Consider the following 57,671-nt stretch of genomic DNA (forward strand, 5'->3'; position numbering starts at 1 on the left):
CGGCCTCAACTGCAACGGCAACCCGCTCAACCCGCTGCCCGGGGTCGGCCCGAAACACGCCGACGACCTGCGCCGCACCATCCGGCTCGCGGGTCTGCTCGGGGTGAAGCATGTGGTGACCATGTCCGGCACACCGGGCTCCGACCCCGACGCCAAGTACCCGTCCTGGGTCGTGAACCCGTGGGACGGCGTCTACATGGACGTCCTGGATTACCAGTGGGGCGTGGCCGTCGAGTTCTGGAAGGAAGTCGACGCGCTGGCCCGGGAGAACGACGTCCGCGTCGCCGTCGAGATGCACCCGCACAACGTGGTGTTCTCCCCGGTCACCCTGAAGCGGCTGGTCGACGAGACCGGCGCCACCCACGTCGGCGCGGAGATGGACCCCTCGCACCTGATGTGGCAGGGCATGGACATCGTGGCCTCGATCAAGTGGCTCGGTCCGCTGGTGTTCCACGCCGCGGCGAAGGACGCGACGCTGTGCCCCGGCGCCGACATCCGTGGCGTTCTGGACTCGTCGTTCACCCGTGTGCCCGCCGACGCCCCGGGCAAGGTGCCCACCGGCTACGGCTTCTGGTGCAACGCCTGGCCGGAGAACCCGGCGTGGAAGTTCGTCGCCGTCGGCCTCGGACACGACACCGCCTACTGGACCGAGTTCCTGCGCGCCCTCGCGGAGGTCGACCCGGACATGGCGGTGAACATCGAGCACGAGGACGCCGCCTACTCCCGGACCGAGGGGCTCGCCCTGGCCGCCAAGAACCTGCGCGGCGCCGCGGCCGACCTCTGATCCGTCCCACGCGTGGCCCCGTATCCGCGGCAGCGGGTACGGGGCCTTTCGTCTGTCGCGCGTCAGGGGTGGCTGGTCAGGTAGCCGCCCATGGAGGTGAAGTACTCGGTGGCGGCCATCTCGTGGCCGTCCTCGGTCCGTACGCGCGTGACGGCCAGGCCGTGATTGCGGCCGGTGCGGGCGTCGGCTCCGGCGACGATCACCACGCCGTCGCCCTCGCGGTAGAAGATGCGGCCGGGAGTGCCTCCGTACCGGCCCTGGGACACGACCGCGGCCAGGATTTCCAGTCGCCTGCCCCGGTGGAAGGCATAGGTGCTGGGGTACGGCTCGGACTGGGCGCGGACCAGGCGTTCGAGGTCCTGCGCCGGCCAGGTCCAGTCGATGCGGGTGTCCTCGACGGACCGCTTGTGGAAGAAGCTCGCCTGAGACCGGTCCTGTTTGGTGAATTCGGTCCGCCCGGAGGCGATGAGGTCGAGCGCGCCGATCGTGACCGGGGCGATGAGCTCGACGGTCTTGTGGAAGAGATCGGTGGCGGTGTCCGTCGGTCCGACCGGAACCGCCTCCTGCCGGACGATGTCGCCGGCGTCCAGCTCCTCGTTCATCATGTGCGCGGTGACGCCCACTTCGGGTTCGCCGTTGATCAGGGCCCAGATCAGCGGGGAGAACCCGGCGTACTTCGGCAGCAGCGAGTCATGGACGTTCAGCGTGCCGCGGCGCGGCAGGCCGAAGATGCGCGGAGAGATCCACGTCCGCCAGTTGTTCGCCACGATGATGTCCGGGTCGGCCTCCTTGAGGCGTTCGAACAACTCGTCGTCGTCGGGGCGGTTGCGGATCAGGACCGGGACGCCGTGCTCGTCGGCGAGGTCGGCGACGGAGTCGCTCCAGATCTTCTCGTACGCGTGCTCGCTCTTGGGGTGCGTCACCACCAATAAGACGTCGTGTTCGGAGTCCAGGAGGGCTTGCAGGGTGCGGTGCCCCCAGGTCTGGTAGCCGAACATGACGACCCGCATGGGGTTCCTCCTCGAAGCAGGGGATGACCTGGGCAAGTAAAGCAAGGCTTACCTTATCTTGCAACGGACCTATGTGATCGCCCAGTTGACGAGTGCGGACACCCAATTCCCCGCGGTGACCTATCGACAGCCCCACCGGTTTAGCTTAGGCTCACCTAAATTGTTGGCGTGTCGCTCCGTCGGCGTGCCCACCCTTCGCACCTTCCGCACGCCTGACAGGCGATTGCCCCGCACGATGGGAGTGACATGTCACGGGTTCTTGCTGGTGACGCATTGCCGGTCCGCGACTTACCGGTCCACGACCTCATTGGCATCGGCTTCGGACCGTCCAATGTGGCCATGGCGATCGCACTCGGCGAGTACAACGCACGTGTCGACGGACACGAGGCGATCAGCGCCCACTTCTTCGAGCAGCAGCCGCGCTTCGGCTGGCACCGCGGCATGCTGATCGACGACGCGACCATGCAGGTGTCCTTCCTCAAGGACCTGGTGACGCTGCGAAACCCGGCCAGTGAGTTCAGCTTCCTCTGCTACCTGCAGAGCAAGGGGCGGCTGATCGACTTCATCAACCACAAGAACCTCTTCCCGCTGCGGGTGGAGTTCCACGACTACTTCGAGTGGGCCGCGGCCAAGGTCGAGGACATGGTCTCCTACGGTCACGAGGTCGTCGCCGTCGCGCCCGTCGTCGGTGACGGAGGCGTGGAGTACGTCGACGTCACGGTCCGGTCGGGGGAGGGGCTGGAAGTCCACCGGGCCCGCAACCTCGTCATCGGCACCGGACTGCGTCCCCTCATGCCGGAGGGCGTGGAACGCGGCGACCGCGTCTGGCACACCTCCGAACTGCTGGCGAAAGCCGACGGATTGGAGGGCACCTCGCCCTCCCGGTTCATCGTCGTGGGCGCCGGGCAGAGCGCCGCCGAGAACGTCGCCTACCTGCACCGCCGCTTCCCCGGAGCCGAGGTGTGCGCGGTCTTCTCCCGCTACGGCTACAGCCCCGCCGACGACAGCGGTTTCGCCAACCGGATCTTCGACCCCGAGGCGGTCGACGACTACTTCGCCGCGCCCGAGGACATCAAGCGGCAGCTGATGGGCTACCACGGCAACACCAACTACTCCGTGGTGGACATCGACCTGATCGACGACCTGTACCGGCAGATGTACCGGGAGAAGGTCCTCGGCGCCGAGCGGCTGCGTTTCCTCAACGTGTCCCGGCTCACCGACGTCAAGGAGACCCCCGCCCAGGTCCGTGCCACCGTGACGTCCCTCGTCACCGGCGAGGAGACGCTGCTGGACGCCGACGTCGTGGTGTTCGCCACCGGCTACAGCCCCGTCGACCCGATCGACCTCCTGGGCACAGTCGCCGACAGCTGCCTCCGCGACGACGACGGCCGGGTCCGCGTCGAGCGTGACTACCGCATCGCGACCGACCCCGGCCTGCGCTGCGGCATCTATCTGCAGGGCGGCACGGAACACACCCACGGCATCACCTCGTCCCTGCTGTCCAACACCGCGATCAGGGTCGGCGAGATCCTGGACTCGCTCCTCGACCGGGGTGTCACGTCCGCTTCCGGTGAGGCCCGGCGGGTGGCCGACGGAGTCGGCAGCACCGCGCGATAGGGATGACGTACGCAGACATGGGCACGACCGCAATCGAACGCCCCGTGTCCGGGGGCGTGACAGAGGTCCGTCGGCGGCGGGGTGTGGGTCTTGGCGCGCTCGTGGTGGTCCTCGTGGTCGCGGGGGCGGTGTCGCTGGCCGTCGGTGCGCGCGCGCTGAGTCCCGCCGAGGTGTGGCACGGGTTGTTCGCCGGGCCGGACGCCGACCAGCGGCTCACCGAGATCCGGCTCATCGTGCGGACGGTGCGGGTGCCCCGGACGGTGCTCGCGATCGTGGCGGGCATCGCCCTGGGGGTCGGCGGGGCGCTGATCCAGGGGTACACGCGCAATCCGATCGCCGACACAGGCCTTCTGGGGGTGAACTCCGGCGCCTCGTTCGCCGTGGTGTCGGTGATCACCCTGTTCGGGTTCGCCGACCCGTTCCAGTACGTCTGGTTCGCCTTCCTGGGGGCGGCGGTCGCCGGGGTCGTCGTGTTCGGACTGGCGAGCATCGGCCGGGGCGCGGGCAATCCACTGACGCTCGCCCTGGCCGGGCAGGGGATCACGGTGTTCCTGGCGGCGATGACCACGGCGGTCGCGCTGGCGGACCAGAAGTCGCTGAACGCGCTGCGGTTCTGGAACGCGGGCTCCGTGGCCGGTGTCGGATTCGACGTCATCCGACCGGTGGCCGCGTTCGTCGCGGCCGGGCTGGTGCTGGCGCTGACCACGCTGCCCGCCCTCAACCTGCTCAACCTGGGGGACGACGTGGCGCGGGGGCTGGGCGTGAACATCGCGCTGAACCGGGCCATCGGCATCGTCGCCATCACGCTGCTGGCGGGCGCGGCGACGGCGGCGTGCGGCCCGATCGCGTTCCTCGGGCTCATGGTGGCCCATGTGGCCCGGTATCTGACCGGGCCGGACTACCGCTGGCTGGTGCCGTACGCGGGTCTGCTCGGCGCCGTCGTCCTCCTGGTCTGCGACATCGTGGGGCGGTTGGTGGTGCGGCCGGGGGAGTTGGACGCGGGTGTGGTCGTGGCGCTGCTGGGCGCCCCGTTCTTCGCTGCGCTGGTGTGGCGCGGAAAGTTCAAGGGCGCATGAGCGGAACAGACGTGAAGCGATCGGTGGTGGCGCCGGGTATGCGGCTCGGCCAGGTGTCGTTCGTGTGGCGGCCGTGGCTCGTGTGCGTCACGCTGCTGCTGGCGGCGGCGACGTTCCTGATGTTCTGCCTGTCCATCGGCGTCGGGGAGTTCCCCATCGGCCTGTCCCGGGTCATCGCCACGGTCCTCGGCGGGGGTGAGCGGGTCGACCAGTTCGTCATCATGGACCTGCGGATGTCGCGCGCCCTGGCCGGGCTCGTGGTGGGGATCGCGCTGGGGGTGTCCGGGGCGCTGACGCAGTCCATCGCGCGCAATCCGCTGGCCAGCCCGGACATCCTGGGAATCACCGGGGGCGCCGGCGCGGTCTCGGTGTTCCTGGTGACGGTGTCGGGCGGGGCGGCCGCGGCGGTCGTCAACGCCGTGGGCCTGTCCGTGGCGGCGCTCGCGGGCGGTCTCGGCACGGGGCTGCTGGTGTACTTCCTGGCGTGGCGGCGCGGGATCGACGGCTTCCGGCTCATCCTCATCGGCATCTCGGTGAGCGCCGTGATGGAGGCGATCACGACATGGCTGCTGGTCACGGCCGACATCAAGGACGTGGCCCGGGCTCAGGCGTGGCTGGTCGGCTCGCTGGACAACCGCTCGTGGGGCGAGGTCCGGACGGGCATGTGGTGCACGCTCGTCCTTCTGGCCGTCGTGTCCTGTGCCGCGTTCCAGTTCAAGCCGATGCACCTGGGGGACGAGGTCGCCGCGGGCCTGGGCGTCCGGTACTCGATGGTGCGGGCCGTCCTGCTGCTGTGCGCGGTGCTGCTGGCCGGTGTGGCGGTGAGCGTGGCGGGCCCGGTCCTGTTCGTCGCGTTGGTGGCGCCGCAGGTGGCGATGCGGCTGGCGAGGTGTCCGACGCCGCCGATGGCGGCCTCCGGCCTGGTGGGCGCGCTGCTGCTGATCGGTGCCGACCTGGTCGCGCGCACGGCACTGCCGATCGCGCTTCCGGTCGGCGTGGTCACCGCCGCGATCGGTGGCCCCTTCCTCGTCCATCTGCTGGTGCGGGCGAACCTCAGGTAGCTGACAAGGAGTCGGGCAGACATGAACACAGGGGAGCTTGTGAGCGCCGAGTGCGTCACGGCGACCGACACCGGGATCGAGTCCGGGGCCCAGGGCCTCTCACGGCTCGCGGCCAGGGGCGTCACGGTCGGGTACGGCGGACGGAACGTCATCGACGGCCTGGACGTGGCGATCCCGCCGGGCGTGATCACCACGATCATCGGTCCCAACGGCTGCGGTAAATCCACGCTGCTGCGCACCCTGACGCGGCTGCTCAAGCCGGCCGAGGGGATCGTCGTGCTGGACGGCGAGGACATCGCGGCGCTCAGGACCAGGGACGTGGCGAAGAAGCTGGGCCTGCTGCCGCAGGCGCCGGTCGCGCCGGAGGGGCTGACGGTGTCCGACCTGGTCGCCAGGGGGCGCCATCCGCACCAGAGCTGGCTGCGGCAGTGGTCGTCGGACGACGCCGGTGTCGTGGCGCGCGCGCTGGCCATGACCGGGGTGTCGGACCTGGCCGACCGCCCGGTCGACTCGCTGTCCGGCGGGCAGCGTCAGCGCGTCTGGATCTCGATGGCCCTGGCCCAGGGCACCGACCTGCTGCTCCTCGACGAGCCGACCACCTATCTGGACCTGGCGCACGCGATCGACGTGCTGGACCTGGTGGACGACCTGCACGAGTCGGGCCGCACCGTGGTCATGGTGCTGCACGACCTCAATCTGGCCACGCGGTACAGCGACAACCTCATCGTGATGCGGGCGGGTTCGATCCTGGCGCAGGGGCATCCGCGCGACGTCATCACCGCCGAGCTGCTGGACGAGGCTTTCGGGCTGCGTGCCGCCGTGATTGACGACCCGGTGGGGGACCGGCCGCTCATCGTGCCGATCGGCCGCACTCACGTCCGGCCGGACCAGCCCCGGCCAGGTCACGGCCAAGAAATATCCAAGTAAGGCTAGGCTAGCCTCACTTGTGCGGGATAAAGTTTGCCTGCCCTGGGACAGGGGCGTAGCGGACAGTGCGACAGCAAAGGGATTCCGGATGCTCCTCCACAGAACGACGCGTACGACGCCTTGGCGGCGGTTAGCGGCGGCACTCTCCGCCGCGGCCCTCGGCGTCGGGCTCCTCGCGGGATGCGGTTCCGACTCGGGGGACAACGCGAACGACGATGCCCCGGCTGCCGCCTCCGGAGCGTTCCCGGTCACCGTGGAGCACGCGTTCGGATCCACGAAGATCACTGAGGCGCCCCGGCGGGTGGTCTCCCTCGGTTATACGGACGACCAGGCCATGCTGGCGGTCGGCGTCAAGCCGGTCGGCATGGTCGACCAGTACCCGAACCCGGCGGGCAAGAGGCCCGACATCAACACCCAGTGGCCCTGGGTGAAGGGCGAGTGGGGCGACACCCGGCCCGAGGTCGTCATGAAGAACGGCGACACCGGCCCCGACTACGAGAAGATCGCCGCCCTGCGGCCGGACCTGATCGTGGCCGTCTACTCCGAGATCGACAAGGCCGCCTACGACAAGCTCTCCAAGATCGCCCCGACGGTGGGCCGCACCAAGGGCGAGAAGGAGCCGTTCAGCGCCCCCTGGCAGGACAGCGCGGTGCAGATCGCCAAGGCGCTGGGCAAGGAGGACGAGGGCACCGAGCTGGTGCAGGGCATTCAGGACAAGCTCGCCGCGGCCAAGAAGGCACATCCGAAGTTCGCGAACCGGACTGCTGTCGCGCTGTCCTGGTACAAGAACTCGGTGGCGCCGTTCACCTCCACCGACGTGCGCGGACGGCTGGTGACGGGCATCGGTTTCGGCTACCAGGCCAAGGTCGACAAGGTCGCGGACGGAAAGTTCTTCACCGTCCTCTCCCCGGAGCGCGTCGACCTGGTCGACGCCGACCGCATCTTCGTCATCAACGACGAGGCGGACCAGCGGGCGCTGAAGAAGTTCAAGCTGTTCACCAACCTGGACGCCGTGAAGAAGGGCAACGTGTCGTACCTGCTGGACAGTGAGGGCCCGGCCGTTGGCGCGGCCATGTCCCAGAGCACCCTGCTGTCCCTGCCGTACGCGATCGACCAGCTCGTCAAGTCGGCCGGTCAGGTGTGAGCGTCACCGACGCGCGTGCCACCCCCGCCACCCCGCGCACGGTCACGCTGCGTACGGCCACCGGACGCGTGGCCACCCGATGGGTCGCGGCGCACTGCCGCGAGGTGCCCTGGCTGACGGCCGCCACCGTGCTCACCACGGTGGCCGGGGCGGCGCTCCAAGTGCTCCCGGTGCTCCTGCTCGGCCGGGTGGTCGACGGGGTGGCCGAGGGCGAACCACGCTCGGCCCTGGTCACGATCGGGGTGCTGATGGGGGCCGCCGCACTGCTCGGCGCGGCGGCCACCGCGGCGTCGACCTATCTGATCGGGCGGCTGGGCGCGGATCTGCTCGCGCGGCTGCGGGAAGGCGCCGTCCGCGCGGTGCTGGGGATGCCGAGCGCCCGGGTCGAGCAGGTCGGCCGGGGGGACGTGCTCTCCAGGGTCGGTGACGATGTGGCCGTCCTGTCCAAGGGAATCCGCACCGCCGTCCCGACGGTGTTCTCGGCGGGCGTGCTGGTCGCCATCGCCACGATCGGCATGTTCGGACTGGACTGGCGGCTCGGCCTGGCGGGCGCCGGCGCGCTGCCCGCGTACGCGCTGGCCCTGCGCTGGTACCTGCCCCGCTCCGCCCCGCTGTACCGGAAGCAGCGGGCGGCGCAGGCCGACCGTGCGCAGGCGCTGATCAGCGGCCTGAACGGGATCGACACGGTCCGGGCGTACCGCCTGGAGGGCGCCTTCCGGGAGAAGGTCACCCGTGAGTCCTGGCGGGTGCGCGATCTCGGTATCGAGGTGTTCCGGTTCTTCGGCCGATTCGTCGGCAGGGAGAACCGCGCCGAGTTCATCGGGCTGACCCTGATCCTCGTGGTGGGGTACGCCCTGCTGGAGGCCGACGCCGCCAGCCTGGGCGAGGTGTCGTCGGCCCCGCTGATGTTCCACCGGCTGTTCACCCCGCTGGGCTCCATCATGTTCACCTTCGACGAGGCGCAGAAGTCGGGCGCGAGCCTGACCCGGCTGGTCGGGGTGCTGGGGGAGGCCGCGGAGGACCGGTTGGTGGGTGACGCGGCCGTCACGCCGGCGGACGCCGTGCCGCATTCGGTGCGGGTGGAGGGGCTGACGTATCGCTATCCCGACGCCGAGGATCCGGTCCTGCGGGACGTCAGCCTGACGATCCCGGCCGGTGGTTCGCTCGCGCTGGTGGGGGCGACCGGGGCGGGCAAGACGACCCTGGCCGCGCTGATCGCGGGCATCGGGACCCCGCAGGCCGGGTCGGTGCACATCGGGCCGACCGACCTCGCCGGTCTGGACGAGGCCGGGGCGCGGGCCCTGGTGAGCATCCTGACGCAGGACACGCATGTGTTCTCCGGCCCGCTCGCCGACGACCTGCGGCTGGCCGCGCCGGAGGCGACCGACGCCGAGCTGATGGACGCGTTGCGCACGGTCGGCGCCGAGGGGTGGGTCGACGCGCTGCCCGACGGACTGAACACCATGGTCGGCGAAGGCGGCGAGCGGCTGGACGTCACCAAGGTCGCCCAGATCGCCCTGGCCCGGCTGGTGCTGGGCCGGTCGCCGGTGGTGGTACTCGACGAGTCGACCGCGGAGGCGGGCAGCGAGGGCGCCGCCGAACTGGAGCGGGCGGTGCTGGCCGCGTGTGCGGGCCGGACCACGCTGCTAGTGGCGCACCGGCTGACCCAGGCGATGGCGGCGGACCGGATCGCCGTGCTGGACGCGGGACACGTGGTGGAGCAGGGAACCCACGAGGAACTGGTGGCCCTGGACGGGCGGTACGCGCGACTGTGGCGGGCCTGGCGAGAAGGCAGCGAGAGCACCCTCTGACGCGGGTGAGGTTTTCATGACGTGGTTTTCGTGACGTGCTTTTCGTGACGTGGAAGGAATGCTGAGTCTTCGATGGCCGAGTCTTCGATGAGGGAACCGAGTGCTCGTCGCGTAGTGCTTTCTCCCACGCGTCTCTCCGACGTACGCCGGCGCACCGGTGACTTCTCCGACAGGACCATCGCCGAAGCGTGCGCCATCGGGCTGTCGTACTGGGCGACGGGCCGGAGCCCCGACGGCATCGACCTCAGCCCCGCCATCCTCTTCGCCGATGTCCTCGGCTGGGTCGACAACGGCGGTGCCACGCCCGGTGGTTGGGAGGTCGGCGCGGACGGCCGGAGCATCACCCTCCCCGAAGGCGTCGTACCGGCCGACGTACAGCTCGCGCTGGACGACCTGGCCGACTTCCCGGACCGTCCCCTCGGCACGATCGGCCCGTCCAGTGTGGCGGCGAGGCTCGACACGCTGGCCGAGTGGAACGCCACCCACGCCGACCGGGTCCGCCCGGCCATCGTGGAGATGTTCCGCGAGCAGGCGCGGACCCGGCCGGACGCCGTCGCCATCGTTGACGAGCACCGCTCGCTGACCTATCGTCAGACAGCTGAGCTGTCCGCCCAGTTGGCCCACCATCTGCTCGACCGTGGACTGCAACCTGAGCAGGTCGTCGGCATCTCCCTCGGCCGCTCCGCCGACATGGTGATCGGGCTGCTCGGGGTGCTCCAGGCGGGGTGTGCGTTCGTACCGCTCGATCCGCAGTGGCCCGCCGCGCGCCGCGCCGTCGTCATCGACGACGCCCAGGTCGTGGCGCAAATCAACGACTCGGGCGAGCGCGACCCGGGCGAACCGGAAGCCGTGGCCGTCGACCTCGGCGACTGGCGCTTCGGCTCGTACCCCGCGGAGGGCACCGGGGTCACCGTCCCCGGCGACGCCCTGGCATACGTGATCTTCACATCCGGTTCCACCGGGCGGCCCAAGGGCGCGATGATCCGGCACGAGGCGATCAGCGAGCGTCTGCTGTGGCAGGGCAACGAGATCCTGGGCTTCGGCCATCACGACGCGTCCCTGTTCAAGGCGCCGCTGTCCTTCGACATCTCCATCAACGAGATCTTCCTGCCGCTGGTGCACGGCGGCAGGCTGGTGGTTTTGCGGCCCGGTGGCGAACGCGATCCGCACCATCTTCTGAGCGTGATCGCCGAACAGCGCGTCACCTTCACCTACCTGGTGTCGTCCATGCTGGACGTGCTGCTGGAGATCGCGGGCGACTCCGGACGGCTGGACAGCCTGCGGCACGTGTGGTGCGGCGGCGAGGTGCTGACCCCGGAGCTGTACGAGCGGTTCCGCACCCGCCTCGACATCCCGCTGTACCACGGCTACGGCCCGGCCGAGACGACGATCGGCGTCTCCCACGTCATCTACCGGGGCGCGGCGGAACGCCTGTCGACATCGATCGGCAAGGCCAACCCCAACACCCAGTTGTACGTACTGGACGACGAAATGCGCCCGGTCCCGGTCGGGGTCGGCGGCGAACTGTACGTGGGAGGGTTCCTCCTCGGGCGGGGCTACATCGGCGCCCCCGGCCTCACGGCGTCCCGGTTCGTGGCGAACCCCTTCGCGGGGGATGGGTCCCGGCTGTACCGGACCGGTGACCTCGCGCGGTTCGCCCCGGACGGGTCGCTGGACTTCCTCGGCCGGGCCGACAACCAGATCAAGATCCGCGGCATGCGGCTGGAGATCGAGGATGTCGAGGTCGGTCTCGCGGAGCACCCCGGGGTACGGCACACCTGCGTCGTCGCCAAGAAGAACGCGGCGGGCGGCACCTACCTGGTGGGGTACGTGATCCCGGCCGCCGGGAGCGAGGAGCTGCGCGCGGACGAGGTCAGGGCGTGGGCGGCCGAGCACATGGTGGAGTACATGGTGCCCGCCCACATCGTGGTGATGACGGAGTTCCCGCTGACCGCGAACGGCAAGCTCGACCGCCGCGCGCTGCCGGAACCCGTGGTCGGGAAGGGCTCGCTCGTTCCGCCCGCCACCGAGAACGAGCGTGTGGTGTGCGCGGCGGTCGCGAGGGTGCTGCGGCTGGACGAGGTCGGTGTCGACCAGGACTTCTTCCAGCTCGGCGGGGACAGCCTGCTGGCGATCTCGCTTCTGAGCGCGGTGCGCGACGCGGGCCTGCACCTCACGGCACGGCACATCTTCTCCCACAGCACCGTCGGGGCGCTGGCGGCGGTGGCGCTCGTCGCGGACACCTCCGCCGTGGACCACGGCGACGTCGCGACCGGGTCCGTCGTGGGATCACCCATCGTGCAGTGGCTCGGCGAGACCACGGACGCGATTCGTGGCTTCGTGCAGTCGGTCGTGCTGAACACGCCGGCGGACCTGACCGCCGACGCCCTCGACGCGCTCCTCGCCGCCGTCGTCCGGCGGCACGACATGCTGCGCGCCAGGCTGGTGCGCGGCGACCGCTGGGGTTTCGACATCCCGGAGGCGGATCAGGCCGTCGTGTCGTGGCAGGAGAGCGACCGGCCGCTCGACGAGTGCGTCGCGCTCGCCACCGGCGGACTGGACCCGGCGGGCGGTGCGATGCTGCGTGCCGTCTGGCGGCGCGAGGCACGGCAACTGGTCGTGGTCGTCCATCACATGGTGATCGACGGCGTGTCCTGGCGTGTCCTGATGGACGACCTGGCCACGGCGTGGCGGCAGTTCGCCTCGGGCGAGCCGATCGCGCTGCCCCCGGTGGGCACGTCGTTCCGGCGCTGGACGCAGTTGCTGGAGCAGGCCGATTTCGACGCGGACCGCGCGTACTACCGGCGGCCCCTGCCGGGCACGGACGGGCCCGTGGGCAGGCGCGCGCTGTCCGAGACCGACACCGTCGCCCGCGAGCGGGTGCGGACCGTCTCGGCCGGTCCCGGCGTCACGGCCGCGCTGCTGGGCGAGATTCCCGCGAAGTTCCACGCGGGCGTGGGTGATGTGCTGCTGACCGCGCTCGCCGTCACCCTCGCCCGATGGCGCCGCGACCTCGGACAGGATCAGACGTTCGCGCACATCGAACTGGAGGGCCATGGCCGCGAAGGACGGTTCGTGGCGGACACCGCCGGTTTTGAACCGGAGCTGTCGCGGACCGTGGGCTGGTTCACCACGCTGTTCCCGGCGACCGTGGACCCCGGCGCGGCAGCCGATTTCACCGCGCCCGCGTACCTGGCCGCCGCGCTCAAGGCGGTCAAGGAAGACCTCGCCCGAGTGCCGGGCAACGGCGTTTCCTACGGTGCCCTGCGCTACCTGCACGACACCGCCTTCGACGCCCCCGCACCACAGGTGTTGTTCAACTACCTGGGCCGCTTTGACGCGGGCACGTCCGAGGACTGGCAACTCGCGTGCGGTACAGGGCAGTTGGGCGAGAAGCGGGACCCGAGGATGCGGCTGCCGCGCGCCCTGGAGTTCAATGCCATCACCGAACCCGCCCAGGATGGCGCGTACGAACTGATCACCACCATCTCCTGGCCCGACGGCATGTTCACCGACGAGGACATCGCGACGATCGGCGCGTACTACCAGGAGACCTTGGCCGGGCTGGCCGCGCTCGAGCGGGGCGGCCACTCGCCCAGTGACTTCGGCCCGGTGCCGCTGACGCAGGCCGATGTCGATGCCCTGGACGGCCCGGCGCTGCGTGACATCCTGCCGTTGACCCCGTTGCAGGAGGGCCTGTACTTCCACTCGGTCTTCGACGACGACTCGCCGGGCGCCTACGTCGAGCAGCAGCTGCTGACCCTGGACGGCGAGGTGGACGCCGGCCGGCTCGCGGCAGCGGCAACGCGGTTGCTCACGGTCTACCCGAACCTGGCCGCGCGGTTCACGGCCCTCGCCGACGGTCGCGTGGTCTCCGTGCTGGAGAGCGGTGTGGCGGCGCCCTTCACCACGCTGGACCGCCCCGGCATCACCGACGAGGAGATCCGCGCCCTGGCCGAGCGGGACCGCCGCGCCGGGTTCGACCTGGCGGCGGGTCCGCTGATGCGCTACACGCTCATCCGCGGGGGCCCCGGCCGGAACGCGCTGGTGCAGACCGTGCACCACATCATCGCCGACGGCTGGTCGGTTCCGCCGATGCTCCGTGCGCTGCTGGCCGAGTACCACGCGCCGGGGACGCTCTACCCGACCGGCGGCTTCCCCGACTACGCACGACGGCTCGCGGGACGCGACGACGGCGAGAGCGACCGGGTGTGGCGCGATCAGCTCGCCGGGCTGCCCGGCCCCTGGCTGGTCGCCGAGGGGCACACCCCGTCCGAGCGGTTCGCCGACACCGCCGTGGAGCCGGAGGACGACATCGACGCGGCCGTGCGCGCGGCCGGTGTGCCGCTGAGCGTGGCCGTGCACAGCGCCTGGGCGGTGACGCTGGGCGGCATCCTGCACGGCAGGGACGTGGTATTCGGTTCCACGGTGTCCGGGCGGGATGTGGAGGTGCCCGGCATCGAGGACATGGTGGGGCTGTTCATCAACACGATCCCCGTGCGCGCCCGGTGGGCCGGTGCCACCACGGCCCGTGACCTGCTCGCCTCGGTGCGGGAGCACCAGAGCGCGGTCCTGCCGCACCAGCATGTCTCACTGGCGAGGATCGGCCGCCAGGCCGGCGCGGGCACGCTGTTCGACACCCTGGTGGTGTTCGACGTGGCCACCGACGTGGCCGCGCTGCGACGGCCCGACGACACGCTCGTCATCACCGGCATCCTCAACGAGGGCGCTCCGCACTACCCGTTGACGCTGGTGGTCGAGCGCGCGCTCGACGGCCGTCCGCGTTTCAACCTGATCTACGACGGCGAACTGCTGCGGGAGGTGGCCGCGCGGGCGATCCTGCGTACCTTCACCCAGGCCCTCACCGGCCTGCTCACCCGGCCGGACGCCCTGGTCGACGCCCTGACGCCGGAGGATGCCCGGCATCCCGTGGCGTCGATCGCCCCGACCACGCTGGGCGCGCTGTTCGACGCCGCCGCGCAGCGCGACCCGGCCGCCACCGCCGTCACCCAGTGCGGTCTCGACGGCAGCACCCGTTCCCTCAGCTACGGCGAACTGGCCGCTGAAAAAGGCGAGTTGGCCTCGGCCCTGCGCGCGGCCGGGGCCGGCCCGGGCAAGCGGGTCGCCGTGGCCGTCCCGCGCTCCGTCGAGCAGGTGGTCGCGCTGGTGGCGATCGTCAGCGCGGGCGGCGCCTACGTACCCCTGGACCTGGCGTATCCGGACGAACGGCTGGAGTACATCCTCGCCGACGCCGCGCCGCAGGTCGTCCTCGTGGCCCGTGACCAGCGCGACCGCTTCACGCGGTTGCTGGCCCGGGCGGGCGTGCGGGCGCCGGTGCTCGTTCAGGGAGACGAGCAGCCGTCGGCCACCACCGGGTCCGGGCCCGAGGCCGGTTGGCACGATCCCGCGTACGTGATCTACACGTCCGGATCGACCGGCAGGCCCAAGGGCGTCGTCGTCCCGCACTCCAGTGTGGTGACGCTGCTCGCGAACACCCGGCCCGACATGGACTTCGGCCCGGACGACGTATGGGTCCAGTTCCACTCCTCCTCCTTCGACTTCGCCGTCTGGGAGCTGTGGGGCGCGCTGGCGCACGGTGGTGAGCTGCTGGTGCCGGAGTACGGGCTGACCCGCTCGCCGGTCGACTTCCACCGGCTGGTCCGCGAGCGCGGGGTGACGGTGCTCAACCAGACCCCGTCGGCGTTCTACCAGTTCATCGAGGCCGATCGGCATGCCGGGACGCCGTTGCCCGGGCTGCGCCGCATCATCTTCGGTGGCGAGGCGCTGGACCTCGGGCGGCTGCGCGGCTGGGTCGAGCGGCACGGCACCGGATCGCCCGAGCTGGTCAACATGTACGGCATCACCGAGACCACCGTCCATGTCACCCACCGGGTCCTGACCGACGAGGACTTCCGCGCAGGCGACGACGTCAGTCCGATCGGCGGCCCGATCCCCGGCCTGGTCACCCATCTGCTCGACGACCGCCTTCGGCCGGTGCCGCCGGGCCGGGTGGGCGCCATCTATGTCGCCGGCGATCAGGTGTCGCTCGGCTACCTCGGCAGGCCGGGGCTCACCGCGGGCCGGTTCGTGGCGAACCCGTTCGCGGGCGACGGCTCGCGCATGTACCACACGGGCGACCTCGCCATCCGTACCCTCGATGGCGAGCTGGAGTTCACCGGCCGCGCCGACGATCAGATCCAACTCAAGGGTTTCCGAATCGAGCCCAGCGAAGTGGAGGCCGCGATCAGGGAACTCGACGGCGTGGTCGACGCGGCCGTCACCGTGGCGGACGGCGGCGACCATCTGGTCGCGCACATCGTGGGCCGGGCGCCCGGCGACCTCACCGCCTTGCTGTCCGAGAAGCTGCCCGTGCACATGGTGCCGGGGCGGGTGCTGCCGGTCGACGCGCTGCCGCTGACGGTCAACGGAAAGCTGGACCGCGAGGCCCTGAGCGAACGGGCCGCACAGGGCGGCCCCCCGGTGGCCGCGAGTGACGACGCCCTTGCCGCCTTGGTCGGCATCTTCGCCGAGACGCTGCCCGGATCGGCCGTGGACGGCGATACCGACTTCTTCAGAGCCGGGGGCGACAGCATCGTCGCCATCACCGTGATCAACCGGGCCAGGGCCCTCGGTCTGCCGATCGTGCCACGGGACGTGTTCCTGTTCAGGACACCGCGCGCGCTCGCCGACCACCTGGGCACGCGCACCCCGCAGGCCGCCCCGGCGCCCACGCCCGCCCGCCGCGAGGACGGCCCGCTCCCGCCGACGCCGATCATCCTGCGCCAGCGGGAACTGGGTGGATCGCTTGCCCGGTTCGCCCAGGCCAGAACGCTGGTGGCCCCCGAGGGCACCGGGTTCGCCGACGCGCGGCGCGCCGCGAACGCCGTCGTGGCCGCGCACCCGGCCCTCCGGCTGCGGCTGCGCGTCGAGCACGGGGTGTGGGCACTGCGCACCGAGCCCGCCCGCGAGGTCACCGTCGTGACGACGGACACCACCGACGCGACGGCCGTGGCGAACGAGGCCGCCGGACGGCTCGATCCCGAGTCCGGTGACGTGGCCGCGTTCTCGTGGCTGGCGGCGAGCCGGACCCTGGTGGTCACCGTGCACCACCTCGCCGTCGACTCGGTGTCCTGGCTGGTCCTGCTGGACGACCTGGCCGCCGCCCTGCGCCGGGAGCCCTTGGCGCCGCCGACCACGTCGTACGCCGAGTACGCCGAAGCGCTGGCTCTCCGGTCGGCCCAGGCCATCGACGGCCTCGGACACTGGGTCAAGACCCTCCAGGCTCCCGAACTCCTACCGGAAATAGGCGAGTTGCGTGAGAGAACGGTCGCCCTCGCCCCCGACGTGAGCGACCGCGTGACGCGTACCGCGCCCGCGGCACTCGGCGTCGGGCTCACCGAGCTGCTGTGCGGCGCGCTGCGCACCGCGCTGACCCACACCCAGCCGGCACCCACCGACCTCGCGATCGAGCTGGAGCGGCACGGCCGGGTCCCGGCGCTGGAACATCACGACTACACCCGCACGGTCGGCTGGTTCACCTCCATCGCGCCCGTACGGCTCACCGCGCACACCGATCCCGTCGCGGCGGCGTATGAAGTGGCCGAACGCCAGCCGGACGAGCGCGGACACGTCGCCTACGGGCAGCTCAGATACCTCAACCCGCAGACGGCCCCGCTGCTCAACCTCCGCCCACAGGTGCTGTTCAACTACCTCGGCCGGGGCGACGAGTCCCAGGCGCCCCGCCTCATCGGCGGCGATCAGGGCAGCCCGTACGCCGTCGAGGTCAACGCCTGGACCGACGGGGCCACCGGAAGCCTGCACGCGGAGTTCACCCTCGCCGAGGGCATCCCCGACGAGATCACCGAGCACTGGCGGCGCGCGCTGGAACACATCGGCGACGCCTCCGTGACGGCCGAGCGCACCGCGCCGGTCACTCCGCTCCAGCGGGGCCTGTTCTTCCAGGCCCAGATGGCGGGCGCGGCCGGACCCTATGTCGCGCAGAGCTGGTTCACCTTCGACCGGCGCCTGGACACCGACGCGCTGGCCGAGGCGATGGCGTATGTGATGGGGCGCCACCCGGCCGTGGGCGCCGGATTCGCCACCGACGACGACGGAAACCCGGTCCAGGTCCTGGGGGCGAACCGACGTGTCGATGTCCGTACGGTCGCCCTCGCCACGGACGCGGAGGTCGACGCCCTGCGCGCCCGGGACCGCGACACCGGATTCGATCCGGGGGAGCCGCCGCTGATCCGGCTGACCGTGGTGCGTCTGCCCGACGACCGCGACGGGCTGCTGCTCAGCTACCACCTGCTGCTGTGGGACGGCTGGTCCCGCGAGATCGTGCTGCGGGAGCTGTTCGACGCCTACGGGGCCGTGCTCGCGGGCGAGTTGCCCGCCCCGGCCCCGGCCACGCCGAGCTTCGAGGACCACGCCCGGGCGCTCGACGCCAGGGACTCCGCCGTATCGGAGCGGTTCTGGGCGGCACACCTGGACGGTCTCCCCGGCCCGACGCTGATCGCCGGACCGGCGCCGTCCCTGTCGGAGGGGCTTCCGGGCACCCTCGTGCACACGCTGTCCGCCGAGCTGTCGGACCTGCTGCGGGAAGCGGCCAGGGCGCACGGTGTCACGCTGAACTCGGTGCTGACCGGCGCGTTCGGCCTGCTGCTGGGAGCCCGTACGGGCCGTAGCGACGCCGTGTTCGGCGTGACCGTATCCGGCCGGGAGGGCGAGGGGCTGGACGGCATCGTCGGTGTGCTGCTCAACACCGTGCCCCTGTGGACACGGGCCCGGCCGGACGACACGGTCGGCGCGTATCTGTCGGCCGTCCAGGCGGCCCGGGTCGAGGCGATGGAGCACGAACACCTCGGGCTCGGCGAGATCCAGCGGGCCAGTGGACACGACACCCTGTTCGACACCCTGTTCGTGCTGCAGAACTTCCTGGACATGGACGCGTTCGCCGAGATGAACGCCAGGCACGGCATCACCTCGGTGAAGGCCGACGACTCCACCCACTACCCGTTCACCTGGGTCGTCACGCCCGGCGACCGGCTCACGGTCAAGCTGGAGTACCGCGACGAGGACACCGAGAACGCCCGTCGTCTCCTCGGCCACTACCTGCGTGTGCTCGAGGACCTGGCCCGCTCGACCGGCCCGGTCGGCGTGCTGCGGGGGCTGGGGCCGCAGCCTTCGCCGGGACCGCGCTCGGACATCGGCACGGACACCGTGGTCGACCGGTTCGACCGCGCGGCGGACCGCGATCCGCAGCGGGTGGCGCTCGTCGCCCACGGCTCGGCCATGACGTTCGCCCAGCTGCGGGACCGGAGCCGCGCCGTGGCCGGTGTGCTCGCCGGGCGCGGCATCGGCCCCGAGCGGACCGTGGGCCTCGCGATCCCGCGCTCCCTCGACTCCCTCGTGGCGCTGTTCGCCGTGCTGCGCGTCGGCGCCGCGTACGTACCGCTGGAGCTGGACCACCCGGACGAGCGGATCGCCGCGATCGTGGCGGACGCCCGCCCGGACGTGATCCTCACCGTCAGCGCCGTGTCGCCCCGGCTCACCGGCGACCTGATCGAACTGGACCGGCCCCTTCCCGAGGCCGCGCCGTATACGACGTTCGCGCCGGACGACCCGGACCGGCTGAGGCACCCCGCTTACACCATCTACACCTCCGGATCGACCGGGAAGCCCAAGGGCGTGGTGACCGAGTACGCGGGGCTCACCAACATGCTGATCAACCACCAGCGCCGGATCTTCGAACCGGTGCTGGCGGAGCACGGCCACCGGATCTTCCGGATCGCGCACACCGTGTCGTTCGCCTTCGACATGTCGTGGGAAGAGCTGCTGTGGCTCGCCGACGGCCACGAGGTGCACATCTGCGACGAGGAGTTGCGCCGGGACGCGCCCCGGCTGGTCGAGTACTGCCTGGAGCACGGGATCGACGTCGTCAACGTGACCCCGACGTACGCGCAGCAACTGGTGGCCGAGGGGCTGCTCGACAACCCGGCGCGGCGGCCCGCGCTGGTGCTGCTGGGCGGCGAGGCCGTCACCCCGACACTGTGGCGGCGGCTCGCCGAGACCGAGGGGACGGTCGGCTACAACCTCTACGGGCCCACCGAGTACACCATCAACACCCTCGGCGTCGGCACCTTCGAATGCCAGGACCCGGTGGTGGGCGTGGCGATCGACAACACCGATGTCCACGTGCTGGATCCCTGGCTGCGGCCGCTGCCGGACGGCGTACCCGGTGAGCTGTACGTGTCGGGCATCGGCATCGCGCGCGGTTATCTCGGGCAGCCCGCCCAGACCGCGCATCGCTTCGTGGCGTGCCCGTTCGGCGAACCCGGCGAGCGCATGTACCGCACCGGGGACCTGGTGGTCCGCCGGCCCGACGGCAACCTGATGTACCTGGGCCGCACCGACCAGCAGGTCAAGATCCGGGGGCACCGGGTCGAACTCGGCGAGGTCGAGGCCGCGTTCGCGGCCCACCCGGCGGTGCGGTTCGTCGCCGCGGTCGCCCAGCCCGACCCGCAGGTGGACGGCGCGTACCGGCTGGCCGCCTATCTGGTGCTGGAGGGGGCGGAGTTGGCGGAGGTGGCCGCCGAGGTGGGCGCCGGGCTGCCGGACTTCCTGCGCCCGACGCACTACGCCCAGGTCGACAGCATCCCGCTGACGGTGAACGGGAAGGCCGACATCAAGGCGCTGCCGGAGGCCAAGCCGCTGGGCGCGCTGACCACGGCGGGGGAGCGGGGGCCGGCGACCGAGACCGAGACCGTGGTGTGCGAGTTCTTCGCCGAGGCGCTGGACCTGGACGACGACGAGGTGAGCGCGGTGAGCGACTTCGTGTCCCTCGGAGGGCACTCCATGGTGGCGGTGCGGCTGATCGGGCTGCTCCGCCGCGAGTACGGTCCGGTGATCACGATCCGAGACCTGTTCACCCTGCGAACCCCGGAAGCGATTGCCCGCCATCTCGACAACAACGACGACAACCCTGATGACAACTCCTGACACGCAGCGGCCCCGACCGGGTTCCGACATCCTCCGTACCGCACTGCGCCGCAACATGGGCGCCATGACCTGGGGCACCGTCCTCATGGGCATGTACCAGGCAGGCGAGACGGCCTTCCCCATCGCGCTCGGCCTGATCGTCGAGCACACGATGCGGGACCGCAGCCTCGGCGCGCTCGGCCTGTCGATCGCCGCTTTGGCGGTGATCATCACGACGGTGTCGCTGTCGTGGCGGTTCGGGATGCGCATCCTGCAGAAGGCCAACACGACCGAGGCACACCGCTGGCGGGTGAAGGTCGCCGCCTGTGGTCTCCAGCCGGTGGCCAGGGACGTGGACCTCAAGTCCGGCGAGGTGCTGACCATCGCCACCGAGGACGCCGACCAGACCGCCGACATCATCGAGGTGGTGCCGCTGCTGATCAGCTCGCTGGTGGCGGTGCTGGTCGCGGCGGTCGCGCTCGGCCTGGCCGACATCCGCCTCGGCCTGCTGGTGATCGTGGGCACCATCGCGATCCTGTCGGTCCTGAGCGTCCTGTCCAAACGGATCGGCTCCAGCACCCGCGAACAGCAGGCCCGGGTGGCGCGGGCGGGCGCGAAGGTCGCCGACCTGATCACCGGGCTGCGCCCGCTGCACGGCTTCGGCGGCAACCACGCGGCGTTCGGGTCGTACCGCAAGGTCAGCACGGAGGCGAAACACCAGGCGATCACTGTGGCCAAGGTGAACGGCGTGTACGCGGGCACCGCGCTGGCCCTCAACGCGGTCCTCGCCGCCGCCGTGACCCTGACGGCGGGGTCGCTGGCCTGGAGCGGCCGGATCACCATCGGGGAACTCGTCATGGCCGTGGGGCTGGCGCAGTTCATCATGGAACCGCTCAAGCTGTTCTCGGAGATGCCGAAGTACGTGATGATGGCGCGCGCGTCGGCCGAGCGGATGGCGCTGGTGCTGGCCGCGCCGCCGATGGCGACCCCGGGGCCGGGGCACCCGGCCGCGGGCGGCGACCTCGAGATCGACGGCGTCCGGTACGGCACCCTGCGCAGGTTGAAGTTCCACGTGGCCGCGGGCGAGTTCGTGGCGATCGCCGCCTACCAGCCACGCGCGGCGGCCGACCTCGCGGCGGTCCTGGCTGTGAACGTCCCGCCCGACACGTACGAGGGTGTGGTGCGGGTCGGCGGAGAGGAGCTGGCGGACCTGTCGATCGAGGCGGTCCGTTCGTACATGCTGGTGAACCCGTACGACGGGGAGATCTTCGCGGGCACCCTCCGTACGAACATCGACCCGTCGGGCACCAGCGGGATGGTGCCCGAGGCCGTCGAGGCGTCCATGCTGACCGACGTCGTCGCCCTCCACCGAGAAGGGCTCGACTACGGTGTCCGCGACCGCGGTGCGAACCTCTCCGGCGGGCAGCGCCAACGGCTGTCCCTGGCCCGCGCACTCGCCGCCGACACCGACGTCCTCGTCCTGCACGACCCGACGACGGCCGTCGACGCGGTCACCGAGCAGCTCATCGCGCGCAACGTCGCGAAGGTGCGCCGGGGCCGCACCACCGTCGTGATCACCAGCAGCCCGGCCCTCCTGGACGCCGCCGACCGTGTCCTCGTCCTGGACGACGGCGTCATCACCGCCGAGGACACCCACCGCAACCTCCTCGCCACCGACGAGGGCTACTGCGCGGCGGTGGCCAGGTGAACGCGTCCGTCAGCCGAGTGCCCAGGCGACATCCCTGAGCAGGGCGTGCCGCCAGCCCGCCCGGTCGTGGCCGGACGCCGACCGCGAGACCCGCACGGTCGCGCCGGCCCGTTCGGCCAGGGCCTCGGTCAGCTCGCAGTGGGGGAGCATCCGTGTCTCGTGTTCCCCCACGTCGAACGCGACCCGCAGACCGGACAGGCCGGGCCGCTCCCGCAGGCGTGCGGCGAGGATGCCGCCCACCGGGCCGCCCAAGGGGTCCGGCAGGCCCATGGCGTCGGGTGTCCACCAGAACGACCCCGACTGGCAGGCGACGCGGGACACCAGGCCCGGGAACTCCAGCGCCGCGTACATCGCGCTCAGCCCGCCCAGGCTCTGACCGGCGACCACCAGCCGGTCCACGTCGGCGGGCACGCCGGACTCGGCCACCAGCGGCAGCAGCTCGTCCCGGATCGCCTCCCACAGCTCGGGCCCGCACGCGAACTCGGCCTCCCGGTCCTTGGCCGGAAGGAAGACGAGCGTGACGGCGGGCATCTCGCCACTGGCGTGGGCCGAGTCGAACGCGGCCATGGCCGGGTGCAGATACAGCCAGTCGTCCCCGTCGAGCAGCAGGACCACGGGCCCGCCACCGCCCACCGGGTGGATGCGCACGGTGCGCCGCCCGCCGAGCCGTTCGCTGCTCCAGCGGATCCGGGTGCGCGGGAGGGGCAGTACGTCCGCGTCGCCGATGGCGGGCCAGTGCGGCTGGGCCGGGGCGTCGGGGGTGGCGGCGATGGACCGGTCGCCGCCGGCCCCGACCGGGTTGAACGGGTCGGCGTGTGCGTCGTCGTCCACGAGGAACTGGTAGGTCACCCGCAACCGCGCGGGCATGGGCACCTCGGCGTACCAGCAGTCCGTGTCGCCCCACCGGCGCAGGGGCACCGGCTCCGACCAGCTCTCGAAGGCGAGGGTCGCTGGGGACCCTCGCCACAGGAACAGGGTCACCCAGCCGCCGTCGTCGGCGGGTAACGACACGGGCGCCCCCGCCGCCGCCCAGAACACGTCGGTGCCGGGGGCGCCGTGCAGCCCGAACTCGACGAAGGCGTTCTCCCTGCCGGCCGTACCCGGGCGCATGAACGTCTCCTTGTGAGAGGGAAGGGACACGGATAAGCTCCTGTCAATTAGGTGAGGCTAGCCTAAATTTTGGCGTTCACATCAGGAGAACCCTGACCGATGCTCTCCACCGGACTGACGAACGCGCGCTTCCTCACCATGGACCCCGGCCACCCCGTGGCTCACGACCTGGGCGTGTGACGGGGCCGGATCCTGGGCCTGGAGGAGGCCGTGACCTCCCTGCCCGCCCGTGAGGTGATCGACCTTCAGGGCGCCACCATACTGCCCGGGTTCATCGCGCAAGGTGTTCATGCTGCACGACCCCGGGCGTGGCTGCGTCGTCAACACCGCCGTGCTGGACCTGCTCCCCGACGGCCTTCCGCACCAGAACGGCTTCCTGGCCGAGGGCGCCATGGGGGCCGCCCGCGCCCTGCGCCTGCCGTACCCCCAGCCGGATCTGGCCGAGGCCATCGGGCGCGCCGCCCGGACCTGCCTGGCCGAAGGCGTCACCGCCTGGGCCGAGGCGGGCATCGGCGGCACCCTCTTCGGCCACAGCCCGGTCGAGCTGGGTGCCTACCAACTCGCCCAGGAAAAGAGCCTGTTGCCGCTGCGGGTCCAGCTCATGGTCTCCGCCGACCGGCTGCGCCCGCTCGGCGCACACGAAGCCGACGGCATTCCCCGCGCCCTCGACCTCGGCCTGCGCACCGGGTTCGGGGACGACCGGCTCTCCGTGGGCGCGCTGAAGATCTTCACCGACGGCGGCATGATGGCCCGGACCGCCGCGCTCAGCAGCCCGTACGAAGGGCTGGACCACATGGGCGAGGTGCAGGACGACCCGGAGGTGCTCGTGGACACCATCGTGAACGGCCACCTGGAGGACACCGTGGGAAGCCTCACCCCGGGCAAGCTCGCCGACCTGGTCGTGCTCGGCGACGACCCCCGGCGGGTCGGTGCTTTGCGCATCGGGGACATCGAGGTGGTGGCGACGTACGTCGACGGCCGCGAGACCGGGAAGTAGGCGTCGTGCGCTCCCACACCGCTCGAACCGCCCCCGACCTCACTACGTTCGGTGGCCGCGGAGTTCAGTCCCAGCGGTCGGGGTCGGCGGCGTTCCAGTCGGCCGCCCAGGACGCGGGGGGCTCCGCGAGCAACTGCCCGCGCCCAAGCCACTCGTAGAGCTCCTCGTAGGACCTGTGCGTGGAGGGATCGACACGCCGGCGCAGCATGTGCGGCCGCAGTTGCGCGGGATCGGTGACTCCCATGGACGCCATGATCTGCAGCGCGCTCGCCACCGTCGCCTCCTGCAGGCGCCGCACCCGGGGCGTCTTGTCGCCGACGTCGAGGGCGCGGGCGCGCCAGGGGTCCTGGGTGGTGACGCCGGTGGGGCAGGTGTTCGTATGGCACCGCTGGGCCTGGATGCACCCCACGGCGAACATCATCGCCCGTGCCGCGTTGCCGTAGTCGGCACCCTGCACCATGCGTTTGACCAGGTCGGTACCGGTGGCGATCTTGCCGCTCGCGCCGACCTTGACCCGGTCGCGCAGCCCGGCGCCGACGAGGGCGTTGTGCACGGTGAGCAGCCCCTCGGTGAGCGGGACGCCGAGGTGGTCGGCGAACTCCAGGGGCGCGGCGCCGGTTCCGCCCTCGGCTCCGTCCACGACGATGAAGTCGGGGGCCGTGCCTTCCTCCCGCATGGCCTTGCACACGGCGAGGAACTGCCGGCGCGAGCCCACGCAGAGCTTGAAGCCGGCCGGCTTGCCACCGGACAGCTCCCGCATCCTGGCGATGAAGCGCACGAGTTCGCGCGGTGTGGAGAACACTCGATGGTACGGGGGTGAGAGGACCGTCCGCCCTTCGGGCACCTCCCGCACCCGCGCGATCTCGGCGTTGACCTTGGCACCGGGCAGGACTCCGCCGATGCCCGGTTTGGCGCCCTGCGAGATTTTGAGGGACACGCACTTCACGTGGTCGTGTGCGGCCTTGTCGGCGAACTCACCGGGGTCGAAGTCGCCGTCGCGGGTGCGGCAGCCGAAGTATCCGGTGCCGATCTCCCAGACGAGGTCGCCGCCCGGCCGCAGGTGGTACTCCGACAGGCCGCCCTCACCGGTGTCGTGGGCGAAACCTCCGGCCGCCGCGCCCCCGTTCAGGGCGAGGATCGCGTTCGCCGACAGCGAGCCGAAGCTCATCGCCGACACGTTCAGCAACGCCATGTCGTAAGGGCGGCCGCAGTCGGGTCCGCCGACGCGCACCCGCGGCGCCGTCTCCGGCACCGGGCAGGGAGCCATCGACGGGACCAGGAACTCGTAGCCGGGCTGGTACACGTCCCGTTCGGTGCCGAACGGCTCCTCGGCGTCGGTGCCCTTCGCCCGCTCGTAGACGATGCTGCGCACGTCCCGGTCGAAGGGGCGCCCGTCGAAGTTCCGCTCGATGAAATACTGCTGGAGCTCGGGACGGATCCGCTCCATGAGGAAGCGGGCGTGGCCCAGGACGGGATAGTTGCGCAGCACCGCGTGCCGACGCTGCAGCAGGTCCCGGGCGCCCAGCAGGCCCAGCAGGGCGAGCGGTACGGCGGCCGACCACCACCAGGGCGAGATCCCCAGCGCGGCCACGCCCGACACCAGGGCGGCGGCCCACATCAGGACGACGATTCCGACGCGTGTCATCCTCCGCAGGTTGCCCGTTGGCTGTCCTCCATGCCCCGTGGTGCGGTCAAGAGATCTTCAAAGGCCCTCGGCGGTCTCGGGCTCATGCGGGAGGTCGCCGAGCTGCTCGCGCACGTAGTTCCAGACCACCGCGATCAGCGCGGCGACCGGTACGGCGAGCAGGCTGCCCACGATGCCCGCCAGGCTGCCGCCCAGGGTCACCGCCAGCAGGACCACGGCCGCGTGCAGACCGAGCCCACGGCTTTGGATCATGGGCTGGAACACGTTGCCCTCGAGCTGCTGCACCACGACGATGATGGCCAGCGCGATCAGCGCGTCCATCACGCCGTTGGACACCAGCGCGATCAGCACCGCGACCGCGCCCGCGAACAGGGCGCCCACGACGGGCACGAACGCCGACACGAACGTCAGGACCGCCAGCGGGAGGACCAGCGGCACTCCCAAAGCCCACAGGCCGAGCCCGATGAGGACGGCGTCGAGCAGGCCGACCAACGCCTGGGAGCGGACGAAGGCACCCAGCGTGTTCCAGCTGCGGGCGGCCACGACCGGGATGTCGGTGGCGAGCCGACCGGGCAGCTGGCGGGCGAGCCACGGAAGGAACCGCGGGCCGTCCTTGAGGAAGAAGAACATCAGGAAGAGCGCCAGGACGGCCGTGACCACGCCGTTGACCACCGTGCTCACCCCCGTGACGACCGCGGTGATCATGCTGCCGGCGCTGCTCTGTATGCGGGCGGTCGCGGCGTCGGAGGCCTGTGAGATCTGGGCATCGTCGATGTTCAGCGGTGGCCCGGCAGCCCACTGGCGCACCTGCTGGATGCCCTTGGCCACGCCGGCGGTCAGCTGACCGGACTCGGATGCCACCGGTACCGCGATCAGCGCCACGATACCCGTGGCGACCAGGAGGAACAGCACGGTCACGGCCGAGGCGGCCACCGCGGGAGGCCACCCGTGCCCGCGCAGAAAACGGGCCAGGGGCCAGGTCAGCGTGGTGAGGAGCAGGCCGACGACGAGCGGCCACACGACCGACCACATCTGGCCCAGAATCCAGAGGACCACCGCGGCCATCACCAGGATCAGCAACACCTCAAGGGAGACCCGCGCCGATGCGCGGAGCGCGGATCGGGTTTTCGTCGAACTCAACGTGGCAGACATGGGACCACGGATACCCCATATGGCCGGGCCGTCTGTCAGTGGGTGCCGTCATAGTCGGCGGCATGATGAATCCGCTCGCGTGGCTGCCCGCGATGCATGGCCATGAACTGGCCTTGGACGGGACGAACTTGAGATGCCGGAAGATCAATGGCCGGGTCCTCAACTCCTCTCCCGGCGCCGTGCTCAGAAGCCCGGTCGGCGAGCGGTTCGCGGCGCTGCGGGAGCATTTGGCCCGGCCCGGCACTCCGCTGTCCGGCCTGGGCCCTGGTCCATGACCCCGCCCGTACCGAGGTCGCGCTTACCGCGGGGGGCGGGATGGCGCGGGCCGGGCGGCCGGTCGGTCCTCGGCCGGGTCCCGCGCTGAAGGAGTTCCGGCGGATCGCGGGCCCGGCCAATCCCCCGTAGGCCGGGCCCTTCGGCGTACGTGCTCCCTCAGCGCTCGCCGGCGGCGGTGGCGTCGTCGTCGGCGTCGTCTTCGCCTGCCTCCAGCAGACCCGCCGCCGCGCCCACGATGCGCGGATCGGCCGTGCCGACGACCTCCTCGTCCTTGTCGGTGTAGTCGAAACGGGCGAGCACGCTGCGCATGGCCTCGACGCGGGCCCGCTTCTTGTCGTTGCTCTTGACCACCGTCCACGGCGCGTGCTCCGTGTCCGTCTCGCGGAACATGGCGACCTTCGCGGCGGTGTAATCGTCCCAGCGGTCCAGCGAGGCCAGGTCCATCGGGCTGAGCTTCCACTGCCGTACGGGGTCCACCTGGCGGATCGTGAAACGCGTGCGCTGCTCGCCCTGGGACACCGAGAACCAGAACTTCACCAGGTCCACGCCGTCGTCCACGAGCATCCGCTCGAACATCGGCGCCTGGCGCATGAAGCGCCGGTACTCGTCCTCCGCGCAGAAGCCCATGACCCGCTCGACACCGGCCCGGTTGTACCAGGACCGGTCGAAGAGCACGATCTCGCCCGCCGTCGGCAGATGCTCCACGTACCGCTGGAAGTACCACTGTCCACGTTCGCGCTCGGTCGGCTTCTCCAGCGCGACGACGCGTGCGCCGCGCGGGTTGAGATGCTCGGTGAAGCGCTTGATCGTGCCGCCCTTGCCGGCCGCGTCCCGGCCCTCGAAGACGATGACGAGCCGGCGTCCGGTCTCCTTGATCCAGCTCTGCAGCTTCAGCAGTTCGATCTGCTGCAGCCGCTTGTGCCACTCGTACTCCGGGCGCTCCATGCGCTGCGTGTACGGGTAGTTCTCCCGCCACATGTCGACCGGGCTTCCGTCCGGCCGGATGAGCACGGGGTCGTCGTGGTCGGTGTAGTCGACCCTCAGGTCGGCCAGTTCGGACAGCAAGGGCGATGTCGTCATCCAGTCCTCCTTCCGCCTCAGTGGAACTGCGGCACGATCAGGTAGATTCCGTACGCGACCACCGTCGCGCACGCCACGAAGCACAGGCCGGCCTGGGTGAGGCCGACGGTGGATCCGGTGCCGGTCTCCTCACGGGCCGCCTCGACGCGGGCGAGGCCCAGGACGCCGAGGGCGAAGACGGTGACCACGGCGGTGGTGACGCCGATGCTCACCGCGGTGACCTGGCCGAGTGCGCTCCAGTCGAGATGCATCGTTTGAATTCTCTCCGTGATTCGGGGGCTTACGCGGCCGAGCCGACCGTGGCCGGCGGCTCGGTGCGCAGGGTGACCTCGTGGGCGTCGTTCACGTTCTTCGCGTCCACGGGGTTACGGCGCGAGAGGAGCACGATGCCGGTGGCGAGGGCCGCGCCGACCAGGGCGACGACCGCCGCGCCGATGTTGCCGCCGTTCGTGACCACGCTCGCGGAAACGCCACCGACCACCGCGGCGGCGGGCAGCGTGACCATCCAGGCGATGACCATGCGGCCCGCCACGCCCCAGCGCACCTCCGCCAGTCGCCGGCCGAGCCCCGCGCCGAGGATGCTGCCGGAGGCCACCTGGGTGGTGGACAGGGCGAAGCCGAGATGGGCGGAGGTGAGGATGACGGTCGTGGACGCGGTCTCGGCGGCGAAGCCCTGGGGCGACTGGATCTCGGTGAGGCCCTTGCCCATGGTGCGGATGATCCGCCAGCCGCCCAGGTACGTGCCGAGGCCGATGGCGAGCCCCGCGGAGGCGATCACCCACAGCGGCGGACCCGCGTCATGGCCGAGCGCGCCCGCCGAGATCAGGGTCAGCGTGATGACACCCATGGTCTTCTGCGCGTCGTTCGTGCCGTGCGCGAGGGACACGAGCGAGGCCGAGGCGATCTGACCGGCCCGGAAGCCCTTGGTCACCGACTTCTTCCGGGCACGGTCGGTGAGCCGGTACGCGAGGTAGGTGGCCAGCAGCGCGGCGACACCGGCCACGACCGGCGAGGCCACCGCCGGGATCAGCACCTTCTCGACGACCTTGTCGAAGTGCACCCCATGGGCGCCCGCCCCGACCCACACGGCCCCGATCAGCCCGCCAAAAAGGGCGTGGGACGAACTCGACGGCAGCCCGACCAGCCAGGTCAGCAGATTCCAGAGGATGGCCCCGACCAGCCCCGCGAAGATCATCCCTGGCGTGACCAGGGCGTCGTCGACGATACCGCCGGAGATGGTCTTGGCGACCTCGGTGGACAGGAAGGCACCGACCACGTTGAGGACTCCGCTCACCAGAACCGCCGTTCTGGGCGTGAGCGCGCCGGTGGCGATGGAGGTCGCCATCGCGTTCGCCGTGTCGTGGAATCCGTTGGTGAAGTCGAAAGCGAGGGCCGTGACGACGACGACCGCCACCAGGAAGGTGATGTGGTCCATTCCTGTATGCAAACAAGCTCAGGCCAATGCCCGGCGAACGCGTGGCAAAGGAAGTACAAGGACAGCGCACGGACGTATGTCAGCCGGTGACCGTCGGGCACTCCCCTTCGCCCCGCTCGGGCAGGGCGGCCGCGGCGGTGTGCGGGAGGGCGAGGGCCTGGGGGAGGAACGGGTTGGGGCGCTGGTGCGGCGGGTGGCGTACACCCGGCGGGTGTGGGCGGGGTCGGTGAGCCGCACGAGGTGGGTGCCGGAGGCGTCGGGTGAGGCGGAGGTGTCCGCGATGGCGAGTTCCGGTGCGATCGCCACGCCCAGGCCCTGCCGGACCAGTTCGTAGGGCAGGTTGTAGTCGTTCGTGCGGAACAGCACCTCGGGCAGGAAACCACCGGCCGCGCAGATGTGACGCAGGCACTGGGCCGCGTCGGTGTCCTCGTGGTAGCTGATCCAGCGCTCGTCCCGCAGATCGGCGAGGCGGATGTGCCGCCGCCCGCCCAGGGGTGCCCGGCGGGGAGGAGAACGTACAGCGGCTCTTCCCGCACCGGCGTGTGGTCGAGGCCATCGGGCCGGCTGTGCGGCACCACGCCGTACTTGAAGATCACGGCGAGATCCAGCCGACCCTCCACCACCGCGGGCAAGGTGACCTGCGGGTCGCCCTCCTCGTAGCGGATGTCGACCTCGGGGCGGTCGCGCAGGAAACCCGTCAGCACCGTCGGCCTCGCGCCCGGCCTCTACACCATCGTCACCCACAGCGGCGTCACCCTCGCCCCGCTGTTCGCCGCCCTCGCCGCCCGGGAACTCACCACCTCCACCCCCGAATCCGCCCTGGCCCCCTACCGCCCCGACCGCGACACCTCGCAGCCCATCCGCGACGAAGAGGGCGTGGACCTGCGCCCCTGCCTGGTTGATTCGGTCACGGGGTTTTGAACGGCAGCCGGACGTCGTGGTGGGTGCGGGGGTGTTCGAGGCGCAGCAGCAGGGGGACGAGTTCGCTGTGGTCGTCCACGAGGTGGGTCAGCTTGCTCGCCTCGCCGGCCGCGATGGGTCGAGCGGCGCTGCCTGCAGGGTGGGGAGGGTGACGTACGTGCGTCCCCGGTCGTTCTCGAGGACCGCCCGGCCGAACTCCAGGCAGGTGCTCCCCGTGGCCTCCGCGTCGTACGGGGCTGCCAGCAGCCCGGTCACCGTGACCCGGGCACGCAGACGGTCGCGTACGGGCGTGGGGGCGATGTCGGTCAGCTCCAGCCGGATCGGAACGCGCATCGCCGTCCGGGGCCCCGGGGGTGCCCTCGAACGGCGGGTGAAGGTGGAAGTGGCCCATCGCGCCCGTGCCGTCGAGACGGCGTACTTCGGTGTGGATCCCGTCGCTCACCACGGTCATCGAGTGGGCGGCGGCCAGGATCGACCGGACGTGGGGGCCAGTGGCTACGTGTTCTTTCCGAACCGGGCGATCGCCTCCAGGATCGCGTCCCGCATCGCGGGACTGCCCGTGTGGCCCGACTCGTCGATCACCTTCAACTCCGCGTCCGGCCACGCCTTGGACAGCTCCCACGCGGTCTTGAGGGGGCTGCTCAGGTCGAGCCGGCCGTGGATCAGCACCGCCGGGATCCCCGCCAACCGGTGTGCGTCACGCAGTAGTTGCCCGTCCTCCAGCCACGCCTCGTTGGCGAAGTAGTGCGCGGAGATCCGCACGAAGGCCATCAACGCGTCGTCAGTTTTGTCGCTGTAGTAGCCCGGGTGGCCGAGCACCTCGTGGGCGATGACCGCGTCCTCCCAGGCGCACCAGTCCCGCGCCGCCCTGACCCGGACCGCCTCGTCCGGGCTGTTCAGCAGCCGGTCGTAGGCGGCCACGAGATTGCCGCCGCGGTCGGGGACCGGAAGTGCGTCGCGGAACGTCTCCCAGGGGCCGGGCAAAAGGCGTCCGACGCCACGGTAGAGCCAGTCGATTTCCTCCGGCCGGGTCATGGTGACACCGGAGATGACGATCTCGGAGACCCGCTCGGGGTGGCGCTCCGCGTAGGCCAGGATCAGCGTCGAGCCCCAGGACCCGCCGTACAGGAGCCAGCGCTCGATGCCCAGGTGCTCGCGCAAGCGCTCCATGTCGGCGATGAGGTGGTGGGTGGTGTTGTGCGCGAGGCTGACGGCCGGGTCGGAGGCATGCGGCCGGCTCTCACCGCAGCCGCGCTGGTCGAACAGGACGACCCGGTAGACCTCGGGGTCGAACATCGTGCGGCTGCCACGGCGCCCCCCGCTGCCGGGGCCGCCATGCACGCACAGCGCCGCCTTCCCTCCGGGGTTTCCGCTGGTCTCCCAGTAGATCCGGTGTCCGTCGCCGACATCGAGAAGGCCGTGCGCGTCCGGTTCGGCGGGCGGGAAGGGCTGGGCCATGGCGGTCTCCTCCTGAGGGCGCGGCGAAACTGAGGGCGCGAACAACCTCGCGAGGCTAGCCGACGGCCGCGGGGCGGCGGTGCTTTTTCGTATGACGAGCTGCGGAGTGGGGGCCTGCACACAGCGGGGGGGCGTTCGGCCATGACGCGGAGCCGTTCGGTGGCCGTGAGCGTGCCGAGTGCGAAGGTGTCGCGGGTGAGCGCGGTGAGCGAGGGATGCGCCATGGTGGTGAGCACCGAATTGTCGAAGGACACCACGGAGAACCAGGTGACCGCCTGGCTCGACGCCCTGCACGGCGCCGGGCCGCGCGACCCCCGCCACTTCCGGCTCAACGCCGAATACGACGCCGTCTGGTACGCCGACGACCACGCCTTCGTCCCGGCCCACTCCACCCGGCACGGCCGGATGAGCGTCGTCCACTCGTGGATCTTCAACGGCGCGACGCAGGGGTACGGCGCCATGTCCCACGCGAGCGTTCACCACGCCGCCTACCTCGTCGAGCTGTCCCGCGCCTTCGCCGTCACCCCGCCCGCCCGGTGTGGCTCCAGGAGTCGGCGCGCCGCTCAACCACCTCACCGAGGACCAGGCGTCCGACTTCCTTGAACAGACCGTACGAGCGGCGGCCGACAGCGAGGCGCTGTGGGGCATCACCTGGTGGTGCTCACACGATGTGGACCGCCGGCTCGGGGACTTCCCGGACCTCGAACACAGCCTCGGCCTGATCGGCGCCGACGGCGCGGTGAAGCCCATCGGGGAGCGTTTCGCCGCACTCGCCGCGGAACTGCGCGGCCGACCCCGCCCCTCGCCCCGGCGGGAAGCCGTCGTGGTCCCGGTCGACGGCCAGGACGTCCCCGTATCCCGCGCCGAACTGTCCCCGGGCGGCGGCGTGTTCGAGACATGGATGCGACGCGCCCGCACCGGAGCACGCCCCGCACTGGTCACCTCCACGTCCGCCGCCGACCCCGGCGCGCTGAGCGCCCGCGGCATGAACCCGCGGGCACCCCCGCACCCGCCACCGTCGAACGCCTCCTCAGCCGGCTGACCCTGCGGGAGAAGGTCGGCCGGCTCAACCAGCGCCTATACGGCTGGCAGGCCGTCGAACGCAGCCCCCGGGCGGTTTCCGGCTCACCCACCGGGCCCGCGCCGAGATCGACCGCTGGGGCGGCCTCGGGGCCCCGTACGGGCTGTTCCGCGCCGACGCCTGGTCGGGCCGCTCGTGGCACGACGGCATCCGGCCCGAGGAACGCGCCGAGGTGGCGGCCCTGGTCCAGGAGGAAGTGACCCGGGCCGGGCGCCACCGCGTCGGGGTGCTCCTCTCGGAGCAGGCGCCCCATGGCCACCAGGCCCTCGGGGGGACGCTGCTGCCCACCAACCTGGCCGTCGCCGCGGGCTGGGATCCGGCCCTGCTGACCGAGGCGGCGGCCGCCGTCGCCGCCGAGCCGGCGGCGACCGGGGTGGATCTGGCGCTGGTCTCGGCGCTGGATCTGCTGCGCGACCCGCGCTGGGGGCGGGCGGAGGAGTGTTTTCGGGGAAGACCCGCTGCTGGCCGCCGAACTCACCCGCGCCGTGGTGACCGGAATGAAGGGGCGGGCACGATGGCACGCCCGGCACGGGCGGCGTCGCCGTCGTACTCAAGCACCTGGCGGCCCAGGGCGAGGCGGTCGGCGGGCGCAACGGCCAGTCCTCCGTCATCGGCCCCCGCGACCTGCGCGAACTGCATCTGCCGAGTGTCCGGGCGGCGGTCGAGGCCGGGGCGCTGGGTTTCATGGCCGCGTACAACGACATCGACGGCGTGCCCTGCTGCGCCAACCGCGACCTGCTCACCGGCTTCCTGCGCGATGAGTGCGGGTTCGACGGCATCGTCATGGCGGACGGCCGCGCCGTGGACCGGCTGACCGCGCACGACCGGAAGCCCGCAGGCCGCGGCGATTGCCGCCCTCGACGCAGGCGTGGACCTCTCGCTGTGGGACGGGTCCTTCGCCCTGCTGGAAACCGCCGCGGTCCAGGACACCCGCGTGGCCGGGCTGGTCGACGCGGCCCGCGGCCGGGTGCTCACCCTCAAGCACGGCCTGGGGGCCGACACCGCCGGCAAGGTCGTCGCGGTGCTGGAGGACTACGCCGGGAACAAGGCCACAACGGTGCTGCGCGACAACTGACCGGGTTCGCCGGCAATCATAAAAGCGTTGGCCATAGAATTCACCGACGGATCGCTTCCTCGCGTTCGAATGCAGCTCGACCCGGTAATGGCTGACGGTCGGTATTCGCTGGCCAGTTCGATGAACTGGCCGACTCGCCGGCTGCGGCACCCTCGACGGCGTCCCCTTTTCCCTTCCGTCCCGGGCAGATCCTCAGTCCCTCGGCGGGAAATACGGGCAAGCCGAAATTCCGCCATCGGCGTGTTCGATATTTTTAGGACTTTACCAACGCATTGCCCATTCAGAAAATCGGCAAATCGTTTCTGCGTATCTACGATCGCAGGCTATGACCGACACTCCAGGCGGCAACTCCGCCACCCGTGCGCGTTGGCAGACCTGTCTCAAGCTCGCCCGAGAACTCCTTCTCATCGGGCCGGACGACAAAGATCTCAAGCTCGACTATCTCCACACGCTGATCGACACGGGCGGCCTCGGCCCCACCCCTCATCCGCGCAAGAAGATCCTCGTCATCGGCGCCGGAATCACCGGACTCGTCGCCGGCCGCCTGCTCAAGGACGCCGGGCACGACGTCACCATCCTGGAGGCCAACGCCAGCCGTGTCGGCGGACGCATCAAGACCTTCCGCGCCAGCAAGCACCATCAGCCCTTCGACGACTCCGCCCAGTACGCCGAGGCCGGGGCCATGCGGTTACCCGACTTTCACCCGCTCGTCCTCGCCCTCGTCGACAAGCTCGGGCTCGGCCGCCGTCAGTTCTACAACGTGGACATCGACCCCTCCACCGGCAGCGGCCCCGATGTCACCGTCCCCCCGGTGACGTACACATCCTTCACCGGCCGTACCTGGACCTACGGCGAGGACGGCTCCGGCTTCCGCGAACCCGACAAGCGCGGCAACTCCTGGATCCGCGCCAACCGCGTCCAGGTGCGGCGTGCCGACTACAACACCGCCCCCGAGCGGATCAACGAGGGCTTCCATCTCACCGACGACGAGGTCCGCGCCCCCGTCGTGAAAATGGTCGACGAGGCGCTGGAGTACGTACGCGACTACTACTCCGACGTCGTCGACGGGCGGCGCGTCAACAAGCCGTTCGACCAGTGGCTCGAGGGCTGGGCCAGGGTCATCCGCGACTTCGACGGCTACTCCATGGGCGGCTTCCTGCGCGACTGCGGCGGGCTCAGCGACGAGGCGATCGAGGCCGTCGGAACCCTGGAGAACATGTCCTCGCGGCTGCACCTCTCCTTCTTCCACAGCTTCCTGAGCCGCAGCGACATCAACCCCGGCGTGCGCTACTGGGAGATACCGGGCGGCAGTTGGCGCCTGCCGCACGCCCTCCACCAGGGACTGCGCGACGAGGTGAAGCTCGGCCACCGCATGATCCGCCTCGAATACCACGACCCCAGCCGCGACGCCGCCCCCGAGGTCAGCGGCGCCGTCGGGCCCGACGGGTGGGGCGTGGCCGTGCAGACCGTCCCCGAGAACGACCCGCAGGCCCCGCCGCGCCAGTGGACCGCGGACCTGGCGATCGTCACCATCCCGTTCTCCGCCCTGCGCTTCGTGGAGATCGTCCCCTCGATGTCGTACAAGAAGCGCCGCGCCATCATCGAGACCCACTACGACCAGGCCACCAAGGTGCTGCTGGAGTTCAGCCACCGGTGGTGGGAGTTCACCGAGAACGACTGGCGCAACGAGCTGGAGAGCATCGCCCCGGGCCTCTACGAGCACTATCAGCAGGGCGGCGAGCAGGCCGCCGACACCGCCCCCGTCCTCGCCTTCACCGGGACGGCCGATCTGCTCGGTGCCGCGGTCAAGGACAGCAGCGTCACCGAGGACATGCGGAAGCTCAACAGCACCATGCCGCTGCGCGGACCCGCCGTCCGCCCCGCCTCCCACTGCTTCGGAGGGGGCTCCGCCACCGACAACCCCAACCGGTTCATGTACTACCCCTCGCACCGCGTCGAGGGCAGCACCGGCGGCGTGGTGCTCGCCTCGTACTCCTGGTCCGACGACGCCGCGCGCTGGGACTCCATGCGCAACGACGAGCGCTACGTCTACGCCCTGCGCAACCTCCAGGCCCTGCACGGCCGCCGCATCGAGGTGTTCTTCACCGGCCGGGGCGCCACCAAGAGCTGGGCCCGCGACCCGTACGCGTTCGGCGAGGCCGCCATCTACACCCCGCACCAGATGACCAGCTTCCACCTGGATGTCTCCCGCCCCGAAGGCGCCGTCCACTTCGCCGGCGAGCACACCTCGCTCAAGCACGCCTGGATCGAGGGCGCCCTGGAGAGCGCCGTCCGCGCCGCCACCGCCGTCCACCTGGCCCCGCAGGTCACCACCCCGGGCCCGAACCAGGAGGGCCGCTCGTGACCGCGATCTTCCCTGAGTGCACGGTCGCCCGCTATCTGGCCCGCCGCCTGGCCGAGTTGGGCATCACCCACCTGTTCGGCGTCCCCGGCAACCACCTGGGCCCGTTCCTCACCACTCTGCGGGCCGAGGGCGACATCGAGTGGGTCGGCACCCCCACCGAGGGCGGCGCGGGCCAGGCCGCCGACGCCTAGGCCCGCATCCACGGCATCGGGGCGGCCGCGGTCACCTACAGCGTCGGCGCGTTCAACCTGCTCAACGCTTGCGGCGGCGCCTACGTCGAACACGTCCCGCTCGTCGCCGTCAACGCCTGCCCGCCCTACGAGCAGTGGCAGAACTACCGCGCCCTCGGCATGCTCACCTCCCACATGAGCCCCCGCCGGGAGAGCAACCTGGACGTCTACCGGCAGGTCACCGTGGAGGCGCAGGTCATCTCCAACCCGGGCCTCGCCCCCGGCCAGATCGACGCCGCGCTCACCGCCTGCCTCTCCGAGCGCAGGCCCGTCTACCTGGAGGTCATGGAGGACCTGTGGGACGAGCCCTGCGCCGAGCCCGAGCAGTCTCTGCTCCGCCGTGACCGGCCGTTCAGCACCCGCAACCAGACCATGCTGGACAACGCGGTGGACGCCATCCTCACCCTGATCGACGAGCACCCGGGCCCGGACGGCAGGCCCCGCCCGATCATCTGGGCCGGCGAGGAGATCGACCGGTTCCGCCTCGGCGAACAGCTCACCGACCTGACGGACGCCACCGGAGTGCCCTTCTGCACCACCGTCGGCGCCAAGGCCGTCGTCGACGAGGAACTACGGCAGTTCCACGGCGTCTACAACGGCGCGGCCAGCCACCCGGATGTGCACTGGATCTTCAAGGACTGGGCCACCTGCCGGATCGGCCTCGGCGCCTGGTCCACGTCCAAGAACCTCGGCGGCGACCAGTGCGTCGGCACCGACTGGGTGATGGCCGCCCAGGGCGGCGTCAGCGTCGGCACCCGGTACTTCCCCGACGTCCAGCTCGAACGGCTGCTGCCCGCCTTCCAGGACGCGCTGGTCAAGCGCTTCGGATCCGGCGGCCTGGCCGCCGACTACTACGCCGAGGCCCACGCCCATCACGGCGCGCCCGGCGACCGCCCTGCCAGCCTCCGGAGCCACCGCGCCGCTCTCCGCACCGACGGCTCGCGGTCCCGTCATGCCGAAAGGCTCACCTACGACGGCGTGTTCGACCGGATCAACCACTTCCTGGGCCACGAGACGCGAGGAGACTGGACGGTCGTCTCCGACGCCGCGTTCTCCCTCATCGGCTCGATGAACCTGAGCCTGCCCGCGGGCGGGTTCCTGTCACAGATCAGCTGGCTGTCCATCGGCTGGTCCGTCGGCGCGGCCACCGGCGCCGCGCTCGCCCCCGAGCGTGACCGGGCCCGCCCGATGGTGTTCGTCGGCGACGGCGCCTTCCAGGAGACCTGCCAGGAGATCTCCACCCACACCCGGCTCGGGCTGAAGTCGGTGGTGTTCGTCATGGACAACGGGCACTTCTACGGCATCGAGCAGATGCTGGTGCGCCCGTCCTACTACGCCGACCAGGACTCCGGCGACGCGGACTTCTACAACGTCCTCCACCCGTGGCACTACGACCGACTCGCGGAGGTCTTCTCCGGCAAGGACACCCCGGCGAACGGGCTCAGCATCGCGCACGCCTCCGAGCTGGACGAGCTGCTGGCCCGCCTCGCCGACCCCACCGACCCGCTCAACGCTGGCCCGCTGCTGGTCCGCGTCCGTCTGCACCGGCACGACTACCCGAGGGCCATGGCGTACAAGGTGCAACAGACAAGGGGTTAGGAACATGTCCGAGTTCATCAACGTGATGATCGCGTTCGACGCGCTCTCGATCGCCAAGCGCTATCCCGACGCGTCGAGGAACCCCGACGCGCCGACCCAGGTCGACCACGACCTGATCTATATGACGACGCGACACGATCGCATCGTCGGCACGTCGGGAGCGGAGCTGAACTTCCGGGCCAATCCACGTGACATCATCAGGTGGCGCGAGACGACGCTGTCGCTCAACAGCGATTACTGCGCCTTGCTGTACCGGTACGTGAGCAGCGATCAGCTCATCAGCAAGCCACGCGTCGTCATAGGTGACGGCACCTATCCGATGCCGAAGGACGGCGCCGTCGACAGGCCGGACTTCGCCACGCAGGACTACGAGGACCACTACTGGGAGGCGGACGTCCGCAAGATCGGCCGGGTCACGTACCGCTTCTACTTCCAGATTCTGGACAGCGAACAGAATCTGGTGGGGTACTTCCAATGGGACCCGTTCATCACCATCGACAAACGTTCCTGACGGTCGTCTCGTGGACGGCGCGCCTGTCCGCGCCGTCCACCACCATGCGTCAGCGGATCCAGACGGCCCGGCCCAGAACGGCGATTTCGCCTTCGTCGGAGCGGCCGCCAGCCGTGGTGGTGGTGCGACGCATCATGCCTGACTCCTTCGGAGTGCTGCGGTCGGTGTGCTGCGGTCGGTGTGGCACTACCAGACCGATGGGCCACCTATCTGGATACCTGGATCCACTGGAATATCGGTGGAATCCCCGTCGGAGATACGTCCGCCTCTGCCGAGGGCAGAGGCGGACGTATCTCCGGGGGATGCCTGTCACCCTGGGGCCATGGCGAACCCCATCCGGATCCGGCGGCTCGACCTCGGCTGCTTCATCCGTCCGCCCTCGGAGACGGGCGGCCCGCACCCGAAGGTCGAGCCGGTCCTCGGCTATCTGGTGCGGCACGAGCGGGGCCTGCTCCTGTTCGACACGGGCATCGGCACCGGCAGTCCCGAGACCGATGCCCACTACCGGCCCCGCCGCCGCGCCCTCCCGGCCGCACTGGCGGCGGCCGGTGCCGCCCCCGCCGACATCACCCTCGTGGTGAACTGCCACCTCCACTTCGACCACTGCGGCGGCAACCCCCTGCTGGCGGGCATCCCCACCCTCGTCCAGGCCACGGAACTGGCCACCGCGCGCCGGGGAGGCCACACCATCGACGGGCTGATCGACTTCCCGGGCGCGACGTATACGGAACTCACCGGGGAGGCCGAAGTCTGGCCCGGCGTCCACATCGTCCCCACCCCCGGCCACACCGACGGCCACCAGTCACTCGTCGTCCGTCAGCCGGACGGCACGGTCGTCCTGGCCGGTCAGGCCCACGACTCCGCGTCCGAGTTCGCCGCCGACCACCTGGCCCGCCACGTCGTCCGGGACGGCCTGGCCCCGCCACACCCCGCGTACCGGCCCTGGCTGGACCGGCTCGCCGACTTCGACCCGCGCCGGGTGCTCTTCGCCCACGACCACGCCGTCTGGGAGCCGCCGGGGGACGGGATCAGCGTCCGTGGTTGTGCCGACAGGTCTCGGCCGTAGACGGAGCCCTTGAACCCGCCCCAGGGGAGTTCGCCGGCCAGTACGAGGTGCGAGTTCACCCAGACCGTTCCGCTGTCGAGGCGCGCGGCGACGTCGTGACTGCGGCGGGCGTTCTCGGTCCACACCGAGGCCGACAGACCGAGAGGGACGTCGTTGGCCCGCCGTACCGCCTCGTCCTCGTCGGCGAAGGTCTCGACCGTGACTCTTCGCCACCGACGCCCAGCACCCCCACCGAGGCCGCGCCCGGTGTGCCCCGCCTCCGTGACGCCCTGCTGACCTGGTCCACCACCTGGACCCCCTCCGATGCGTCCTTCACCCGGATCGCCGTCCCGCGCCCGGCGTACGACACCCCGGCCATCTGCGGTCCTGACAACGACTCGATGTCGGCCTGCTGCGTGAAGCCGTCCTCCCCGATCGCCACCGGGCCGACGACCGCGTCCGGGAAACGCCGCTGGCGCACGGCGGACCTCCCGCCCCGCCTGCACCGCGACGATCCGCGGGATGCCGCACACGGACGCGGACGGCGCTTCAACCGAGGCCCGCGGGGCCTCAGATGGCGGCGCGAATGGCCCGTTCGAAGCCCTCGACGTGGTCGCGGGCGAGCTGTGCCGCCTTCTCGGGGTCACCCGCGACGATGGCCTCGATCAGCGGTCCGTGCTCCTCGATGTGGCCGGCCATGTCGGACAGCCGCTCGATGAACAGACACCAGATGCGGGTGGCCAGGTTGTCATGGCGGACGAGCGTGTCCTCCAGGTACGGGTTGTGGGTGGCGGCGTAGATGGCGCGGTGGACCGAGAGGTCCAGGCGCATCAGCTCGTCGGCCTCCGGCCGGCGGGAATGCACGCTCTCCAGCTCCCGTAGTGCGGCCATCAGGGTCGCGCGGTCCGTCGCCGTGGCGCGCCGCGCGGCCTGACCTGCGGCCAAGGGCTCCAGCTCCTGGCGCACCTCGGAGATGTGGGCCAGGTCGGTGATGTTGACCTCGGTGGCGAAGGTGCCGCGCCGGGGGTAGGTCGTGATCAGGCGCTCGTACTGGAGCCGCTTGAGCGCCTCGCGCACCGGCGTCCGTCCGACGCCGAGCGACTGCGCCAGCTGGTCCTCGTTGATCGGCGCGCCCGGGCGGATCTCGAGCATGACGAGCCGGTCGCGGATGGCGCGGTAGGCGCGCTCGGCGAGGGACAGCTCCGCGCCCCTCGGCTCGGTCGCCGCGTACTGCATGAAAAGCCCCCTTGACCTGTCCGGCGAGCTCCCATACCTTACCGCACAGGCTGATATATCAGTTGCCCATTAGTTGGCTCTCAGGATGGTGCACAGATGGCAGCGAACCCGTCGATCACCACGGTCACCCCTCTTCTCTCCCTTCCGCTCAGCAGGCTCGACCCGGACGTCGCGACCGCGGTGGACGCCGAGCTGCACCGTCAGCAGTCCACCCTGGAGATGATCGCCTCGGAGAACTTCGCTCCGGCCGCGGTCATGGAGGCCCAGGGCTCGGTCCTGACCAACAAGTACGCCGAGGGCTACCCGGGCCGCCGCTACTACGGCGGCTGCGAGCACGTCGACGTCATCGAGCAGCTGGCCATCGCCCGGGTGAAGGAACTCTTCGGCGCGGAGGCCGCCAACGTCCAGCCGCACTCGGGCGCCCAGGCCAACGCGGCCGCGATGTTCGCGCTGCTGGACCCCGGCGACACGATCCTCGGCCTGGACCTAGCGCACGGCGGTCATCTGACCCACGGCATGCGCATCAACTACTCCGGCAAGCTGTACAACGTCGTGCCGTACCACGTGCGCGAGTCCGACATGCGCATCGACATGAACGAGGTCGAGCAGCTCGCGCTCGCGCACCGGCCCAAGATGATCGTCGCCGGGTGGTCGGCCTACCCCCGCCGGCTGGACTTCGCCGCGTTCCGGCGCATCGCCGACGCGGTGGGCGCGTATCTGCTGGTGGACATGGCGCACTTCGCCGGGCTGGTGGCCGCGGGCCTCCACCCCAGCCCGGTGCCGTACGCCGACGTCGTGACGACCACCACGCACAAGACCCTCGGCGGCCCGCGCGGCGGTGTGATCCTCAGCCGCGCCGGCCTGGCCAAGAAGATCAACTCCGCGGTCTTCCCCGGCCAGCAGGGCGGCCCGCTGGAACACGTCATCGCGGCGAAGGCGGTGGCCTTCAAGGTGGCGGCGAGCGAGGAGTTCACCGAGCGCCAGCAGCGCACCCTGGCCGGCGCCCGCATCCTCGCCGGACGGCTGCTGTCCGACGATGTGGCCGAGGCCGGGATCACCGTGCTCACCGGCGGCACCGAAGTCCATTTGGTCCTCGTGGACCTGCGCAACTCCGCACTCGACGGTCAGCAGGCCGAGGACCGGCTGCACCGCATCGGCATCACCGTCAACCGCAACGCGGTGCCGTTCGACCCGCGTCCGCCGATGGTCTCCTCGGGGCTGCGGATCGGCACCCCGGCCCTGGCCGCCCGTGGTTTCGGCGAGACGGAGTTCCGGGAGGTCGCCGACATCATCGCCCAGGCCCTCAAGGACGAGCAGTTCGGCGACGAGCACGCGGGCCTGCTGCGTGACCGCGTCGAAAAGCTCGCCGGCGCATTCCCGCTCTACGCCCACCTGAACCTCCCCGCCTGAACGGAGACGCGGTATGACCACCCAGCCGCTGCCGGAGCACCCGGACTTCCTCTGGCGCAACCCGGAACCGCGCTCCTCGTACGACGTCGTCATCGTCGGCGCGGGAGGCCACGGCCTGGCCACCGCCTACTACCTCGCCAGGAACCACGGCATCACCAATGTGGCCGTCGTGGAGAAGGGCTGGCTGGCCGGCGGCAACATGGCCCGCAACACCACGATCATCCGCTCGAACTACCTGTGGGACGAGAGCTCGGCGATCTACGAGCACGCGCTGAAGCTGTGGGAGGGGCTTCCGGAGGAACTGGACTACGACTTCCTCTTCAGCCAGCGCGGCGTCCTCAACCTCGCGCACACCCTCCAGGACGTCCGCGACAGCGTGCGCCGGGTCAACGCCAACCGCCTCAACGGAGTCGACGCCGAATGGCTCGAACCGGACGAGGTCGCCGAGGTCTGCCCCATCCTCAACGTCTCGCCCCGCACCCGGTATCCGGTCCTCGGCGCCACCTTCCAGCCGCGGGCCGGTATCGCCAAGCACGACCACGTCGCCTGGGCGCTGGCCCGGCGGCTGGACGAGCTGGGCGTGGACCTGATCCAGGGGTGCGAGGTCACCGGCTTCGTCAAGGACGGCGACCGCGTCGTGGGCGTCGAAACGAGCCGCGGCCGCATCCATGCCGGCCGGGTCGGCCTCGCGGCGGCCGGGCACAGCAGCGTGCTGGCCGAGCTGGCCGGTTTCCGGCTGCCGATTCAGTCCCATCCGCTCCAGGCGCTGGTGTCGGAGCTGCATGAGCCGGTGCACCCCACCGTGGTGATGTCGAACCATGTGCACGTCTACGTGTCCCAGGCGCACAAGGGCGAGCTGGTGATGGGCGCGGGCGTCGACGCCTACAACGGCTACGGACAGCGCGGCTCCTTCCACGTCATCGAGCAGCAGATGGCCGCCGCCGTCGAGCTGTTCCCCGTCTTCGCCCGGGCGCATGTGCTGCGGACCTGGGGCGGCATCGTCGACGTCACCCCGGACGCGTCTCCCATCGTCGGCACCACGCCGATCGAGAACCTGTACGTCAACTGCGGCTGGGGCACCGGTGGTTTCAAGGGCATGCCGGCCGCCGGCCTGACCTTCGCCCACACCATCGCCACGGGCGAGCCACACCCGCTGAACGCCCCCTTCGCCCTCGAACGCTTCGCGACGGGCGCACTGATCGACGAACACGGCGCCGCGGCCGTGGCCCACTGAGGAGAACACCGTGCTGCTGATCACCTGCCCATGGTGCGGTCCTCGCGACGAGGCCGAGTACCACTACGGGGGACAGGCCCACGTTCCCTACCCCGGAAACCCCGCGGACCTCACCGACGAGGAGTGGGCCGCGTACGTCTTCTACCGCGACAACACCAAGGGGCCCTTCGCCGAGCGGTGGATGCACAGCACCGGCTGCCGCCGCTGGTTCAACGTCCTGCGCGACACCGTGAGTTACGAAGTGCTGGCCGCCTACCGGCTCGACGAGCCCCGCCCCGAACTGCCCCAGGCCGGAGGGAACCGATGACCGACCAGCCATTCCGGCTCCCGGACGGGGGCCGCATCGACCGCGGCACCGCGCTGCGGTTCACCGTCGACGGCCGGGAGATGACCGGACACCCCGGGGACACCGTCGCCTCGGCGATGCTGGCGAACGGGCTCGTGGAGGTCGCCCCGTCGCTCTACCGCGGCCGCCCGCGCGGCATCGTCGCCGCGGGTGCCGAGGAGCCCAACGCCCTGCTGCAGATCGACGGCCCGTGCTCGGAGGGCATGCTGCCCGCGACGATGACGGAGCTGTACGACGGCCTGTCCGCCACCACGCTGTCCGGGATGGGCCGGCTCGACCCGACCCCGGACCCCGCCGTCTACGACAAGAAGTACGTCCACACCGATGTCCTCGTCGTCGGCGCCGGACCGGCCGGGCTCGCCGCCGCCACCGCCGCCGCGGGCTCCGGCGCCCGCGTGATCCTGCTCGACGAGCAGCCCGAGCCCGGCGGCTCGCTGCTCTCCGGGCGCACCGAGACCGTCGGCGCACAGAGCGCCCTGCGGTGGGCCGCCGAGGTCCGCGCGGCCCTCGACGCCGCCCCCGAGGTCGTCGTCCTGCGGCGCACCACGGTGTTCGGCAGTTACGACGACAACTACGTACTGGCTGTGCAGCGGCGCACCGACCACCTCGGCGCCGACGCTCCCGAGCCGTCCGCCGGCGTCTCGCGCCAGCGGCTGTGGCACGTACGGGCCCGCCAGGTGGTCCTGGCGACCGGCGCGCACGAGCGACCGCTGGTCTTCGCGGGCAACGACCGCCCCGGAGTGATGCTCGCCGCGGCCGTCCGCTCGTACCTCAACCGGTACGCCGTGGCCCCGGGCTCGCGGGCCGTGGTGAGCACCACCAACGACAGCGCGTATGACACGGTCGCCGACCTGCACGCCGCCGGGATCGACATCGCCGCCGTCGTGGACGCGCGCCCCGAACTGTCCCACCGCGCCGCGGAGGTGGCCGTGGCGACCGGGGCGCGGGTGCTGACGGGCAGCGCGGTGGCCGCCACCGCGGGCGAGGGCCGCCTCACCGGCGTCACCGTCCGGGCCCTCGACGGCGAGGGTGGACTCACCGGTGCCCCGGAGTCGTTCGACTGCGACCTGCTGGCCGTCTCGGGCGGATGGAGCCCGGTGGTGCACCTGCACAGCCAGCGCCAGGGGCGGCTGCGCTGGGACGAGGATCTGGCCGCCTTCGTGCCCGACGGCACCGTACGCGACCAGCAGGTCGTCGGCGCGGCCCGCGGGACGTACGGCCTCGACGGCTGTCTGGCCGAAGGGGCGCGGGCCGGTGCGCGGGCCGCGGCGGACGCCGGGTTCCCGGTCGCCGTACCGCCGCCCGGCGACGCGCGGTCCGACGCCGGCCCGGTGCGCGCCCTGTGGCTCGTCCCCGCGCCCGAGGGCGAACCCGGCAGCTGGGACACCCACTTCGTGGACCTGCAGCGCGACGTCACGGTGGCCGACGTCTGGCGGTCGGTCGGCGCCGGTATGCGCGGTGTCGAGCACGTCAAGCGCTACACCTCGCTCGGCACGGCGAACGACCAGGGCAAGACGTCCTCCGTCAACGCGATCGGTGTGATCGCCCAGGCCCTCAGCGCGGGCGCGTCCCCCGGAGAGATCGGCACCACGTCCTACCGGGCGCCGTACACGCCGGTGGGCTTCGCCGCCCTGGCCGGGCGGGAGCGCGGCGAGCTGTTCGATCCGGAGCGGATCACCTCCCTCCACGGCTGGCACGTCGCGCACGGGGCGGTGTTCGAGGACGTCGGGCAGTGGAAGCGTCCCCGGTACTTCCCCCGGCCCGGCGAGGACATGGACACGGCCGTGGCCCGCGAGTGCCGCGCGGCCCGTGAGGGGGTGGCGTTCATGGACGCCACCACCCTCGGCAAGATCGAGATCTGGGGCGCGGACGCGGGCGAGTTCCTGAACCGGATCTACACCAACGGCTTCAAGAAGCTGAAGCCCGGCATGGCCCGCTACGGCGTGATGTGCAAGCCCGACGGGATGATCTTCGACGATGGCGTGACGCTGCGGCTGGAGGAGAACCGCTACTTCATGACCACCACGACCGGCGGCGCCGCCGGGGTCCTGGACTGGCTGGAGGAGTGGCTGCAGACCGAGTGGCCCGAACTCGACGTCCACTGCACCTCGGTGACCGAGCAGTGGTCGACGATCGCCGTCGTCGGCCCCCAGTCCCGCGAGGTCGTCGCCCACCTCGCGCCGGACGTCGACCTGTCCGCCGAGGCGTTCCCCTTCATGGCCCTCCGTGAGACCACCCTGGCCTCCGGTGTCCCGGCCCGCATCTGCCGGATCTCCTTCTCCGGCGAACTCGCCTACGAGATCAACGTCTCCGCGTGGTACGGCCCGGCGGTCTGGGAGGAGGTGTACGCGATCGGCCGGCCGTACGGCATCACCCCGTACGGCACCGAGACCATGCACGTCCTGCGGGCCGAGAAGGGCTACATCATCGTCGGCCAGGACACCGACGGCACCGTGACCCCGCAGGACGCGGGCATGTCCTGGGTGGTCTCCAAGCAGAAGGACTTCGTCGGAAAGCGGTCCTACTCCCGCGCCGACACCTCCCGCACCGACCGCAAGCAACTGGTCGGCCTGCTGCCGAGCGACGGCAGGACCCGGCTGCCCGAGGGCGCCCAGCTCGTCGCGCCGGATGTGCCGATCACCCCCGAGGCGGGGCCGGTGCCCATGCTCGGCCACGTCACCTCCAGCTACCACAGCCCGGCCCTCGGCCGCCCCTTCGCCCTCGCCCTCGTCGCCGGCGGGCGGGACAGGATCGGGGAGACCCTGCTCGCCCCGGTGGGCGAGGACCTGGTGCCCGTCCTGGTGGCCGACACCGTCCTGTACGACCCCGAAGGGACCAAGCGCGATGGCTGAGCCGACGATCGACGCGGGCGCGGGCCCGGTGGCACTGCGCACCAGCCCGCTGGCCCATCTGGAGGAGCAGATGCGCGCCGCCGCCGCCACCGGCGCGCGTGGCGTCACGCTGTCCGAGTGGGCGTTCCTCGCCATGGTGAACGTGCGCGTCGCGCCCGCGTCCGAAGCGGCCGACCGCATCGAGAAGACCCTGGGCGCGCCGCTCCCGCGGCAGTGCGGCCGGACCACCACATCCGGCCCCCACACGGTCCTGTGGCTCGGCCCCGACGAATGGCTCGTGCTCTCCCAGGGCGACGGAACCGCCGTGGCCGCCGAGCTGCGGGAGGCGCTGGCGGGGGACCCGGGATCGGTGGTGGACGTCTCGGCGAACCGCACCACCCTGGAGCTGAGCGGCCCGGCGGCCCGGCAGGTGCTGGAGAAGGGCTGCCCCCTGGACCTGCACCCCCGGTCCTTCGGCCCCGGCCGGGCGGTGTCGACCACGGTGGGGCCTGTCGCGGTGCTGCTCTGGCAGGTCGACGACGCGCCGAGGTACCGGCTGTTCCCCCGGTCCTCGTTCGCGGACTACCTGGCGCGCTGGCTCATCGACGCGATGAGCGAGTACCGGGGCCCGGAGCTGCCGTAGCGGCGCGCGGCGCTTGACGCCCGGGATCGAGCGGGGATGCGGTCACACCCTGACCGCATCCCCTGCGATCGTGGTTCCGGACGCGAGGACAACCGGACCGAAGGGAACACGTGCCACCCGATGACCGTTCTGGACAACCGGGCGCTCGGTCGCGCGACGCTCGCCCGGCAGCTGCTGCTCGACCGTGCCGACATGCCGGTCCTCGACGCCGTCGCACACCTCGGCGGGCTACAGGCGCAGGAGTCGCAGGAGCCCTTCACCGGCCTCTGGTCGCGGCTGCGCGCGTTCGACCCGGCGACCCTGGAGGGCCTGCTGACCGGGCGGAGCGTGGTGCGAACCCACCTCATGCGCCGCACCGTTCATCTCCTCACCGCCGACGACACGCTGGCCTGGCGGGCCCGCCATGACGCCATGCTGCGCCAGCGGGCCATGGGCGCCTACCGCCGGGAGATGGACGGGGTGGACCTCGCCGAACTCGCCGACGCGGCCCGCGCGTTGCTGGCCGACGGGGAGCCCCGCTCGATGGCCGAGGTCGCCCGGGCGCTCGCCGGCCGCTGGCCCGGACCGAGCCCGAGGGCACTGGGCGAGATGGCCATCGCCGCCCTCGTCCCGGTCGTGCAGCTGCCGCCGCGCGGGCTGTGGCGCGTGAGGTCGGGGGTGCGCAACATCCCGCTGTCCCACTGGCTGGGCCGCGAGATCGACCCGCCCGCCCCCCAGGGGACCGACCCGGTCGGCGAGGCGCTGGTGCGCCGCTACCTGGCCGCGTTCGGTCCTGCGGCCTCGGCCGATCTGCGCGCCTGGTGCGGCCTCGCCGGACTCCCCGCCGCGGTGGCCGCCATCCGCGAGGAGCTGGTCACCTTCCGCGACGCGCGCGGCCGCGAACTGCTCGACCTGCCCGGCGCGCCGCGCCCCGACCCGGACACGCCCGCCCCGGTGCGGTTCCTGCCGGCGTTCGACAACACGATCCTCGGCTACCACGACCGCGGCCGGATCATCGACGACGCCCACCGCGGCCTGTCCGTCGCAGGCGCCCGTGTCGTGCTGGTGGACGGCCGGGTCGCCGCGACCTGGACCGTCGACGCGGGCACCGTGGTGGTCACCCCGCTGCGCGGCTTCTCCCGCGCCGAGCACACGGCCGTCACGGAGGAGGGCGAGGCCCTGGCGTCGTTCCTGTCCGACAACGAAAGCGACCGCGTACGGATCGCCGCCTCGTCCCCGTGAGCGGGCATAAGCCATCGCGCGAAGGTGCCGGTTCCGGCGGCATCCTCGACGGCTTACGATCGCGGGCATGGTCAACGGCGTGATGTTCGACTTCTCCGGAACGTTGATGCGCATCGAGTCGGTCGAGGAGTGGCTCGGCGCCGTCCTGGCGGACGCCGACGTCCCCGTGGACGGCGAGGAGTTCTCCGACTGGGTGCGGCGGCTGACGCGGTGCGGAGCACTGCCGGGCGGCCCCGAGCCCCAGCACATTCCCCCGCACCTCGAAAGGCTGTGGCGCGAGCGGGACCTGAGCCCGGCCCAGCACCGGGCGGCCTACACCGCGTTGACCGCGGAGGCCGGACTGCCGAGGGCGGAGCTGACGCAGGCGCTGTACGACCGTCAGAAGACGCCCGCCGCCTGGCGCCCCTACCCCGACACCGAAGCGACGTTGCGGGAACTGCGCCGACGGGGGATCCCGGTGGCCGTGGTCAGCAACATCGGCTGGGACCTGCGGCCGGTTTTCCGGGCGCACGCACTTGATGGGCTGGTGGACGCCTACGTCCTCTCCTACGAGCTGGGCACGCAGAAGCCCGACCCCGCCATCTTCCGGGCCGCCTGCGACACGCTCGGTCTGTCACCCGCCGACGTGCTGATGGTCGGCGACAACCGCACCGCGGACGGCGGTGCGGAGGCGCTGGGGTGCCCGGTGCACTTCGTCGACCACCTTCCCGCTGATCAGCGTCCGGCAGGGCTCGCGCCCGTCCTGGACCTGATCCGCTGAGGACAACAGCCGCCCGGCGAGGCCGAGTTCATCACGCTCACTACTTGCATACCTAAGTTAGGTATCTATAGCATCCCGGCCATTGGCCATGTCGAAACAGATACCTGCGGTACGTATGCATACGTGCCTCCGACGGAAGGAACCCCCGGATGAGACGCTCCACCCACCGCAAGGTCCTCATCTCCGGCGCGAGCATCGCCGGGCCGTCCCTGGCCTACTGGCTCAATCGCTACGGTTTCGAGGTCACCGTCGTCGAGAAGGCATCCACGATCCGCAGCGGTGGCTATCCCATCGACATCCGCGGCACGGCCCGCGACGTCGCGGACCGCATGGGGCTGCTCCCGCAATTGCGCGCCGCGCACGTCGACACCCAGAAGACCGCGTTCGTGGACGCCGACGGAACCCCCGTCGGCTCCGTCCGCCCCGAGACCATCACCGGTGGCGCGGAGGGCCTGGACCTCGAAGTCCCACGTGGCGATCTGGCAGACGCCCTCTACGCCCCGGTGCGTGACGAGGTCGAGTTCGTGTTCAACGACTCCATCGCCACCCTGGACGACCGCGGGGACCGTGTCGACGTCACCTTCGACAGTGGCGCCCACCGCACCTTCGACCTGGTCATCGGCGCGGACGGGCTGCACTCCCACACCCGCCGCCTGGTCTTCGGCCCCGAGGAACGGTTCCACCGCTACCTCGGCCACACCTTCGCCGGTTTCACCCTTCCCAACGACTTCGGCCTCGCGCACGAGGCAGTCGTCTGGAACGCCCCCGGCAGGGCAGCCGTCCTCTATGCCCACGAGCCCGACGACCGTGTGCACGGATTCCTCGTCTCCAGGCGGGAGGAGCCGCCCTTCAGCGCCTTCCGGGATCCCCAGGCCCAGCGCGACCTCGTCGCCGCCACGTTCCCCGAGCGTACCTGGCACATCCCGCGCCTGGTGGCCGCCATGCGCGACGCCGACGACCTGTTCTTCGACGTCATCAGCCAGATCCACATGCCCACCTGGGCGCACGGCCGCGTCGCCCTCGTCGGCGACGCCGCCCACGCCACCTCGTTCCTCTCCGGCCAGGGCTCCAGCGTCGCCCTCGTCGGCGCGTACATCCTGGCCGGGGAACTGGCCACCCACACCGATCACGCGGACGCCTTCGCCGCCTACGAGCAGACGACGCGCCCCTTCGCCGAGCAGAACCAGGCCCTGGCCACCTCGGGCGCCGGCGTCATGGTCCCCGGCACCCGGGAAGCGCTCGACGCCCGCAACAAGGCCCTGCTCGACCCCGCCAAGCTGACGGGAGCCGAGTTCCACGCCGCCAACACCGGCCTGATCCTGCCGGATTACCGCCACGCCGAATGACGGGCAGACCAGGCCGGCGCCGGACACCTGCTCGCTACAGGCCGTCCCGTACCATCGCGGCGACGATGTTGACGTGCCGCTCGACACGCTCCTCCTTCGGCGGTGGCAGGGGGACCGTCATCAGCAGCAGCACTCCGGTGGTCGTGCCGCACGCCGCGAAGACCACCGCCGCGTTCGGGGACGCGAAGGCCATCAGGCCCGAGACGATGAGCGGACCGGTGACGAACATGACCTCGTTGAGCACCGCGTCGAAGGCGAAGGCCGTCTTCAGCTGCTCCCCGGACACGAGAACCGGCCAACTGGAGCGCACCACAGGGCCCGCAGGAGGGGTCGTGGCGCCGAGCGCCGCCGCGCTCGCGATCAGCACTCCCACCGGGGCGTGCCGGGTGAGGGCCCACAGCAGCACGGCGTACGCGGCCATGTTGGCCAGAAGACAGGCGGCCAGGACCCGGCGGGGCCGCAGCCGGTCCACGAGCCGTCCGGCCACCGGAACGGCCACGGCCAGCGCCGCGGCGTACCCCGAGAGCACCCCGGCGGCCGAACCATACGCGCCGAGGGAGGAGTTCACCGCCAGGAGCAGGCTCAGGCTGATCATCGGCGCGGCGACACGGCTCGTCACCGCCGAGACCGCCAGGCGGGCCACTCCCGGCCGGCCCAGAAGTGCGAGGTATGCGCGCATGTCCAGTCTCCCGCGGAGGCGACCGCCCGGCTCACTCGGCGGTCATCCTCGCACAGGGCGCGGCTGTTTCGCAGTGGCGGAAGCGCCAATTGCCGGGCACCGGGAGGGAGTTCAACAGCGAGCCGTGAGACCGCCGTCCACCGGCAGGCACACGCCGTTGACGTACGCCGCCTCGTCCGAGGCGAGGAAGACGGCGGCCGCCGCGACGTCCCAGGGGCTGCCCATGCGTCCGGTCGGGCTCGCCGCGTGGCGGGCCGCCAGCGCGGCCTCGGGGTCGTCGGCGCCGGCCACGATCTGCCGGGCCACCAGCGGGGTGTCGATCAGCCCCGGAAGGACGGCGTTGACGCGGATGCCCTCGGCGGCATGGCGCAGCGCCAGGGCGACGGTGAGCTGGTTTACCGCAGCCTTCGCCGCGCTGTAGCCGGGGTAGGGGTAACCGGTGTCGCGTATCGCGGCGATCGACGACACGTTGACGACCGCGCCACCGCCCGCCGCCACCATCCGCGGCAGCACGTGCTTGCAGGTCAGGAAGACACCGTCCACGTTGACCGCGAGGGCGGCGCGCCACGTGGCGAGATCGAGCGCGGTGACGTCGCCCAAGCGGGCCACGCCGACGTTGTTGTGCAGCACCGTCGGCGTGCCGAAGGCGCGCTCGGCCGCCACGACCGCGGCGGCCACCTGCTCCTCGACCGTCACGTCGGCCGTCAGGGGCAGCGCCTCACCGCCCTCGGCAGCGATCGCCTCGGCCGTACGGCCCGCCTGGTCCGCGTCGATGTCGATCGCCGCGACGCGCGCGCCCTCCCGTGCGAACGCGAGAGCGGCCGCCTTGCCGTTGCTCACTCCGCCACCGCTCGAACCGGCCCCGAAGACGAGTGCGGTGCGGCCGTCCAGTCGTCGTCCCCTGCGCATGGCCCGATCCTGGGCGCCGAGAGGTGCCCCGGGCCACCGACGGCCGTCGCAAAACTGCCGTACCGGATCCTCGATCTGTAGAAAGCGGCAGGTCATACCCCTTCACCTGGCAGCGGGCATGCGTAATGATCTTCCTTGGCGGCGGCAGTGTCAGGTGGGAGGTGACGCGCGATGCCCGGAGGCCGACTCCAGGACGTCGTGGACGACTTGGCGGAGCGCATAGGCCGTTCCGCCGCGGTCAACGACCCCCGCGTTCACATCCTCTGCGCGAGCCGCCACTTCGGTGACGAGGACCGGGTGCGGGTGCGCGCCGTGCTGCAGCGTGACGCGGGGAGCGCCGCGGCGGGACACATCCTCGCCCAGGGCGTCGACCGCTGGACCGAGCCCGGCGTCATCCCGCCGCGCGCCGACCTCGGCATGCGCGCCCGGCTGTGCGCACCGATCCGGTGGCGGCATCACCTGCTGGGCCTGCTCATCGTCATCGACCCCGACGGCTCTCTGCCGCGCTCCAGCATCGACGCCGTCACCGCAGCCACGCGCACGCTCGCGCCCCTGATGTACCAGGACTTCGCCGCCGGTGACACCGAACGCATGGCACGCGAGGGAGCGTTGCGCCGACTGCTCGACCCATCGGCCACCGTGCGCGAGACCGGCCGGGACGCGCTCGCGCGCGGTGGCCGACTGCCGTCGTCCGGCTACGCCACCGTCACCGTCGCGCGGATCGTCGGTGAACCACCGGCGATGCGCGGGGGAGCGGTGGAGGTGGCGCTGCGTACGGGGCTGGAGCGGGTGGTGGCCGACAGGTCGTGGCGGGCCGAGTTCTGCCTCTCCGGCTCGCAGGGCGTGCTGCTGACCTTCTCCGACCGCCCCATGCCTCACGAGCCACTACGCGCCCGCGCGTCGGCCCTCCTCGAACAGGCGCGGTCGGTGCTGGCCGGAACGGCGGAGTGCGTCGCGGGGATCGGCGAGGCCGTGGACGGCGGCGCCGAAGCGGCGTGGATGTCGTACGAGCAGGCCACCGGCGCCGCACGGGCGGCCGGTGCGCGGCCCGGTGGCGACGGCGTCGTCCAGTGGGAGGAACTGGGCGCGCTGGCGCCCCTGTCGCTGCTCCCGCCGGACCGTCTGACGCCCGCGCTGCTGCCCGGACCGCTGCGTACCCTCCTCGCGCAGGACCCGTCGGGCCGCCTCACCGAAACCCTCACCGCCTACCTCGACCACGGAGGGTCGGCCCCGCGCACCGCCCAGGCCCTCCACCTCCACCGCACATCGCTCTACTACCGGCTGCAGCGGATCACGGAACTCACCGGGCTCGACCTGGCCGACGGCGACAACCGGCTCACTCTCCACCTCGGGCTCCGCCTCCACGAGCTGATGCGCTGAGCCGCGTGCGAACGGCTTTCGACAAAGCGAGGAAAGGGCCCGGCTGATTCCCGACAGGCAACGGTGGCGTGCTCCGCCGCCGCGCCCCATACTCCGACGGCAGTCCAAGGTCACCCGGGAGCCGCCGCCATGCCCACCATCGCCCCACCCGCCGTCCGTACGGTGTCCACCACACGGATCGCGGTCGCCAGTTTCATCGGAACGGCCATCGAGTTCTACGACTTCTACATCTACGGGACCGCCGCCGCGCTCGTGCTCGGCAAGCTGTTCTTCCCGACCTTCTCCGCGCTCGCGGGCACCCTCGCCGCGTTCGCCACCTTCGGTGTCGGCTTCGTCGCCCGCCCGATCGGCGCAGTGATCTTCGGCCACTTCGGGGACCGCACCGGCCGCAAGACGATGCTGGTCACCTCACTCCTCGTCATGGGGACGGGAACGGTCGCCATCGGACTGCTGCCCACCTACCGGGACGTCGGCATCGCGGCACCGGTACTGCTGGTCCTGTGCCGGTTCCTGCAAGGTGTCGGGCTGGGCGGCGAGTGGGGCGGCGCGGTGCTGCTGGCCACCGAGTACGCGCCCCGGGACAAGCGAGGGCTGTGGTCGAGCTTCCCGCAGATGGGTCCCGCCATCGGCTTCATCGCCGCGGGCGGCTCGTTCCTGCTGCTGGGCCGGACGATGGACGACGCGGCGTTCGCATCCTGGGGGTGGCGGATCCCGTTCCTCGCCAGCGCGGCGCTGGTGGTCGTCGGCTTCTACATCCGGATGCGGATCGCCGAGACACCGGTGTTCCGGAAGGCGCTGGAACAGCACGAGCGGGCCAAGGCGCCCATCGTCGAGGTGGTCCGCCGTCAGGGCGCCACGCTGGCTTTGGCGACCTGCGCGTTCATCCTCGCGCACACGCTCTTCTACACCATCACGACCTTCGCGCTCTCGTACGGCACCACAGTGCTGGACCTCGACAAGGACATGCTGTTGCTGTGCGCGATGGCGGCGGCCCTCGTCCTGGGCCTGGCCACCCCGCTGCTGGCCGTCCTCTCCGACCGGGTCGGCCGCCGCAACGTCTGCCTCAGCGCGGGGGTGCTGGCCGCCGTGTGGGCGTATCCCATGTTCGCCCTGATCAACACGGGCGAGCCGCTGCTCATCGGGCTCGCGATGGCGGTCGGGATGCTCGCCTTCGCCGCGCTGTACGGCCCGATGGGCGCGTTTCTCCCCGAGATGTTCGCCACCCGCTACCGCTACACCGGCGCGTCCGTGGCCTACAACGCGAGCGGCATCGTCGGCGGTGGCATCACACCCCTCCTCGCCACCCAACTCGTCGCCTCCACCGGCTCGTCGGTGCCGGTGTCCGGCTACATCGTGGTGATCGCCCTGGTCTCCGCGCTGTGCGTGTGGTTCCTGAAGGAGACCCACACCAGCGACCTGGGGGACGACCCCCTCCGGCCACACGCCGACGGGTGACCGGCGACCGGCCGGGCCGCCGGGTCAGCCGAGGGCGTCCTTGGCCATCAGCCGGAGCCGCCCGGCGAACTCGGTGAGCCCGGCCCGGTCGACGTTGCCGAAGCTGACCCGGAACACCTGGCGGTCGTCGGGGAGGAAAGCGGTGCCCGGGATGACGAGGGCGTCGTATCGGGTGATGAGGTCCCGCACGACCTCGTCGGTGCCGCGCCCGGCGAAGGGGTGGCGGACCCAGCCGAAGAACCCTCCGCAGCTCAGCAACTCGAAACCGCCGGGCCGGTCGGCCATCACGGTCTCCAGCCAACGCCGCTTCTCCGTCATCTCGTTCGCCCGCGCACGCCGCCACTCCTGGGCCGAGGCCAGGCCGGCCCAGGCGGCCTCCTGCCCGACGCGCGGAGGGCAGATCGCCACGCAGTCGAGCAACTTCATCACCTCGCGGTTCAGTTCCGGCGAAGCGACGACCGCGCCCACCCGGTAGCCGGGGATGGCGAGGTCCTTGGAGAAGCTGTGCAGGCTCACCAGCGTCCCCGCCCAGTCCGGCTCGGCGAACAGGTCGTGCGGCGGCCGCGCGGTGTCGCGGAACGAGCGGTAGGTCTCGTCCAGGATCAGCGCGATGTCGTGCCGCTTCGCCACCTCGTAGAAGCCCGCGAGCACGTCCGACGGAAGGGTGACACCGCTCGGGTTGCCCGGGGTGACCAGCACGATCGCCCTGGTGCGGGGCGTGATCAGCGCTTCGGCCGCTTCCGGGGTGGGCACGAGATCGGGCCCGGGCTCCAGGTAGCGCGGCACGACGCCGTTCATGCGCAGCCACATGTCGTAGTTGAAGTAGTACGGCAGGGCTTCGATGACCTCGTCGCCCGGCTCGGTGAGCGCCTGGGCGACGAGGCAGAACGCCTGGTTGCATCCCGCCGTGACGACCATCTGGTCGGCCCCCACCGGGCTCCCGTACCCCTGGCCGAGGTCGGCGGCGAAGGCATCCCGCAGCCGGGGCAGCCCGGGGGCCGGTACGTAGGCGGCGCCGTTCGGCTCGTGCGCGACCGTGGCGACGTGCTCGATCATCTCGCCCGCGGGCGGGTAGCTCGGCGCCGCCTGGGCCAGATCGAGCAGCGTACGCTCACCGCTGCGCCCCGCCAGCAGGGCGTACGTCGCACCCATCGGCGAATCGATCTCGCGCACGGTTCGCGGGCTGAGTCGCACGTCGGCACTCCTTCACGGACTGGCTGGCTGCGGTCGGTTCACCGCGATGCTACCGACATCCCTCGCGCGCCGGCGGGGGCCGCGGCGGCCGGAAGCCGCTGTGGCTGGCGCCGGCTGCCGGCGTCTACTCTCGTCCGTCCACCGACCTGACCGTGCAGAGGAGCAGGGACATGCGCAACGCCGCCGTGACGACCGAGGGCGACCGGATCCGCTGGGTCGAGCTGCCGGGACGGGAACCTTCCCGCGTGTACGTGCACGGTCTGGGCGCCACCTCGCCCGCCTACTTCGCCGAGATCGCGGTCCACCCGCTGCTGGCCGGCCGCCGTTCTCTGCTGATCGACCTGCTCGGCCATGGCATCAGCGACCGCCCGACGACCTTCGGCTACACCCTGGAGGCCCACGCCGATGCCCTCGCCAAGGCGCTGACCTCGGCCGGGGTGACCGGGGCAGAGCTGATCGCCCACAGCATGGGCGGCTCGGTGGCCATCGTCCTGGCTGCCCGGCACCCGCACCTGGTCTCCCGCCTGGTGCTGGTCGACGCCAACCTCGACCCGATCCCGCGTGTGTCCGGCTCCGGCGGCAGCAGCGGTATCGCCGCCTACTCCGAGCAGGAGTTCCTGGCGGGCGGCTGGGAGGAGGTCCGCGACCGGGTTGGCGCCCACTGGTGGTCCACGATGCGGCTGGCCGGCCGCGAGGCCCTGCACCGCAGCGCGGTCAACCTCACCCGCGGCACCGTCCCCACCATGCGCCAACTCCTGCTGGACCTGAAGGTCCCCCGCACCTACCTGCTGCCCGAGGCCGACGGCCCGCTCCCGGGTGCCGGCGCACTCGCCGAAGCGGGGGTGGCCGTGATCCCGATCCCGGACTGCGGCCACAACATCATGCTGGACAACCCGGATGCCTTTGCCCGTGCCACCGCCGCCGCTCTG

Annotated in this window: 39 protein-coding genes and 7 pseudogenes (2 of these 46 only partly in view); 31 read left to right on the top strand and 15 right to left on the bottom strand. The window is 71.3% G+C overall.

What is annotated here, in order from left to right:
* On the top strand, positions 1–784 hold the 3' portion of the coding sequence (locus tag ACH4SI_RS38335) for a sugar phosphate isomerase/epimerase family protein (protein WP_398304312.1). The gene continues 215 nt to the left of window position 1, outside the view; 784 of the gene's 999 nt are visible here — the last part of the coding sequence; its start codon lies off the left edge, out of view; its stop codon occupies positions 782–784.
* A 62-nt stretch (positions 785–846) separates the two neighbouring features.
* On the opposite strand, the gene ACH4SI_RS38340 is transcribed toward ACH4SI_RS38335, so the two are convergent.
* On the bottom strand, positions 847–1,794 hold the full coding sequence (locus ACH4SI_RS38340) for a methionyl-tRNA formyltransferase (RefSeq protein WP_398304315.1): 948 nt from the start codon (positions 1,792–1,794) through the stop codon (positions 847–849).
* A gap of 246 nt (positions 1,795–2,040) precedes the next feature.
* Here ACH4SI_RS38340 and ACH4SI_RS38345 point away from each other — a divergent pair, with 246 nt between their 5' ends.
* The 8 genes from ACH4SI_RS38345 to ACH4SI_RS38380 all read left to right on the top strand — a co-directional run bounded on the left by ACH4SI_RS38345 (position 2,041) and on the right by ACH4SI_RS38380 (position 22,118).
* Positions 2,041–3,411, top strand: a complete 1,371-nt coding sequence (locus ACH4SI_RS38345; RefSeq protein WP_398304318.1) for a lysine N(6)-hydroxylase/L-ornithine N(5)-oxygenase family protein — start codon at positions 2,041–2,043, stop codon at positions 3,409–3,411.
* A gap of 17 nt (positions 3,412–3,428) precedes the next feature.
* Positions 3,429–4,487, top strand: coding sequence for a FecCD family ABC transporter permease (locus ACH4SI_RS38350; protein ID WP_398304321.1), 1,059 nt, complete (start codon positions 3,429–3,431; stop codon positions 4,485–4,487).
* On the top strand, positions 4,484–5,548 hold the full coding sequence (locus ACH4SI_RS38355; RefSeq protein WP_398304324.1) for a FecCD family ABC transporter permease: 1,065 nt from the start codon (positions 4,484–4,486) through the stop codon (positions 5,546–5,548). The genes ACH4SI_RS38350 and ACH4SI_RS38355 overlap by 4 nt, the downstream gene beginning before the upstream one ends.
* A gap of 21 nt (positions 5,549–5,569) precedes the next feature.
* The gene (locus ACH4SI_RS38360) at positions 5,570–6,475 is read left to right on the top strand and encodes an ABC transporter ATP-binding protein (RefSeq protein ID WP_398304327.1); all 906 of its coding nucleotides are present in this window, start codon (positions 5,570–5,572) and stop codon (positions 6,473–6,475) included.
* Positions 6,476–6,563: 88 nt separating this feature from the next.
* Positions 6,564–7,619: an iron-siderophore ABC transporter substrate-binding protein gene (locus tag ACH4SI_RS38365; RefSeq protein ID WP_398304331.1), complete on the top strand. Its 1,056-nt coding sequence runs from the start codon at positions 6,564–6,566 to the stop codon at positions 7,617–7,619.
* Positions 7,616–9,430 carry an ABC transporter ATP-binding protein gene (locus tag ACH4SI_RS38370; RefSeq protein WP_398304334.1) on the top strand — a complete coding sequence of 605 codons (1,815 nt, stop codon included), beginning with the start codon at positions 7,616–7,618 and terminating at the stop codon, positions 9,428–9,430. The genes ACH4SI_RS38365 and ACH4SI_RS38370 overlap by 4 nt, the downstream gene beginning before the upstream one ends.
* Positions 9,431–9,517: 87 nt before the next feature.
* The gene (locus tag ACH4SI_RS38375; protein WP_398304489.1) at positions 9,518–20,431 is read left to right on the top strand and encodes an amino acid adenylation domain-containing protein; all 10,914 of its coding nucleotides are present in this window, start codon (positions 9,518–9,520) and stop codon (positions 20,429–20,431) included.
* Positions 20,418–22,118 (top strand): ABC transporter ATP-binding protein, encoded by a 1,701-nt coding sequence (locus ACH4SI_RS38380; protein ID WP_398304336.1) that lies wholly within the window; start codon positions 20,418–20,420, stop codon positions 22,116–22,118. The genes ACH4SI_RS38375 and ACH4SI_RS38380 overlap by 14 nt, the downstream gene beginning before the upstream one ends.
* A 9-nt stretch (positions 22,119–22,127) precedes the next feature.
* Here the strand turns inward: ACH4SI_RS38380 and ACH4SI_RS38385 are convergent, their stop codons facing one another.
* Positions 22,128–23,228, bottom strand: coding sequence for an alpha/beta hydrolase-fold protein (locus ACH4SI_RS38385; protein WP_398304339.1), 1,101 nt, complete (start codon positions 23,226–23,228; stop codon positions 22,128–22,130).
* A 99-nt stretch (positions 23,229–23,327) separates the two neighbouring features.
* On the opposite strand from ACH4SI_RS38385, the pseudogene ACH4SI_RS38390 reads away from it, so the two are divergent.
* Positions 23,328–24,081: pseudogene (locus ACH4SI_RS38390) on the top strand (amidohydrolase family protein); the annotation flags it as partial.
* 208 nt (positions 24,082–24,289) lie between these two features.
* Here the strand turns inward: ACH4SI_RS38390 and ACH4SI_RS38395 are convergent.
* On the bottom strand, positions 24,290–25,870 hold the full coding sequence (locus tag ACH4SI_RS38395; RefSeq protein WP_398304342.1) for an FMN-binding glutamate synthase family protein: 1,581 nt from the start codon (positions 25,868–25,870) through the stop codon (positions 24,290–24,292).
* A gap of 57 nt (positions 25,871–25,927) precedes the next feature.
* Positions 25,928–27,022, bottom strand: coding sequence for an AI-2E family transporter (locus ACH4SI_RS38400; RefSeq protein WP_398304344.1), 1,095 nt, complete (start codon positions 27,020–27,022; stop codon positions 25,928–25,930).
* Between the two features lie 62 nt (positions 27,023–27,084).
* Here ACH4SI_RS38400 and ACH4SI_RS38405 point away from each other — a divergent pair, with 62 nt between their 5' ends.
* Positions 27,085–27,297, top strand: coding sequence for a hypothetical protein (locus ACH4SI_RS38405; protein WP_398304347.1), 213 nt, complete (start codon positions 27,085–27,087; stop codon positions 27,295–27,297).
* A 157-nt stretch (positions 27,298–27,454) separates the two neighbouring features.
* On the opposite strand, the gene ppk2 is transcribed toward ACH4SI_RS38405, so the two are convergent.
* From ppk2 to pip, 6 genes and pseudogenes are all read right to left on the bottom strand, one after another.
* The gene (gene ppk2 / locus ACH4SI_RS38410) at positions 27,455–28,378 is read right to left on the bottom strand and encodes a polyphosphate kinase 2 (protein ID WP_398304349.1); all 924 of its coding nucleotides are present in this window, start codon (positions 28,376–28,378) and stop codon (positions 27,455–27,457) included.
* Between the two features lie 17 nt (positions 28,379–28,395).
* Entirely contained in the window at positions 28,396–28,629 is a 234-nt protein-coding gene (locus ACH4SI_RS38415) for a hypothetical protein (RefSeq protein ID WP_398304353.1), read from the bottom strand.
* A gap of 29 nt (positions 28,630–28,658) precedes the next feature.
* The gene (locus tag ACH4SI_RS38420; RefSeq protein ID WP_398304356.1) at positions 28,659–29,813 is read right to left on the bottom strand and encodes an anion permease; all 1,155 of its coding nucleotides are present in this window, start codon (positions 29,811–29,813) and stop codon (positions 28,659–28,661) included.
* An 18-nt stretch (positions 29,814–29,831) separates the two neighbouring features.
* Positions 29,832–30,517, bottom strand: a pseudogene (locus ACH4SI_RS38425) (LysR substrate-binding domain-containing protein).
* Positions 30,518–30,674: 157 nt separating this feature from the next.
* Positions 30,675–31,206, bottom strand: a pseudogene (locus ACH4SI_RS38430) (DUF2470 domain-containing protein); the annotation flags it as partial.
* A gap of 23 nt (positions 31,207–31,229) precedes the next feature.
* Positions 31,230–32,192, bottom strand: coding sequence for a prolyl aminopeptidase (pip, locus tag ACH4SI_RS38435; RefSeq protein WP_398304359.1), 963 nt, complete (start codon positions 32,190–32,192; stop codon positions 31,230–31,232).
* Positions 32,193–32,387: 195 nt separating this feature from the next.
* On the opposite strand from pip, the gene ACH4SI_RS38440 reads away from it, so the two are divergent.
* The 9 genes and pseudogenes from ACH4SI_RS38440 (at position 32,388) to ACH4SI_RS38480 (ending at position 40,119) form a co-directional block, all read left to right on the top strand.
* The gene (locus tag ACH4SI_RS38440; protein WP_398304362.1) at positions 32,388–32,795 is read left to right on the top strand and encodes a hypothetical protein; all 408 of its coding nucleotides are present in this window, start codon (positions 32,388–32,390) and stop codon (positions 32,793–32,795) included.
* Positions 32,731–33,234, top strand: a complete 504-nt coding sequence (locus tag ACH4SI_RS38445) for a hypothetical protein (RefSeq protein ID WP_398304364.1) — start codon at positions 32,731–32,733, stop codon at positions 33,232–33,234. Before ACH4SI_RS38440 ends, ACH4SI_RS38445 begins: the two co-directional genes overlap by 65 nt.
* Positions 33,235–33,445: 211 nt before the next feature.
* Positions 33,446–33,718, top strand: a pseudogene (locus ACH4SI_RS38450) (glycoside hydrolase family 3 N-terminal domain-containing protein); the annotation flags it as partial.
* Positions 33,719–33,831: 113 nt separating this feature from the next.
* Positions 33,832–34,038, top strand: a pseudogene (locus ACH4SI_RS38455) (glycoside hydrolase family 3 N-terminal domain-containing protein); the annotation flags it as partial.
* Between the two features lie 103 nt (positions 34,039–34,141).
* Positions 34,142–34,348 carry a hypothetical protein gene (locus ACH4SI_RS38460; protein ID WP_398304367.1) on the top strand — a complete coding sequence of 69 codons (207 nt, stop codon included), beginning with the start codon at positions 34,142–34,144 and terminating at the stop codon, positions 34,346–34,348.
* Positions 34,349–34,673: 325 nt separating this feature from the next.
* Positions 34,674–36,713, top strand: coding sequence for a flavin monoamine oxidase family protein (locus ACH4SI_RS38465; RefSeq protein WP_398304370.1), 2,040 nt, complete (start codon positions 34,674–34,676; stop codon positions 36,711–36,713).
* Positions 36,710–38,542: pseudogene (locus ACH4SI_RS38470) on the top strand (thiamine pyrophosphate-binding protein). The gene ACH4SI_RS38465 and the pseudogene ACH4SI_RS38470 overlap by 4 nt, the downstream one beginning before the upstream one ends.
* A gap of 4 nt (positions 38,543–38,546) precedes the next feature.
* Positions 38,547–39,053: an inclusion body family protein gene (locus ACH4SI_RS38475; RefSeq protein ID WP_398304373.1), complete on the top strand. Its 507-nt coding sequence runs from the start codon at positions 38,547–38,549 to the stop codon at positions 39,051–39,053.
* A gap of 322 nt (positions 39,054–39,375) precedes the next feature.
* Complete coding sequence (locus ACH4SI_RS38480) at positions 39,376–40,119, top strand: MBL fold metallo-hydrolase (protein ID WP_398304376.1); 744 nt, start codon at positions 39,376–39,378, stop codon at positions 40,117–40,119.
* A 41-nt stretch (positions 40,120–40,160) separates the two neighbouring features.
* On the opposite strand, the pseudogene ACH4SI_RS38485 reads toward ACH4SI_RS38480, so the two are convergent.
* Both ACH4SI_RS38485 and ACH4SI_RS38490 read right to left on the bottom strand, forming a co-directional pair.
* Positions 40,161–40,745, bottom strand: a pseudogene (locus tag ACH4SI_RS38485) (aldehyde dehydrogenase family protein); the annotation flags it as partial.
* Positions 40,669–41,334, bottom strand: coding sequence for a GntR family transcriptional regulator (locus tag ACH4SI_RS38490; RefSeq protein ID WP_398304379.1), 666 nt, complete (start codon positions 41,332–41,334; stop codon positions 40,669–40,671). The pseudogene ACH4SI_RS38485 and the gene ACH4SI_RS38490, both read right to left, overlap by 77 nt.
* Before the next feature lie 96 nt (positions 41,335–41,430).
* Between ACH4SI_RS38490 and glyA the strand changes: the two genes are divergently transcribed.
* The 8 genes from glyA to ACH4SI_RS38530 all read left to right on the top strand — a co-directional run bounded on the left by glyA (position 41,431) and on the right by ACH4SI_RS38530 (position 51,125).
* Positions 41,431–42,744, top strand: coding sequence for a serine hydroxymethyltransferase (glyA, locus tag ACH4SI_RS38495; RefSeq protein ID WP_398304383.1), 1,314 nt, complete (start codon positions 41,431–41,433; stop codon positions 42,742–42,744).
* Between the two features lie 13 nt (positions 42,745–42,757).
* Positions 42,758–43,978 (top strand): sarcosine oxidase subunit beta family protein, encoded by a 1,221-nt coding sequence (locus tag ACH4SI_RS38500; RefSeq protein WP_398304386.1) that lies wholly within the window; start codon positions 42,758–42,760, stop codon positions 43,976–43,978.
* A gap of 10 nt (positions 43,979–43,988) precedes the next feature.
* Positions 43,989–44,285, top strand: a complete 297-nt coding sequence (locus ACH4SI_RS38505) for a sarcosine oxidase subunit delta (protein ID WP_398304389.1) — start codon at positions 43,989–43,991, stop codon at positions 44,283–44,285.
* On the top strand, positions 44,282–47,176 hold the full coding sequence (locus tag ACH4SI_RS38510) for a sarcosine oxidase subunit alpha family protein (protein WP_398304392.1): 2,895 nt from the start codon (positions 44,282–44,284) through the stop codon (positions 47,174–47,176). Before ACH4SI_RS38505 ends, ACH4SI_RS38510 begins: the two co-directional genes overlap by 4 nt.
* The gene (locus tag ACH4SI_RS38515; protein WP_398304395.1) at positions 47,169–47,798 is read left to right on the top strand and encodes a sarcosine oxidase subunit gamma; all 630 of its coding nucleotides are present in this window, start codon (positions 47,169–47,171) and stop codon (positions 47,796–47,798) included. The genes ACH4SI_RS38510 and ACH4SI_RS38515 overlap by 8 nt, the downstream gene beginning before the upstream one ends.
* A 120-nt stretch (positions 47,799–47,918) precedes the next feature.
* Complete coding sequence (locus ACH4SI_RS38520) at positions 47,919–49,019, top strand: winged helix DNA-binding domain-containing protein (protein ID WP_398304398.1); 1,101 nt, start codon at positions 47,919–47,921, stop codon at positions 49,017–49,019.
* A 67-nt stretch (positions 49,020–49,086) separates the two neighbouring features.
* The gene (locus ACH4SI_RS38525) at positions 49,087–49,779 is read left to right on the top strand and encodes an HAD family hydrolase (protein WP_398304401.1); all 693 of its coding nucleotides are present in this window, start codon (positions 49,087–49,089) and stop codon (positions 49,777–49,779) included.
* A gap of 149 nt (positions 49,780–49,928) precedes the next feature.
* Positions 49,929–51,125, top strand: a complete 1,197-nt coding sequence (locus ACH4SI_RS38530) for an FAD-dependent monooxygenase (RefSeq protein ID WP_398304404.1) — start codon at positions 49,929–49,931, stop codon at positions 51,123–51,125.
* A gap of 34 nt (positions 51,126–51,159) precedes the next feature.
* On the opposite strand, the gene ACH4SI_RS38535 is transcribed toward ACH4SI_RS38530, so the two are convergent.
* Entirely contained in the window at positions 51,160–51,804 is a 645-nt protein-coding gene (locus ACH4SI_RS38535; RefSeq protein ID WP_398304407.1) for an MFS transporter, read from the bottom strand.
* 111 nt (positions 51,805–51,915) lie between these two features.
* Positions 51,916–52,713 (bottom strand): SDR family NAD(P)-dependent oxidoreductase, encoded by a 798-nt coding sequence (locus ACH4SI_RS38540; RefSeq protein ID WP_398304410.1) that lies wholly within the window; start codon positions 52,711–52,713, stop codon positions 51,916–51,918.
* Between the two features lie 171 nt (positions 52,714–52,884).
* Here ACH4SI_RS38540 and ACH4SI_RS38545 point away from each other — a divergent pair, with 171 nt between their 5' ends.
* Positions 52,885–54,093, top strand: a complete 1,209-nt coding sequence (locus tag ACH4SI_RS38545) for a PucR family transcriptional regulator (protein ID WP_398304414.1) — start codon at positions 52,885–52,887, stop codon at positions 54,091–54,093.
* A 129-nt stretch (positions 54,094–54,222) separates the two neighbouring features.
* Positions 54,223–55,548: an MFS transporter gene (locus ACH4SI_RS38550; RefSeq protein WP_398304417.1), complete on the top strand. Its 1,326-nt coding sequence runs from the start codon at positions 54,223–54,225 to the stop codon at positions 55,546–55,548.
* Positions 55,549–55,572: 24 nt separating this feature from the next.
* Here ACH4SI_RS38550 and ACH4SI_RS38555 read toward each other — a convergent pair whose 3' ends face one another.
* Entirely contained in the window at positions 55,573–56,742 is a 1,170-nt protein-coding gene (locus ACH4SI_RS38555; RefSeq protein ID WP_398304420.1) for an aminotransferase, read from the bottom strand.
* 170 nt (positions 56,743–56,912) lie between these two features.
* Between ACH4SI_RS38555 and ACH4SI_RS38560 the strand changes: the two genes are divergently transcribed.
* Positions 56,913–57,671, top strand: partial view of an alpha/beta fold hydrolase gene (locus tag ACH4SI_RS38560; protein ID WP_398304423.1) — the 5' portion only. The gene runs 21 nt beyond the window's last position; only the first 759 of its 780 coding nucleotides appear in the window; the start codon lies at positions 56,913–56,915; its stop codon lies off the right edge, out of view.

It is taken from the genome of Streptomyces sp. NPDC021212, from assembly GCF_044332925.1.
In the GTDB taxonomy this organism is placed as follows: Bacteria; Actinomycetota; Actinomycetes; order Streptomycetales; family Streptomycetaceae; genus Streptomyces.

Bases quoted from the DNA above. Each gene is read 5' to 3' on its own strand.
- ACH4SI_RS38340 (WP_398304315.1), bottom strand. From the start codon at position 1,794: ATGCGGGTCGTCATGTTCGGCTACCAGACCTGGGGGCACCGCACCCTG.
- ACH4SI_RS38345 (WP_398304318.1), top strand. From the start codon at position 2,041: ATGTCACGGGTTCTTGCTGGTGACGCATTGCCGGTCCGCGACTTACCG.
- ACH4SI_RS38350 (WP_398304321.1), top strand. From the start codon at position 3,429: ATGGGCACGACCGCAATCGAACGCCCCGTGTCCGGGGGCGTGACAGAG.
- ACH4SI_RS38355 (WP_398304324.1), top strand. From the start codon at position 4,484: ATGAGCGGAACAGACGTGAAGCGATCGGTGGTGGCGCCGGGTATGCGG.
- ACH4SI_RS38360 (WP_398304327.1), top strand. From the start codon at position 5,570: ATGAACACAGGGGAGCTTGTGAGCGCCGAGTGCGTCACGGCGACCGAC.
- ACH4SI_RS38365 (WP_398304331.1), top strand. From the start codon at position 6,564: ATGCTCCTCCACAGAACGACGCGTACGACGCCTTGGCGGCGGTTAGCG.
- ACH4SI_RS38375 (WP_398304489.1), top strand. From the start codon at position 9,518: ATGAGGGAACCGAGTGCTCGTCGCGTAGTGCTTTCTCCCACGCGTCTC.
- ACH4SI_RS38380 (WP_398304336.1), top strand. From the start codon at position 20,418: ATGACAACTCCTGACACGCAGCGGCCCCGACCGGGTTCCGACATCCTC.
- ACH4SI_RS38385 (WP_398304339.1), bottom strand. From the start codon at position 23,228: ATGCGCCCGGGTACGGCCGGCAGGGAGAACGCCTTCGTCGAGTTCGGG.
- ACH4SI_RS38395 (WP_398304342.1), bottom strand. From the start codon at position 25,870: ATGACACGCGTCGGAATCGTCGTCCTGATGTGGGCCGCCGCCCTGGTG.
- ACH4SI_RS38400 (WP_398304344.1), bottom strand. From the start codon at position 27,022: ATGTCTGCCACGTTGAGTTCGACGAAAACCCGATCCGCGCTCCGCGCA.
- ACH4SI_RS38405 (WP_398304347.1), top strand. From the start codon at position 27,085: ATGATGAATCCGCTCGCGTGGCTGCCCGCGATGCATGGCCATGAACTG.
- ppk2 (WP_398304349.1), bottom strand. From the start codon at position 28,378: ATGACGACATCGCCCTTGCTGTCCGAACTGGCCGACCTGAGGGTCGAC.
- ACH4SI_RS38415 (WP_398304353.1), bottom strand. From the start codon at position 28,629: ATGCATCTCGACTGGAGCGCACTCGGCCAGGTCACCGCGGTGAGCATC.
- ACH4SI_RS38420 (WP_398304356.1), bottom strand. From the start codon at position 29,813: ATGGACCACATCACCTTCCTGGTGGCGGTCGTCGTCGTCACGGCCCTC.
- pip (WP_398304359.1), bottom strand. From the start codon at position 32,192: ATGGCCCAGCCCTTCCCGCCCGCCGAACCGGACGCGCACGGCCTTCTC.
- ACH4SI_RS38465 (WP_398304370.1), top strand. From the start codon at position 34,674: ATGACCGACACTCCAGGCGGCAACTCCGCCACCCGTGCGCGTTGGCAG.
- ACH4SI_RS38475 (WP_398304373.1), top strand. From the start codon at position 38,547: ATGTCCGAGTTCATCAACGTGATGATCGCGTTCGACGCGCTCTCGATC.
- ACH4SI_RS38480 (WP_398304376.1), top strand. From the start codon at position 39,376: ATGGCGAACCCCATCCGGATCCGGCGGCTCGACCTCGGCTGCTTCATC.
- ACH4SI_RS38490 (WP_398304379.1), bottom strand. From the start codon at position 41,334: ATGCAGTACGCGGCGACCGAGCCGAGGGGCGCGGAGCTGTCCCTCGCC.
- glyA (WP_398304383.1), top strand. From the start codon at position 41,431: ATGGCAGCGAACCCGTCGATCACCACGGTCACCCCTCTTCTCTCCCTT.
- ACH4SI_RS38500 (WP_398304386.1), top strand. From the start codon at position 42,758: ATGACCACCCAGCCGCTGCCGGAGCACCCGGACTTCCTCTGGCGCAAC.
- ACH4SI_RS38510 (WP_398304392.1), top strand. From the start codon at position 44,282: ATGACCGACCAGCCATTCCGGCTCCCGGACGGGGGCCGCATCGACCGC.
- ACH4SI_RS38515 (WP_398304395.1), top strand. From the start codon at position 47,169: ATGGCTGAGCCGACGATCGACGCGGGCGCGGGCCCGGTGGCACTGCGC.
- ACH4SI_RS38520 (WP_398304398.1), top strand. From the start codon at position 47,919: ATGACCGTTCTGGACAACCGGGCGCTCGGTCGCGCGACGCTCGCCCGG.
- ACH4SI_RS38525 (WP_398304401.1), top strand. From the start codon at position 49,087: ATGGTCAACGGCGTGATGTTCGACTTCTCCGGAACGTTGATGCGCATC.
- ACH4SI_RS38530 (WP_398304404.1), top strand. From the start codon at position 49,929: ATGAGACGCTCCACCCACCGCAAGGTCCTCATCTCCGGCGCGAGCATC.
- ACH4SI_RS38535 (WP_398304407.1), bottom strand. From the start codon at position 51,804: ATGCGCGCATACCTCGCACTTCTGGGCCGGCCGGGAGTGGCCCGCCTG.
- ACH4SI_RS38540 (WP_398304410.1), bottom strand. From the start codon at position 52,713: ATGCGCAGGGGACGACGACTGGACGGCCGCACCGCACTCGTCTTCGGG.
- ACH4SI_RS38545 (WP_398304414.1), top strand. From the start codon at position 52,885: ATGCCCGGAGGCCGACTCCAGGACGTCGTGGACGACTTGGCGGAGCGC.
- ACH4SI_RS38550 (WP_398304417.1), top strand. From the start codon at position 54,223: ATGCCCACCATCGCCCCACCCGCCGTCCGTACGGTGTCCACCACACGG.